We start from the raw sequence: 55,661 nt of genomic DNA, 5'->3' as shown, positions 1-55,661 counted from the left end.
TGACGTTTTCCTGGCGCTCACGGGGCGGACGTTGCGTGAGGAGGGGGCGGCGTGAACGGCTCTGTGCGGCGGTTCGTGCGCGATACCGGGACGGTGTTCTCGCGGGAGTTCGTGCCGGTGGTGCGGAAGCCTTTTGTGCTGGTGTTCACGATGGGGCAGCCGTTGCTGTTCCTGTTTCTTTTCGGGTCGATGCTGGAGGGGACGGTCGGGGAGGCGGGTGCGTCGTGGCAGTGGTTCGTGCCGGGGATTCTCGTGATGATGTGTCTTTCCGGGCCGATGATGGCCGGGTATTCGCTGCTGGTGGAGCTGATGGGTGGGTCGCTTGAGCGGATGCTGGTGACACCGCTCAACCGGGTGGCGATGCTGGTGGGCCGGACGTTGAAGGAGTTCGTGCTCCTGTTGTTCCAGGCGGGGCTGATCATTGTGCTGGCGGTGCCGCTGGGGTTCCGGCCTTCGGTTCCTGGGGTGGTGATGGGGCTGGGGGTGCTCGTCGTGTTCGGCGTGGGGCTCGGAGCCTTGTCGTTCGCGCTGGCGATCGCTTCGCGGCCGGGGGGTGATCTCTTCTGGGGGGTCACGCAGATGGTGATGTTTCCGTTGGTCTTGCTGTCTGGGTTGTTGCTTCCTGTGGAGTCGGGGCCGGGGTGGCTGCGGGTCGCGGCGGCGGCCAACCCGGTGCGGTACATCGCCGACGCCGAGCGGGCCCTGCTCGCTGGACGGGTCGACATGTCGGTGATGTACGGCATGGGGTGCGCGGTGGCGGTGGGGGTGATCGGGCTGGCGATCGGGACCCGCGCGATGCGGCAGGGAGTTTGACGCCGTGCGATCAGGTGTAGGCCGAGACGGGGATCGCGAAGTCGTAGCCTGCGGCGGTGTGGCCCCAGATGTAGTCGTAGGGGCATCGGCCGTACTCGCCTCTGTAGGCGTAGCCGTTGTAGAACAACGCGGAGCACTTGAAGCAGAACCGCCACTGGTTCTGCATCCCGGCCGGCTGGCCGATGTTGAAAGGCAGCAGGAACTGTGCGGTTGAGACGTAGTCGTGACCGCCGCCTCCTGCACACGGTTTCGAGGAGCCAGGGGCCCAGAACACGGCTGCGCATTTCCAGCAGAGTCGCCAATTACCCTGGGTGTGAGCGTCCTCACCGTCGCCGCCGGCGACGCTGACGTTGTACGTCAGGCGGAAGGTCCAGCCTGCGGCCTGATGTGAGCCCCCGGCGGGACAGACGCTTTTGTAGTATGTCGTGTTCGTGGTCGGGAAAAGTTCGAAGCATTTCACGCAGAACCGCCAGCCGTCCATGGTGTATCTGGGTTCCGCGGCTGCCCCGGTTGGCGCCAGAACGGATTCCACTGCCACCGCCGATATGCTGAGCGCGACCGCGCCGGCCAGCACGGAACGGCGCGGCAACCATCTGGAACCAGATTCTTCCGGCATGAGGATCTCTCTTTCTCCATCGATTCAGGCATGCGTCCAGGTGGGATGGAACCGATGGCGAGCGGTTCCATCCGGCGCGATGATGATTCGCCTTGGATTCACAGCACGACATTTTCCGATCGGCTCGCCCTGAAGATGACGATCCGCCTACGGGCTGATCAGGTATAGGCCGAGACGGGGATCGCGAAGTCGTAGCCGGCGGCGAAGTGGCCGTAGAGGAACCGGTAAGGGCACAGGCCGGTGTCGCCTCTGTAGGCGTAACCGTTGTAGAACAGCACGGAACAGTTGAGACAGAAGCGCCACTGGTTCTGTGTCCACGGCGGCTGGCCGAGGTTGAAAGGCAACAGGAACTGCCCGGACTCGGGACGGTAGCTGTGCGTCCCACCCAGGGGACATGCCTTCCATTCGCCGGGAGCCCAGAACAGTGCCGCGCACCGGTTGCAGTTCCGCCAGTTCGCTTGGGTGTGGGAGTCCTCGCCGGTACCGCCTGTCTCGAGGTTGTAGGTCAGCCGGAAGGTCCAGCCCGCGACCTGATGCGGGCCTCTGGTGCGGGGGCAGACCGAGCCCGCGAACGAGACCAGGAAAAGTTCGCAGCAGTTCACGCAGAAACGCCAGCCGTTCTGCGTGTATCTGGGTTCCGCGGCCGCCGCGGTGGGTGCGGCTATGGACTGCGCCGCTGTCGCCGCTGCCGCGAGGCCCAGCGTCACCGCGCCGGCCAGCACGGAACGGCGCGGTAATCGCCTGGTATCGGGTGCGTCCTGCATTGGTTCCCTCATAACGTTTCAGGGGGGCTTGGCCGACTGCGGGCAGCATGCTCCGCCTCGTCAGTACATGGCTCGCTCGGGAAATCGGTGAATGTGGAGCACCGACATCAATCATGCGCCTGATCACAGCCCTTGACAATCCCTGTCCGATGATTTCGCCTGTCGCCGTTGGAAAATCAGCTGCCTGCGGCAACGATGTCGCCGACGCTATTCAGATATACATAAATCGCTCAAGTCACTACTTAAATTATGGTGTGGCCATTTAGGACAGCGGGGTGCATGTGCCCGGTGCGGAAATCGTTCAAGGCCGAGCGGAGGGCCGCGGTGGATGCCGTCCGGGGGGACCTGGCCTTGAGAGGTGGGTTGGGGCTCGGGGGCCCTACGCGGGAGAATCGGCCGGTGCATGGGAACGGGGGGACGCGTCTACGGGTGACGCTGCTCATGGGTTTTGAGGTGTGGCGCGGCGAGCGTGCGGTGACTGTTCCCGGGGCCAGGCTCCGGGGGCTGGTGGTGCGGTTGGCGCTGGCCGGGGGGCGGCCGGTCGAGCCGGGGGTGCTGGTCGACGCGTTGTGGCCGGAGGAGGCGCCGGCCGATCCGGTGAACGCGTTGCAGTCGCTGGTGTCACGTCTGCGCAGGGTGCTCGGGGACGCCGGGATGGTCGCTCAGGCCGGGAGTGGTGGCTACCGCCTCGGCGTCGCTGAGGACGATGTCGATGTGCTGCGGTTCGAACGGCTGGCGGCGGACGGACGTGAACGGCTCCGGGCCGGGGATCCGGAGGCGGCGGTGGAGGTGCTCGGTGCGGCGGCCGGGCTGTACGGCGGAACGCCGGTGGTCGCCGCGGTGGCCCCCGCGGTGGCGGCGCGGCTGGAACGTGTCGCGGTCGAGGTGTCCGCCGATCTGGCTGAGGCGGAGTTGGCGCTGGGCCGTGCCGGAGAGGCGGCCGATCGGCTGGCCGTGCTGCTCGCCGAGCATCCGGCGGACGAGCGGGTGGCGGCGTTGCGGATGGACGCGCTGGCGGCGCAGGGACGGCAGGCCGATGCGCTCGACCTGTACGAGCGGGTACGTGCGACGCTCGCCGAGCGGCTCGGCGCCGATCCCGGCGCGGCGCTGCGTGAGCGTCACCTGCGTCTGCTGCGGTCGCCCGCTCCGGTTCCCGAGGCGCCGGTGAGCAATCTGCCCGCGCCGCTGACCAGTTTCGTCGGACGGGACGACGACCTCGCTCGTGTCGGCGCGCTGCTGGACCGGGGGCGGCTGGTCACGGTGGTCGGGCCGGGTGGGGCCGGTAAGACGCGGCTCGCGGTGGAGGCGGCCCGGCGGCGCGAGTACCGCGACGGTACCTGGCTGGTCGATCTGGCGGCGGTCACCGAGCCGGCGAAGGTCGGTGCGGCGGTGCTGGCGGCGATCGGGTCGGTTGGCGTGGCGCTCTTCGAGGGCTTCGGCCGCATGCGGGCCGAGGGAAGTGAGCTTGACGTGCTCACCGACCGGCTCGGCGGACGGGAGAGCCTGCTCGTGGTGGACAACTGCGAGCATCTGATCGACGCGGTCGCGCATCTGGTCGCGGCGTTGTTGCCGCGCTGCGCGGAGTTGCGGGTGCTGGCGACCAGCCGGGAGCCGCTGGCGATCGACGGTGAGGCGCTGGTGCCGATCGGGTCGCTGGCGCTGCCGGGCCCTGGGGACGACCTGGCGGAGGTCCGCCGCAGCGCGTCGGTCCGGTTGTTCACCGAGCGGGCCGCGGCGGTGCGTCCTGGTTTCGAGGTCGATGAGCGGACCTGTGCGGACGTGGTACGGCTGGTTCGTGGTCTGGATGGTTTGCCGCTGGCGCTTGAGCTGGCGGCGGCCCGGTTGCGTACCTTGTCGCCGGCCGAGCTGACGGCCGGGTTGTCCGACCGGTTCCGGCTGCTCACCACGGGGAGTCGCGTCGCGGCGCCGCGGCACCGCACGTTGCGCGCGGTGATCGCCTGGAGCTGGGATCTGCTCGGCGAGGACGAGCGGACGGTGGCGGAGCGGGTCTCGGTCCTGCCGGGTGGTGTGACGCGGGAGTCGGCCGCGGCGGTCTGCGCCGGCACGGCGGTGGTTCCCAGCGAGGTTCCTGAGCTGCTCGCCGCGCTGGTCGACAAGTCGCTGCTGCGGCTCGCGCCGGACGCGGGTCGTCACCGGATGCTGGAGACGCTGCGTGAGTACGGCGTCGAGCGGCTCGCCGATCGGGGTGCGCTCGGGGCCGTGCGTGATCTCGCGGCCCGTCATCTGGCCGGGCTGGTCGCGCGGGAGGATCCGCTGTTGCGCGGGGCCGGTCAGCTCGCCGCGTTGCGTGTGCTGCGCGCCGAGTACGACAACGCGCTCGCCGCGCTGCGCCATCTGTGCGACACCGGCGACGGCGCCGGGGCCGTCGCGCTCGCCTTGGATCTGTCCTGGTACTGGCTGATACTCGGCCTTCATGCCGACGCGGTGTACTGGCATGAGCAGGCGCTGGCCCTCCCCGCCACGGGGGACAGGCGGGACCGGGACATCGCCGAGGCGGTGCTCCTGCTCAACCGCATGAACGCACGCTCACCGCTGACCGTGGAGCTGCTGCGGGAGAACGAGGCCGCGCTGCGGGCCCTGGCCGATCGCCTGGTCGCGTACCCGTCGCTGCCGGGGATCGCCGGTGTGATGGCCGCGATCACGCTGCACTTCCTGCGGGAGCACGAGGCGTCGCTCGCCTTGGTGCGGCGGCTCGCGGACGGGCCCGATGTCTGGCTGTCAGGGCTGGCCCACATGTTCCGGGCCTCGTTCGCCGAGGACGAGGGGGACCTCGACCAGGTACGCGCCGACGTGGCGGCCGCGCTCGACGCGTTCGGCCGGGCCGGTGACCGGTGGGGGCTCGCCGCGGTGCTGCCGGCGCGTGCGCTGCTGCGGCAGTACGACGGGGATCTCGACGGCGCGTTGGGGGACCTGCGGGAGGCCCGGTCCCTGGCGCGGGAGTTCGGCTCGCTGAGCCTGGCCGACGAGGTCTTCCTCGATGTGCGCTGGATCGACCTCCATCTGCGGCGCGGCGAGGACGCGCAGGCGGAGGCGATGCTGCACGCGGTCCGCGAGCGGGTGGAGCGGTCGGCCTCACCAGCGCTGGCGGCCGCCGTCGCCGCGTCGGAGGCCCGCATGTGGCTGCGGCTCGGTGACCTGGACCGTGCGTGGGCCTGTGTCGAGGCGGCCGGCGCCGGTGACGTGACCGCCGGTACGGTGCGGGCCTCGGTGTGTGTGCGGCGGGGTGACGCCGAGGGTGCCGGGGTGGCGCTGGCCGTGGCGTACGAGGCGGCGCTGGAGGGTGGGGACCTGCCGAGCGTGGCCACGGTCGCGGTGGCCGGGGCCGAGCTGGCCGGGCTGCTCGGCCGGCACCGGGACGTGGCCCTGCTGCTCGGCGCGGCAGCCCGGCTGCGCGGCACCCATGACGTCAGCGACCCGCAGATCCAGGCGATGGCGGCGTGTGGCCGTACTGCTCTGGGTGAGGACGTCTTCGCGGCGGCGTACCAGGAAGGCTGGGGGCTGGACGGGAAGACGGCTCTGCTGCGGGTCGATCCGGCGCGGCTGCGCCGGGAGCCGGACGGCACAGCGTAGGGCTAGTCGCGGAACAGTTCCAGGTCGAAGGCGTCGGCGATGGCCTTGTTGCCGGCGTCGTTCGGATGGACGTGGTCGCCGGAGTCGAACTCGGCGCGCAGCCTCGTGGGTTCCGACGGGTCGCGGGTGGCGGCGTCCAGGTCGGCCACGGCGTCGAACTCGCCGCCGCCGCGGATCCAGCGGTTCACGTCCTGGCGTGTGCGTTCGTTCTCCGGCGTGAAGACGAACGAGCCGCCGATCTGGGTCAGTGTGCAGCCGATGATCCGCAGGCCGTGCAGGTGCGCGCGGCCGATCAGCGTGCGGTACCCGGCGATGATGTCCTCCGTCGTCGCCTGCTCGCTGTCCGGCATGCCTGGCATCGAGCCGAAGATGATGTCGTTGCCTCCTTCGGACAGGACCACCCAGCGCGCGCCGGGTCTGGCGAGGACGTCGCGGTCGAAACGGGCCAGTGCGGCGGCGCCGAAGCCGTCGGTCTCGCGCAGGAGACGGTTGCCGGCGATCCCCATGTTGATCACCGCGCGTGGCGGCAGGTCGTGCCGCGCGGCGAGCCGGCGGGCCAGTCGTGACGGCCACGGTGTGTCCGCGCCGGGTGTGGTGCCGGCGCCGTCGGTGATGGAGTCGCCGATGGCGACGATGGTGGCGGCCGTGGACGGTGCGAGCACGTCAATGCCGGTGAGCCACAGGTAGGACGTGAACGCGGTGGCGTCGCGCAGGTGCCGTGCCGCGGACTGGTCGCCTGGCGCGAACCATGCCGTGCGCAGGCCGAGTTCGTGGGTCGTCGGGGTGACCTCCTCGCCGGGGATGTACAGCGAGACGACGAGGTCGGTCTGTGCTGGTACGTCGTACTCGATGGGGTCGCTGTGGATCTGTGCGCCGGTCGGCAGTACCACGGTGGTGCGGCCACCGAAGGTGAGGTGGCGTGCGCTGCCGTCGCGGGTCGCGGTTCCGCTGTCGTGGAGCGCGACGCGCGCGGCCTCGACGCGTACCGGCGGGTGGCCGAAGGAGTTCGACAGCGCTACGCGGACGGCGCTGCCGCCTACGGTGGTGCGCGCCACCATGCGTACGGTCTGCGCACTGATCTTCGTCGGTGCGGCGGCCGGTTCGGCCTGGAGATCCCCCACCGGTGCGTCACCTGCGGTGGGGTCGTCGTCCGGCGGTAGCTGCGGTCCTCCGCCGGATTCGGCGGGTCGCGCCAGTTGCTGCGCCGTGCCCCAGGTGGCGATCCAGTTGCTCATGTCTGCGGCCTTTCGTCGCGGACGGGGCCGTGTCGGGCTTCGTTCTCGACACGCAGACTGGGGCAGGCCGCTGGCATCGCGCGCACACGGCGCTGGCACGGCTCCGGCCCGGCCGGTCAGGTGCCTGCTGTGACGGCTTTCAGATGACAGTGACTGACATCGTACTCTGTGGAGGGGATTCTCATGCGTGTTCTCGTCACCGGTGCTTCCGGGTGGTGCGGGTCGGCGCTCGTTCCCGAACTGATCGAGGCCGGCCACGAGGTCGTGGGGCTGGCGCGGTCGGACGCTTCGGCGGCGGCGCTCGACGCGGCCGGGGTCCGGGTGGTTCGGGGAGACCTCGACGACCTCGGTACGTTGCGGCGCGAGGCCGAGGCGGCGGACGGGGTGATCCACCTCGCGTTCAAGCACGACATCGCGTTCAGCGGGGACTACCAGGGGGCCGCGGACGCGGATCGAGTGGCCGTCGAGACGTTCGGGGAGGCGCTCGCCGGGTCCGGGAGGCCGTTCGTCATCGCCTCCGGGGTCGGGGGGATCGCGCCGGGACGGGTCGCGACGGAGGCGGACTGGCCGGTGGAGCAGGGGAATGGCGGGGTGCACGGACGGATCGCGACGGCGCGGGTGGCGCTCGGGTACGCGTCACGTGGGGTGCGGTCGTCGGTCGTGCGGCTGCCGATCGTGCATGGTGAGGGGGATCCCGGGTTCCTCGCGGTGCTGATCGGGATCGCTCGGGAGAAAGGGGTGTCGGGGTACATCGGGGACGGGACGCAGCGGTGGCCGTTCGTGCATCGGGACGACGCGGCTTCTCTGTTCCGGCTCGCGGTGGAGAAGGCTCCCGCCGGGTCGGTGCTGCACGCGATCGCCGACGAAGGGGTGGCGTTGCGGGAGGTCGCCGAGGTGATCGGACGGCATCTCGGGGTGCCGGTGGTGGCGGTACGGCCTGAGGACGCGGCGGGGCATTTCGGGTGGCTGGCCGGGTTCCTCGGGACGGACGGCGCGGCGTCCAGTGCGGTGACGCGGGAGATGCTGGGGTGGCGGCCCACGCAGATCGGGTTCATCGACGATCTGGAGAAGGGGCACTACTTCGCGTCAGGTGGGGCGGATGACGAGGCAGCTGCTGGTGGCGGTGGCCAGTAGGCGGCCCGTCCTGTCCTGAAGTCTCGCTTCCGCGAGAGCTGTGCGGGTGCCGAGGTGGGTGACGGTGCCGGTCGCCGTCACCCGGCCGGTCCCGGTGGTTATGGGACGGAGGTACTTCACGATGAGGTCGAGAGTGGTGTAGGCGACGCCTGCCGGGAGCATCGAGTGGACGGCGCAGCCGGCGGCCGAGTCGAGGAGGGTGGCGAAGACGCCGCCGTGTACGGAGCCGATGGGGTTGTAGTGGTACTCGGCGGGGGTGAAGGCGAAGACGGCGTTTCCGGGGGTCACTTCTTCCAGGTCGAAGCCGAGGGCTATGGCTATGGGGGGTGGGGGGACGGTGCCGTCGATGATCGCTTTGAGTGTGGTCATGCCGTCGAGGTCGCGGCCGGCCGTCGCGGTGATCATGGGGTCGTTCCAGGTGTACTGGCGGTGGCGGGAGGGTGCGTCGAGTTGTTCCGGGGTGGACATGCGGGGGTCCTCCTGGGTCGGGGTGAGGTGCTCACGGCAACTCTGCCATAGCAGAGTTCGGAAATGAGACGCAGGTTGTGGCCGGGGTGGGTGGTCGCCGGGTGTGGGTCGCTGGATCGGCGGGTTGCGGACGGTGGGGTCCGAAAACTGGGTTGGGGGTCGGTACGCCGGGTGGGGAAGGGATGGGGAAGTCGGGGGTTTAGCTGGGGGGACTTGTGAGGGAGGACACGTAGGGTCCTGGGACCATTTCACATGGTGTTCATACATGGGCAACAGGTGGGAAACGGGGGGTTGACAGCGTCGGCGTTGCGCTTCGCGTGTTGTTGCCCGAGAGGTTGAGAGGGATCGACAGTGACCTACAAGGCCGAGTACATCTGGATCGACGGGACCGAGCCGACGGCGCGGCTCCGGTCCAAGACCAAGATCCTTGCGGATGGGGCCGAGCTTCCCACCTGGGGGTTCGATGGGTCCAGCACGAACCAGGCGCCGGGTAAGGCGTCGGACTGTGTGCTGAAGCCGGTGTTCGTGTGCCCGGACCCGATCCGTGGCGGGGACAACGTGCTGGTGCTGTCGGAGGTTCTGCTGACCGACATGACGCCGCACCCGACCAACACGCGCGCGAAGCTGACGCCGGTCGCCGAGCAGTTCGCCGCGCAGGACTCGTGGTTCGGCATCGAGCAGGAGTACACGTTCTTCAAGGACGGCCGTCCGCTGGGGTTCCCCGCGCCGCAGGGCTTCCCGGCGCCGCAGGGGTTCTACTACTGCGGGGTCGGCGCGGACGAGGTGTACGGCCGCGAGATCGTCGAGGCGCACCTCGACGCGTGCCTGGAGGCGGGGCTGGCGATCTCCGGCATCAACGCCGAGGTCATGCCGGGTCAGTGGGAGTTCCAGGTCGGGCCGGCGGGGCCGGTGGCGGTCGCGGACCAGCTGTGGGTGGCGCGGTGGCTGCTGTACCGCATCGCCGAGGAGTTCGGGGTCGCGGCGACGCTGGACCCGAAGCCGGTGAAGGGTGACTGGAACGGCGCGGGCCTGCACACCAACTTCTCGACGCAGGCGATGCGGTCGTCGTACGACCCGATCATCACGGCGTGCGAGGCGCTCGGCACGAAGGCGCAGGAGCACATCACGGGGTACGGCGCGGACATCGAGCACCGGCTCACCGGCATGCACGAGACGGCGCCGTGGAGCGAGTTCAGCTACGGCGTGTCGGACCGCGGCGCGTCGGTGCGCATCCCGTGGCAGGTCGAGGTCGACAAGCACGGCTACATCGAGGACCGGCGGCCGAACGCGAACGCCGACCCGTACGTGGTGACCCGCCTGATCGTGGACACCTGCTGCTCGGCCCTGGAGAAGGCCGGCCAGGTCTGACCCGAAGAGACGTGGCAGGGGGTGCGGCGCGGCACCCCCTGTCTTTTCTCATGTCATGAGCGTTTGCGGTTCTCGAAGACGTCGTCCACCAGGCCGTACGCCTTGGCCTGGGTGGCGGTGAAGATCTTGTCGCGTTCGATGTCGGCGCGGACGGTCTCGACGGGACGGTTGGAGTGGCGCGCGACGAGTTCCTCCAGCATGGTGCGCAGGCGCATGATCTCGCGGGCCTGGATCTCGAGGTCGCTTCCCGTGCCGAAACTGCCTTCCATGGACGGCTGGTGGAGCAGCACGCGTGACTGCGGCAGCGCGGCGCGTTTGCCGCGGGTGCCGGCGGCGAGCAGGACGGCCGCGGCGGAGGCGGCCTGGCCGATGCAGACGGTTCGGACGTCGGGTCGGACGAACTGCATGGTGTCGTAGATGGCGGTCATGGCGGTGAACGAGCCGCCGGGTGAGTTGATGTAGAGGCTGATGTCGCGGTCGGGGTCGAGGGACTCCAGGGTGAGGAGCTGCGCCATCACGTCGTTGGCCGAGGTGTCGTCGATCTGCACGCCGAGGAAGATGATGCGGTCCTCGAACAGCTTGTTGTAGGGGCTCATCTCCTTGACGCCGTAGGAGGTGCGCTCGGTGAACGTCGGCATGACGTAACGGCTGTGGATGGGGATCACTTCGGCGTCGCTCATGACACGGGGCCGGCGGACGGGATGTTGCGCGCGGTGGCGACGACGTGGTCGACGATGCCGTACTCCTTGGCCTCTTCGGCGGTGAACCAGCGGTCGTGGTCGGAGTCGGCCTCGATGCGCTCCAGGGGCTGCCCGGTGTGCTGCGCGATGAGGCGGGCCATGGTCTGCTTGGTGTACAGCATCTGCTCGGCCTGGATCCTGATGTCGGACGCGGTGCCGCCGATGCCGCCGGAGGGCTGGTGCATCATGACGCGGGCCCGCGGCAGGACGTACCGCTTGCCGGGGGTGCCGGCGCAGAGCAGGAACTGGCCCATGGACGCGGCGAGGCCCATGCCGACGGTGCAGACGTCGTTGGGGACGTATTCCATCATGTCGTAAATGGCCATGCCGGCGCTCACGGAGCCGCCAGGTGAGTTGATGTAAAGGAAAATGTCGCGCTGCGGGTCTTCCGCGGCGAGCAGGAGCAATTCACCACAGATGCGGTTGCCTATTTGGTCGTCGACCTCCTGTCCGAGGAAGACAATGCGTTCTCGCAGGAGCCGCTGGACGACGGGTTCATAGGGGACCACAGGGGCGATGTCGCTGGTGGTGGTGGCGACGACGCGGCCGAACGAGTGGGGACGCGGGGAGACGATCATGAGATCTGCTTCCTTTCCCGAAGGTCGAATACGGCGTCAACACTTCCAGAAAAAGGACCTGATCGGCACGCGTTTCACCGTCGGCACATTTTCGCGCAAAGCGGATTACGCGTCGCGCGTATTACGCCGTGAACGGATTTTCATTGACATTTCCTACAAATGCCGGGCCCGCTGGAGCGCCGCCTCCAGCTCCGCGACCCGGTCGAGCAGATCCATGACCAGCCCGAGCGCCGCGTAGTTGACGCACAGGCCCTCGCGGAGCCGTTCGATGCGGCCGAGCACGATGAGCTGCGACGGCGCGAACCGCAGGTCGGGGCCGCCGAGCGGGTCGATCAGGCCGAGCGCGACCAGGCGGCGCACCTGGTCGGGGTGCAGTCCCCCGGCTCTGGCGAACTGCTCCAGGCTCAGGCCGGGAAGCCGGATGAGCGCGGTGGTCACAGGCTCCTCCTCGGGTCGAAGGCCGACACGTCGGCGAGCCGTTCCAGCAGCCGGCGTTCCTCGTCGGTGAGACGCGGCGGCACCACGATCCGCGCCTCGGCGTACAGGTCCCCCGGCCCCGCGCGGGGGCTCGGCAGGCCGCGTCCGCGCAGGCGCAGGCGGCGGCCGCTGGACGTACCCGGCGGGATCTTGAGCTTGGCCTCGCCACCGGGGGTGTCCAGCGCGACGGTGGCGCCGAGCGCGGCCTCCCACGGCGTGAGCGGCAGCGACACGTACAGGTCGCGGCCGTCCACGCGGTACCGGGGGTCGGAGATCCTGACGTTCAGGTACAGATCCCCCGGCCGGCCCGCGTCGACTCTGCCTCCCTGTCCCGCGAGGCGGATCCGCTGGCCGTCGGTGACGCCGGCCGGGATGTCGACCCGCAGGTCGCGTGCGCCTTCCGGGCCGGTCAGGGTGATGTGGCGGCGGCCCCCGTGGTACGCCTCGCCGACCCCGATGGTGATCTCGGCCTCCTGGTCGAGGCCGGCTGCCGGTCCCCAGCCGCCGCCGAACAGGTCGGCGAAGTCGATGTCGGGGCCGAGACCGCCGAAACCGGGGGCGGCATGACGTCCGGCACCGGCACGCGGGCCGCGCCGGGCCCTGGCCCACGCCTCGGGGTCCACATCCTCAGGCACCGAGCGCCAGTCCGGGCCGAAGGCGTCGTACCGGCGCCGTTTCGCCGGGTCGGACAGCACGTCCCAGGCCTCGGCGATGTCCTTGAACCGCTCCTCCGCGCCGGGGTCCTTGCTGACGTCGGGGTGATGGGACCGGGCCAGCTTGCGGTACGCGCGCTGGATCTCCTCCCGGGTCGCCGTCCGCGGCACCCCGAGGACCTCGTACAGATCGCGGGCCGCCACGGTGCCTCACTCCTGCGCCATGGCGACCAGCACCGCCGCCGGACGCAGCTCGCCGTACCCCGGCCGCACCACCTCGGCCACCGTGCCAGGCGCGGCGTCCCCCGCCGGTACGGTGCCGACGGCCTCGTGCACGGCGGGGTCGAACGGCACCCCTGTCTCGTCGCGCCGAGGGTACCCGAGGCGGGCCAGCAGCGCCACGGCCTGGTCGCGCACGGTCTGCACGCCTTCGATGACACCCCCGGGCTCGGCGTCGGCGAACCGCAGCGCGAGGTCGAGGTTGTCCAGGACGGGAAGCCATTCGCGCGCGGACCGCACCCGTTCCTCGGCGCGGATCCGCTCGGCGTCCCGCAGGAGCCGTTTGCGCATGTTGTCCAGGTCGGCGACCGCGCGGAGCCACTTGTCCTCCATGTCGGCGAGCTTCGCCGCGGCGGCCTCCAGGTCCTCGTCCGGCCCCTCGGTCCCCTGCGCCTCGGCCACCAGCGGACGCTCGTCGTCGTGGCCGTTCACGTCACTCCTCGGTGAACTCGGCGTCGATCACGTCCTCGTCGCCGGCCCGCGTCCCCGCCTCGGCGCGGCCCTGCTCCGGCGGACGCGCGAGGCTCTGGTCGACCTGCCGCAGCTCGGAGGTGAGGTCGCGCAGCCGTTCCAGCGGCGCCTCCTCCCGTACGGCCCGGCGCGCGTCGGCGACGAGCTGCTCGGCACGGGCCTTCTCGTGCACGGGGACCGTCTCGCCGAGCTCGGTGAGACGCCGTTCCACCTGGTAGGCCGCCGCGTCGAGCAGGTTGCGCGCGTCGACGGACTCACGCAGCCGGGTGTCCTCGGCGCGGTGCTGCTCGGCGTCGCGCATCATGCGGTCGATCTCGGACCTGTCGAGGTTGGAGCTCTCGCTGATCGTGATGCGCTGCTCTCCCCCGGTGTCCTTGTCCTTGGCGGTGACGTTGAGTATGCCGCTGGCGTCCACGTCGAACGTCACCTCGATCTGCGGTTCCCCGCGCCGTCCCGGCCGGATGTTCTCCAGCCGGAACCGGCCGAGCGCGCGGTTGTCCGCGGCCCGTTCCCGCTCCCCCTGCAGCACCACCACGTCCACGGCCGACTGGTCGTCCTCGGCGGTGCTGAACGTCTCGGTGCGGCGCGCCGGGATCGTGGTGTTGCGCTCCAGGACCCTGGTCATGACGCCGCCGAGGGTCTCCACGCCGAGCGACAGCGGGGTGACGTCCAGCAGCAGGACGTCCTTGACCTCGCCTTTCAGCACGCCGGCCTGGATGGCGGCGCCGTCGGCCACCACCTCGTCGGGGTTGACCGTCATGTTGGGTTCCTTGCCGCCGGTGAGGCGGCGCACCAGTTCCTGCACGGCCGGGATGCGGGTCGAGCCGCCGACGAGAATGACCTCGTCGATGTCGTCAGGGGTCAGTTTGGCGTCCGTCATGGCCTGCCGCACGGGGTCCTTCGTGCGTTCCACCAGGTCACGGGTGATCTCGTCGAACGTGGAGCGCATGAGGGCGGTGTTGAGGTGTTTCGGGCCGTTGGCGTCGGCGGTGATGAACGGCAGGCTGACCGTGGTCTGTGTGACGGACGACAGCTCGACCTTGGCGCGTTCGGCGGCCTCGAACAGCCGTTGCAGGGCCTGCGGGTCGCGGCGCAGGTCGATGCCCTCGGTGCGCTGGAACTCGTCGGCCAGGTGGTCCACGACGCGCCGGTCGAAGTCGTCGCCGCCGAGGTGGGTGTCACCGGCGGTGGCGCGGACCTCGATGACGCCTTCGCCGATGTCGAGGATGCTGACGTCGAACGTGCCACCGCCGAGGTCGTACACCAGCACGGTCTCGGCGCCTTTGCGGTCCAGGCCGTACGCCAGCGCCGCGGCGGTGGGCTCGTTGATGATCCGCAGCACGTCGAGGCCGGCGATGCGGCCGGCGTCCCTGGTGGCATGGCGCTGCGCGTCGTTGAAGTACGCGGGGACCGTGACGACCGCCTCGGTGATCTTCTCGCCGAGGAACTTGGAGGCGTCGGCCACCAGTTTGCGCAGCACCATCGCGGAGATCTCCTCCGGCGCGTACAGCTTCTCCCCCACTTTGAAGCGGACGGCGTCGTCGGGGCCGGGGACGACGTCGAACGACACCGCGTTGACCTCGCTGCTCACCTCGTCGAAGCGGCGGCCGATGAAACGCTTGGCGGAGTAGATGGTGCCTTTGGGGTTGAGGATGGCCTGGCGGCGGGCCAGCTGGCCCACCAGGCGTTCACCCGCGGGGGTGAAGGCGACGACCGAGGGGGTGGTGCGTTCGCCTTCGGCGTTGGGGATCACGGTGGGCTGACCCTGCTCCGTGATCGCGATGACGGAGTTGGTGGTACCGAGGTCGATACCGACTGCTCTGGCCATGATCGCTCCCTCTCCCCACGATGAAACGGTGCGGCTGCGGGGGGAGGCCAGGACTCATCACCACAGTACAACCACCCGGATCGGGGCCGCGGACCAGGTCAGAGCCTCGCGGAGCGGCGCGTCAGGCCGAGGTGCGGTGGTGGGACGGGAGAGGTGTGGGGAAGCTGGCCCAGACGAGTTTGCCGTGCGGCAGGGGGTGCCAGCCCCAGGAGGAGCAGAGGGTGTCGATCAGCCACAGGCCGCGGCCGGACTCGGCGAAATGGTCGGCCGTGGTGAGGATCGGGGGGTGGTCGGCGGAGTCGAGGACGGCGCAGACCAGGTGCGCGGAGCGGTGCAGGAGGCGTACGCCTTGTGGCGGGCCGGCGTGACGAAGTGCGTTGGTGACCAGTTCCGAGACGACCAGGCGCGCGTCGGCGGAGAGTTCGGCGAGGCCCCAGGCGGTCAGGGTCTGCGCGGTGAAGTCGCGTGCCTCCTTGACGGGGGCTCCGGTGTGGCCGAGTTCCCGCAGTTCGGCGCCGGCGGGGCCGCAGAGGGCCGCCTCCACCGAAGGGAGCAGCCACCAGGGGGCCTCGCCCCTTATGACCGCCTGCCGGCGTACCGGTTGAGCCGTCATCACGTCCTCACTACGTCGCGGCCCCGCGAGTGCGTGGTCGACGCGGGAGGATCAATCTTTCTCCACGCACGATGCATATGCAAGAACATCTGCACGTGCAAACTCATAACTTTCCCTACAGAACACCGGTATAGGTCACTGTGCGTGGTTTACCCGACCTGAGTAGTAAGGATGCCCTATGGGGTAGTCGCCAGACCCTCCGCAGCGTCAAGATTGAACATTGAAAGACTTCTCCATCATGGTTCCAGGGAGCGAAGACGCATGGCCATGCCACTCGGCCAGGACGACAAACCGGACATACCCTCCTTAGTCCGACCCGGAGGCGGAGGCCCCACCGCGCTGCGCATCCTGCTCGGCGCGCAACTCCGCCGGTTGCGCACCACCCGTGGCATCACCCGCGATCAAGCAGGCCACACCATCCGCGCGTCAGAAGCCAAGATCAGCCGGCTGGAGCTCGGCCGCGTCGGCTTCAAGGACCGCGACGTCGCCGACCTGCTCACCCTGTACGGCGTCACCGAGGCCGCCGAACGCGACACGTTCCTCCAACTGGCCAGGCAGGCCAACGCACCCGGCTGGTGGCACAAGTTCAGCGACCTGCTCCCCAACTGGTTCGAGCTGTACGTCGGCCTCGAAGAAGCCGCGTCCGTCATCCGCACCTACGAGATCCAGTTCGTCCCCGGCCTCCTCCAGACCCCCGACTACGCACGTGCCGTCATCAAGCTCGGCCACTACGGCGCCTCCGCCGACGAGATGACCCGCCGCGTCGACCTGCGCATGGCCCGCCAGCAACGCGTCACCCACCCCGGCGGCCCCAAACTGTGGGCCCTCGTGGACGAGGCCGCGCTGCGCCGTCCCCTCGGCGGCCCCGGCGTGATGCGCGCACAGGTGGAACACCTGCTGGACATGGCGGCCCGGCCCAACATCACCGTGCAGGTCGTCCCGTTCGGCCAAGGCGGCCACTCGGCCGCCGGCGGCCCCTTCAGCATCCTGCGCTTCCTGGAAGGCGACCTGCCGGACGTCGTGTACATGGAACAGCTCACCAGCGCGTTGTACCTGGACAAACGCGAGGAGACCGACCCGTACATGAAAGTCATGGACCATCTGTGCGTGGAAGCCGCCACCGTCACCGAGTCGCGCCGCCTCCTCAGCTCACTCCTCGACGAGTTCTGAGTTTTCCCCCACCCACCAGGTACGTCCGTGGCCGCCGTCCCGTGACCGCGGCCACCCGCGCATACCCCGCGCGCCAACGGGCACGGGTTCATAGAGCAGAAAGGAACCGCAGCTCAAAGGAGTGACTCATGCTTCAGGGTAAGAAGATCGCCTTCCTCGTGGCGTCCCAGGGGGTGGAGCAGGTCGAACTCACCGAGCCATGGCGCGCCGTCGAACAGGCAGGCGGCACCCCGCGTCTGGTCTCCACGCACACCGGCCGCGTCCAGGCGTTCAACCACCTGGACAAGGGTGACACCTTCCCGGTGGACACCACCGTCCAGGACTCCGGCCCCGCCGACTTCGACGGCCTGGTGCTCCCCGGCGGCGTGGCCAACCCCGACTTCCTGCGCATGGACGAGGACGCCGTCCGTTTCGTACGCGGCTTCTTCGACGCAGGCAAGCCCGTGGCCGCCATCTGCCACGCACCGTGGACTCTCATCGAGGCCAAGGTCGTAGGCGACCGCGCCGTCACCTCATGGCCCAGCCTCAAGACCGACCTCACCAACGCCGGCGCCGCCTGGACCGACCAAGAGGTCATCGTCTGCACCAACGGCCCGAACAAACTCATCACCAGCCGCATGCCGGACGACCTCAAGGCCTTCTGCCAGGCCATCGTCGACGCCTTCGAAGACTGACGTCGCCGCTCGACGAGCGGCCACCCCGGGCCGCCTCAGGAACAACATGAGGCGGCCCGCCGGCACGTCAACTGGCGGGGTCGTACTGGAAGGCACGAACCTCCTGCGCGCACCGGCACGCGGCCGCGATCTTCGCGGCCCACTCCCGTGCCGCCTCGTGCGACGGCAGCTCCAGAACCGTGTACCCGCCTTCGATCCGCCGCGTCTGCGGATACGTACCTTCCGTCACCGTCCCGTCCCCGTCCACCATGACCGGCGGAACGCTCTCGTCGATACCCCCACCGAACACCCAGACCCCTGCGTCCTTCGCCTCCCGCACCACAGCGTGCGCCGCGTCGGCGACCGCCGGCAGTTCCTCCTGGGAAACGACCATTGCGTCACTCGGGAATGAGATCAGGTACTTCGTCATCACTTCGACCCCTTCGTCGTTTTTCCGAGATCCACCTCATCCTTACCGAAACCGAAGCAAGATCACCGCTTATCCCACGATCACTGTCGACCAGCACACCGGCGGACAGGAACGCTGCGGCTCGTGGAGTCGCACACCTTCGCCACCGATGTGCCGCACCGCACACTTCGTTCGCACCGACAGACAGGAATCACGCACTTCGTTGTGAGCCCCTCCGGTCTCTGCCATGCTTTCCGCCATCAAGCACCGCAGATGCACGAGTCCGCCTGGCACGAAAGATCTGACATGACCGACGTGTTCACGCTCGGAGAGGCCGTCGGCATCATCACCGCCGAGCGCATCCGTCACGACATGGACGTCCGCCTCGACATCGGCGGCCCCGAGTTGACCACCGCCGTCGGCCTGGCCCGGCTCGGCCACTCCGTCACCTGGCTCGGCCGCGTAGGCGCCGACGAACTAGGCGCACGCATAGTCACCGTCCTCCGCGGCGAAGGCATAGACACCACCCACATCCAGACCGACCCAGGCGCCTCCACCGGCCTCGCCATGCGTCAACGCCGCATAGGCCGAGCCGGCCACGTCGTCCACTACCGAGGCGGCAGCGCCGGCTCCCGCCTCGGCCCCGGCGACATCCCGGCCCGCGCCGTACAGTCCGCCAAAATCCTCCACGTGACCGGCATAACCCCCGCTCTGAGCGGCACCGCCTGGAGCGCCGCACACCACGCCGTGAAACTCGCCAGAGACTCCGGCCTGGCCGTCTCGGTCGACGTCAACTACCGACCCCAACTCTGGATAGACCGCCAAGAAGCCGTAGAAGCCCTCAACGAACTCGCCACCGGCGCCGACGTCCTTTTCGCGAACCAAGAAGAGCTCCAACTCATCGAACCCACCATTGGAACGATCCGCGAACTGGTCGTCACCCGAGGCAGCAAAGGAGCCAGCAGCACCGTCAACGGCATGCGCTACGACGCACAGGCGGCCCCCGTGACCGCCGTAGACCCAGCCGGCGCCGGCGGCGCCTTCGTAGCCGGCTACCTCAGCGGCGTCCTCGAAGAACTCCACCCCACCGACCGCCTCCGCCGCGGCTGCGCCTTGGCCGCCTTCACCATCGCCAGCCAAAGCAACTGGCAGGGCCTCCCCACCCGCACGGAGCTACCCCCGCTGACCTTCTGATCTGTACCCCTCAAATCCCGCGACGGCTCGCAAAAGGACGGACCCCGTCAGGTACCCACATGCCCCTGCGTCAGTTGGCGCCGGGAAATGCGCCGTTGCAGTCTTCGCACCGTCGCTCGGCGTATCGGCCCAGGTTGCCGCTCTCGGCCCATGCAGGACTACCTGGACTGATACTGGTCCATAAGCCTGGACGAGGTTGGCGAATCGCCCCCCAATCGCTCTCCATGATGTCCGGTGTCGCGGTGTGATTACACCCGTTAGGCAAGTGCGCGTACCGCTTAGGCGAGATCAGGATCTCAGAGGGGACGAACCTCCTCACCTGTACACCAGAGCAGGAGCACCCCAAGCCGACTTTCAGATCACACCGTTCGCAACGCGTTTCTGCCACCCGGACATTATTGACAATCCACACGATGCTTGGCAGTGAGTTACGCAAGTGCTCCGAGGGAAGTTCCCGTACAGCGTTGGGGGCGAGTACGCCGACGATCAGTTCGGCTTCCGGGTGGACGAGGAGATAGTTGGGGGATGAAGCTGCGGGCTTTGCGTACCTGGTCATCAGTACCGGGAAACGATGGTTCGGGCGGTCAAGCTTCGCCAGCACGCTGTCGCGTCAGTTCACCTCATGATGACGTGAGATCAAGGAGGATGTGCATGTTGGGTGGAGTCGTCCGGTTCGCCTGCAAAGAGAGTCCAGCGCCGAGACCTTCGAGAAGATCCGCAGCAGAGAGCCGGGAACCATGGTATACGCCTCTCACCGGGGCGACGGCCAGCCACCCGGTCGCAGGACAACACAAACCATCACACGCAGGTACCGGAGTCATGCACACCTGGCGTGAACCCCCGAAAGCCGGTCGACCGTGTTAAACGCGCAGTCGGCGAGCTCCCCGGTGTTTACAGCGTCCAGAAAGAACTCTCCCGAACTGGAGGCCACACGTCGGTGCAGTGAACCCGGGTACTACATGCAAAGGCGCTATTCACTTCCCAGTACGCGACTTGAAGGTGTCTCTCTGAACTCTCTTGCCTCTTCTCGGACTCCAAACGCCGCAGCAGCCGCAGCTGGATCTTTCCTGAGAATCGGGTTGGACTCCAGATATTGTAGCTCTACCAGAGTCAACTCTCGAATTCTAAGTTCTGATTCGGTCTTAACAATCAAGATCGACCCAATCTGAATAACCGCCGCCGACGTCTTCTCTAACTTCTCGATCAGGTTGGCGACAGCATTTAGATTGGTCTCGTTAATTTCCGCTTGGCGACGCTGCAACTGGTCGAGCTCGACTGCACGCGCAGCCTTATTAACAACCCCCTCAAGGCCCGCCTCCGCGACCTCATCATTAGCGCGAGCTATCATCCGCTTAAACCACGATCCGAGTACAGGTGGATAGTCGATCTCGACCTTAAGACCTGCCTCCTTAAGCACCTCTCTAACTGCGGTCTCCACCTCCAACGAGGCCGCTTCATTTTCAAGATAGATCGAGACGGTCACTTCGCCGACAAATGATCTCGGCTTCGGCGGCAGAGGTCTATAAGTAGACCTATCCACAGGTGGCCGTCCAGAATGCGCGCCTTGGATTTCAGATTCCCGAGTTCCAACTGCAGCCACAAGCTGAACTTCCTCGGCCTGCGGCCCACTTTCCCCAACTGATATGTTGAATTCGACGCGCTGCCCTGGTTCGAGAGATCGGTATCCTTCCTTTAGGATTGCCGAGTAATGGACGAACACATCTTTGCCACCGTCTACCGTAATGAAGCCATAACCCTTATCCGGGTTAAACCACTTCACAGTTCCTTTGGCCATCCAGACCTCTCCGCTCTTAATACAGCGAACTAACAATCCTGCCTGTAGCACGGCGAGCAGGATTCCAGCACGAGACAAGAATTGTCACGTGAGACTCATATTAGAAATCGAGGCCTAATGATCTCCCACAATTCAGACAGTCCTCAGCGTATCCAAGAAGAGCATCCAGTCGGTGGCAGGGAACACCAAGGCCGGGCCGGTTGGGTTCTTGCTGTCGCGGATCGCGATGCGATCGGGAAGGATCGCGACCTCCACGCACTGGCCTTCCTGTGCCGAGTAGCTCGACTTGCGGAACATCAGCGTAGAGTCTTCCATTGCTCCTCGATCACCTTCCGGCTCTGAGTTGTTGGCAGGCTTTCGCTCCGCAGGTGGTCGAAGAACATCATCGTCCGGTCGACCGTTCTCGGATCTGCTGTAATGCTAGACAGGCCAGCGGCCTCGATGGAGACATATCGGGTTTCGTCTACCTCGATGATGATGAAGCCCGAGCTGACGCCAACGGTGGTACGTACACCCGTGAGGGGGACGACCTGGATACTCACGGTGGAGTGCTCCATCATGTCGAGCAGGAACGCCAGTTGGTCGATCATGATTTCGCGGGAGCCTATCTCGCGGTGGAGTGAGGACGCGTCCAGGACGGCGAACACGGACGGGGGGTCGTCGGAGTCGAGGATCGTGCGACGTGCGAGGCGGGAGTTGACGCGGGCTTCCACTTCGGACGGCTTGACCATGCCGCCTTGGAAGATGACTCTCGCGTAGTCGGCCGTCTGGAAGAAGCCTGGGATGATCGCTAGATCGTAGGACCTGATGATCGATGCCTTGGGTTCCAGGTCGAGGTACTTCAGGAACCACTCCGCGACTCCTCGCCGGCTCTCGAAGAGGGACAGGTAGCGGGTCAGGAAGTGGCCGTCGAGGGTGAACACGGTGTCGAGTTTTCCGGCGATCTCGCGGTGGGGGTTTCTGGCACCTAATTCGATCTTGGACAGGTGTCCCTGGGTGATCTGCAGCTTCGCCGCGAGGGCTTCTTGGCTGAGACCGTGACAACGGCGATATTTTCTTACCTCTTGCCCGAATTGTGCGGCAGGGGGATCTGGTGGAGTAGTCATTCTCAGTCCAATTCAGGCGTGGGACCGGAACTGATAACTCCATAGAAGCATGATTCGGTCTCGCTTGACGACCTGTTGACCGTGAAATCTGGACTCGCTCGCGGGATGTTTGAGGCATGCCGAATGTCATAGAGAGCCGACGGCGGGGGTGCAGCCACTCCTCGATTTGGTTCCGATGGGAACTACAGACCCCTGAGTCCCCTTCCTCGCTTTACCGGAACAATCAGCCCGATCTGGGCAATTCATCGAGAGGCTGGGAATGGCATGGAACTGACCTGATCAGTACCGGAGCCGGCAAGGCGTCCCGACTCCGGGAAGGGTCGTGAGGGGCATGAATCTTCTCGGCAAGATCGATCTTCAAGGACGGAGCAGTTGGGTCAAGGTGGCCCGGATGTACGTGCGGTCGGTGCTGTACCGGGCTGGACGGAAGGATGTGGACGACGTCGAGACCCTGGTCAGCGAGGTCTTCACGAATGCGGTTCGGCACTCGGAGTCGGGACGGAGGCCGGGTGGAGTGGTGACGCTGTGCGTGTACGACGACGGGGAGACCGTGCGGGTCGAGGTGACCGATGAGGGGTCGCCGGACAGCGTTCCGAGGATTCCGGAACGGTCCGGGCTGTTCGACGAAGGCGGCAGAGGACTGTGGATGGTCCAGGAGTTGTCCTCGGCGTGGGGATGGGGACAGCACACCAATGGACGAACGGTGTGGTTCGAGATACGGACGGCGGACTGCTTGCGCGACGGACCTCAGGGAGTGAGGTGAGGGTCGCCTTAAATAAAACAGCGCCGAAGGCTCCATTTCGGGGACGGTGCTGCTACTTCCATAAATGCCGATTTGGCTGGCCGCTACATGCTGGGGAGGTGGCGGATGCGGGAGTTGGTGGGGTCGTACGGGGGGGTTTTGGTGATGGTGGCGGGGATCCAGGTGCCGGTTACGCCTACTTCGACGAGGGCTTCTGGGGCTGTCGTGGGGAGGTAGGCGTAGGCGATGGACTTGTCTACTCGGTGGCCGTAGCCGCCGCTGGTCACTCTTGAGGTGGGGTGGCCGGCGACTCTTACGGGTTCGCCGCCTAGGCAGATTTGGGTGGGGTCTGCGAGGACGAGGCAGTGGAGGGTTTTGGTTGGGGGGGTGAGGGCTTGGCGGCCCAGGTAGTTCTTGGTTCTGGAGAGGGCGAAGGTGAGGCCGGCTTCGTGGGGGGTGGTTTCTGGGGTTATGTCGGAGCCCCAGATTCGGTAGGCCTTTTCGAGGCGGAGGGAGTCGAGGGCTCGGTAGCCGGCGGGGCGGAGGCCTTTGGGGGTGCCGGCTTCTGTCAGGGTGTCCCAGAGGGTCAGAGCGTATTCGGTGGGGCAGTAGAGTTCCCAGCCGAATTCGCCGGTGAAGGTGACTCTTTGGGCCAGGACGGGGATGTTGCCTACGGTGATCTCTCTGGCCTGCATGTAGGGGAAGGTGAGGTCGTCCTCGGTGAGGTCGCTGAGGATGGACAACGAGTTGGGGCCCCACAGGCAGTAGCAGGCGTAGGCGGAGGTGACGTCCTGGACGTCGAGGCCGTGGGTGCGTAGCCAGGTGGCGTCGTGGACGCCGAAGGCTGTGCCGGTGATTATGCGGAAGCGGTCGGGGGCGAGGCGGGTCACCGTGACGTCGGCTTCTATGCCGCCTCGGTCGTTGAGCATCTGGGTGTAGACGATTGTGCCTACGGGGCGGTCGAGGTCGGCGGCGCAGAGGTGTTGGAGGGTGGCGAGGTCGGTCACCTCTAGTTTGGCGAAGGAGGTCTGGTCGAAGAGCGCGGCGGTGTCTCGGGTGGCGAGGCATTCGGCGCGGATGGCGGGGGACCAGTGTTTTCCGGCCCAGCCGGCGGGACGGAAGCGTTCGCCGTCGGAGGTGTCGCCGAGGTGCGGGGATCCGTTCGCGGAGGTGACGTTGCCGGGGGCTCCGTCGGCGGAGGTGGGTTCGGTGGCGTTGCCGGAGGTGCGGGTGGCGGGGAGGTCGAACCAGTTGACGCGTTCCCAGCCGGCTTTTTCGCCAAAGGCGGCGCCTAGGGACTGGTGGCGGGGCCAGGCGGGGGAACGGCGGAGGGGTCTGGCCGCGGTGCGTTCTTCGCCGGGGTAGATGATGTCGTAGTACTTGCTGTAGGAGTCGATGGCTTTGGTGCGGGACCAGCGCCGGCTGCTCGCGTGTGCGGGGAAGCGGCGGATGTCCATGCCGAAGGTGTCGTATTCGGGGGTGCCGTCCACTATCCACTCGGCCATTACCTTGCCTACGCCGCCTGCTGCGGCGAGGCCGTGGACGCAGAAGCCTGCCGCCACCCAGAAGCCGGTCACCGGGGTTTCTCCGAGGAGGAACTCGCCGTCCGGGGTGAAGGCTTCCGGGCCGTGGACGACCTTGGCGAAGGCTTCGGGGGTGTCGCCGTCGGGGACCACCGTGGTCAGGTCTGGGATCCGGCGGGTGGCCGACTGCCAGGATTCGGCGAATTTCGGCATGTCGGGGGGGAAGAGGGTGCGGGGGGTGGTGAGTGGGGTGGGGGTGTCCCAGATCTGGGGGGTGCGGATGTAGCCGCCGACCAGAATGCCGGCGGATTCCTCGCGGAAGTAGACGATGTTGTCGGGGTCGCGGACGGTGGGGGTGGTCGCGGGGACGCCGAAGGGTGGGGTGACGACGTACTGGTGTTTTATGGGGACGATGGGGATGTCCACACCGGCCAGACGGCCGATTTTCCCGGCTGCGGCGCCTGCGGTGTTGACGACCGTGGGGGTGCGGATGAGCTGGTCCCCTACGCGGACGGCGGTCACTTGGCCTTCGTGGACGTCGATGCCGGTGACCTCGGCGTCGGTGATGATCTGGACGCCTAGTTTCTCGGCTCCTGCGGCGAGGGCTCGGACCAGGCCGGCGGGGTCGAGCCAGCCGTCGCCGGGGAGCCAGAGGGCCGACAGGACGTCGGTGACGTTCAGCAGGGGGAGCATTTCCTGCGCGGCGGGGCCGGACAGGAGTTCCATGTCGAGGCCGTAGGTCTCGGCGGCGCCTGCTTGGCGGAGGAGTTCTTCGTGGCGTTCCGGGGTGGTGGCGAGGCGGAGGCCGCCTACGCCGTGCCAGCCGGGGTCGAGGCCGGTCAGGTCGGCGAGTTCGGGGTACAGACCGGCGGAGTACATGATCATGCGGGTCTGGGTGACGGTGGAGCGGAGCTGGCCGACGAAACCGGCCGAGTGCCAGGTGGTGCCTTCGGTGAGGTCGTGGCGTTCCAGTAGGACGATGTCGGTCCAGCCGAGCCGCGCCAGGTGGTAGGCGACGGAGCAGCCGGCCACGCCGCCGCCGATCACTACGGCTTGGGCTTCGGCAGGAAGTTGCATCATTTCTACTCCCCTGTAACAAGCCACCCAGAAAATCGGATCAATGGTCTGAAGGTAGACCAAAGGAGGCACAGCGTGCCAGATGCGCTCGCTCCAGCCCTGGAGCTGGTTGCCGCCTGGGCCGGCCGCCCGGTGTCCCATACCCGGATCAAGGGGGGATTGAGCCACCACATCGTGCGCGTCGAGAGCGACGCCGGTGATCGCTGGCTGCTCCGGGTGCTGGATCCGCGGGTGTCGGCGGCGGGGCTCGGGATACCGCTCGATCTGGAGATCGCCAACACGGTGTGCGCGGCGGGGACGGGGGTCGGCGCGGATGTGCTGCTGCGGCTGCCGGGTGCGGTGCTGCTGGAGTACATCGACGGGGTCACGCTGGACGCCGCCGCGGTGCGGGATCCGGGGATGGCCGAGGGGATCGCGGCGGCGTGCCGGCGGTTGCACGCGGGGCCGGCGTTCGCGACGGACTTCTCGATCTTCCGTAAGCAGGAGGAACTGCTGGCGACCTGCCGTGCGCACGGGTTGAGCATCCCCGCGGGGTACGAGGACTGGCTGCCGCTGGTCGGCGAGATCGAGGCGGCGCTCTCGCGGCACATGCCGGCCGCGGTGCCGTGTCACAACGATCTGCTGCCGGAGAACTTCATCTTCGACGGCTCGGCGGTGCGCATCGTCGATTACCAGCTCTCCGGGAACAACGACCCGGCGTTCGAGCTCGGCGACATCGCCGCCGAGGCGGACTACGACCCGGACATGGTGGCGCGGCTGACCCGTGCCTACTACGGGGACGAACGGCCGGCCGCGCGGGTGCGGCTGTACCTGGCCATGTCCAACCTGACGTGGACGCTGTGGTTCGGCGTCCATCACGGTCTGCTCGCCGAGCAGGCCGCCGCCGCGGACTTCGACTACGACGCCGAGGCCGCCGACAAGTACGCGCAGGCGGTGCGTGATCTGTCGGACCCGGGGCTCGGCACCTTGATCGACCGAGTACGGGGTGGCTGACCTCCCCGCACAGGCGTAATGTCCACTTCCACCTCGTCACCCCCTAGCACCACCGGCACGAACTGTGCAGCCAAGGAGAGCTGATGGCTCAGCAGTCTTCCCTCGACGACGACGCACAACGCCTCGCCGAACTCGGGTACAAACAAGAGCTTTCCCGTACCTGGAGCGGCTTCTCCAATTTCGCGATCTCCTTCTCGATCATCTCCATCCTGGCCGGGTGTTTCACGACCTTCGGTCAGGCGTGGAACAACGGCGGTCCGCTGGCCATCTCGGTCGGCTGGCCCCTGATCTCGGCGTTCATCCTCATCATCGGCTTCTGCATGTCGGAGCTGGTCTCGGCGTATCCGACGGCCGGCGGCATCTACTGGTGGGCCGCCAAGCTCGGCAGGCCCATTCACGGGTGGTTCACGGGGTGGCTCAACCTCATCGGTCTCATCGCGGTGACCGCCTCGGTGGACTACGGTTGCGCGACGTTCCTCAACATCACGATCGGCCGGTTCAGCGACTCCTGGGCCCAGGGTGACGCGCTGAAGCAGACGTTCCTGCTGTTCGCGGTGGTGCTGGTCCTGCACGCGCTGATCAACATCTTCAGTCACCGGCTGATCTCGATCCTGCAGAACGTCTCGGTGTGGTGGCACGTGTTCGGCGCGGCGGTCGTCGTGGCCATCCTGATCTTCGGGCCGTCGAGTCACCAGAGCGTCGGGTTCCTGTTCGAGACGTTCAACAACTCCGGGTTCGGGGACGGCGCGTCCGGCACGACGTTCTGGCTGTACGTGCTGCCGCTCGGGTTCCTGCTGACGCAGTACACGATCACCGGGTTCGACGCGTGCGCGCACGTGTCGGAGGAGACGCACGGCGCGGCGACCAGCGCGGCCAAGGGGCTGTGGCGGTCGATCTTCTACTCGGCGATCGGCGGCTGGATCCTGCTGCTGGCGTTCCTGTTCGCGGCGACCGACGTGGACGCGGTGAACAAGGAGTTCGGCTTCGTCGGCGCGATCTTCACGTCGTCCCTGACGCCGGGGCTCGCCACGGTGATCTTCGGCATCTCGACGATCGGCCAGTTCTTCTGCGGCATGAGCTGTGTCACGTCGATGTCGCGCATGATGTACGCGTTCTCGCGGGACGGCGCGGTGCCGGGGTGGCGGCTGTGGTCCAAGGTGGACAGGAACCGCACACCGGTCAACGCGATCATCGCGGGGTGCGCGGTGGCGCTGCTGATCACGCTGCCGGCGCTGTACGCGCCGGAGGGAAGCGCCACGCCGGTGGCGTTCCTCGCGGTGGTGTCGATCGCGGTGATCGGACTGTACCTGGCGTTCCTCATCCCGATCTGGCTGCGGCTGCGCATGGGTGACGCGTTCAAGCCGGGGCCGTGGACGCTCGGAAGCAAGTACAAGGTGCTCGGGTGGATCGCGGTGATCGAGATCGCGATCATCTCGATCTACTTCGTGCTGCCGCTCGGCCCCTCCGGCGTGCCCGGCAACGCGGACTTCACGTGGACGTCGGTGAACTACGCGCCGATCGCCGTCGGTGCGGTGCTGATCGGCATCGCGTTGTGGTGGACGTTGTCGGCCAAGCACTGGTTCACCGGGCCGCGCCGCACGGTCGACGACGTGCCGACGGACACGGCCGAGCCGGTCGTCTGACGCGCGTACGAAACGGGGGCCGCGAGACCGCGGCCCCCGGGAAGGCTCAGGCCGTGGCCTCGAAGGCCTCGGCGACCACCCGCCGGACCTCGGCGAAACCGGGATGGGACGGCAGTTCGCGGGCCAGGGACGTCATGTCGACCGTCGGCATGCCGCACGCCACGGCGAAGCCCCACGGGGTGAGGTCGCCGTCGACGTTGAGTGCGAAGCCGTGGCTGGTGACGCCGCGGGACGCGCGCATGCCGATCGACACGATCTTGCGGGAGTTCCCGGTGGTCCACACCCCGGTGAGCAGCTCGGAGCCCGGTGGGGTCTCGCGGCGCTCGGCGGGGACGCCGAGCTTGCCGAGCGACTCCACCAGGCGCAGCTCCACCTCGCGTACGTAGTCGACCACGCCTTCGTCGGCGCGGAGCTTGACGATGAGGTAGCCGACGAGCTGGCCGGGGCCGTGGTAGGTGAGCTGGCCGCCCCGGCCGGTCGGCACGACCGGGATGCCGTGCGAGGGGTCGGGCAGGTGCTCGGCCAAGGTGCGTTTGCCGATGGTGAACACCTGCGGGTGGCTGAGCAGCCACAACGTGTCGGGGATCTCATCGCGCTGCCGGGCCCCGACCAGCTCCGTCATGCGCTCCATGGCCGCCTCGTAGTCCACCAGATCGTCCTGGACGAGGACCAGGGGACGGCTGCGGGTTTCGCTCACCTTCCTGAGGATACGTCCGACGAACGGATGACCGTCGCCGAGCGCTCAGTACCGGCCGTACGGCGCACCGGCGGGGGCCTTGGGTACCAGGGCCCACATGATCAGGTAGATGACGAACTGAGGGCCAGGCAGGATGCAGGAGAGAATGAACAGCAGGCGGACCATGGTCGGCGGCATGTTCCACTTTTCCGCGAGGCCTCCGCAGACACCGGCGATGATCTTGTGTTCGCGTGATCGATGCATGATCTTTCCCCCGTCTCCTTTTCTTTGGTCGTCCTGTTCAACGATCATTGCTACTGCCCCGTTCCCGCGCCGCCATTCGTCTTCGACGCGCCGCAGCGAGGCCACGACGCCGCGCGGCCGGACAGGCTTTAGGGTGGCAATCCCCTCTGACCATGGAGAGCAACGTGGACCTGCACACCCTTCAGGCGCAGCGGCGCCTGCTCGTCCGTCAGAAGATCACCATGATGGTGAACCGCTATGTGGTGCATCTGACGAACCCTGACGGCTCCGAGGGACCCATGGTCGCCTTCGCCGAGCAGAAGCGGATGGCGTTCAAGGAGCAGGTGACGCTGTACACCGACGAGTCGCGGCAGCAGGTGCTCGCGGGGTTCAAGGCACGCAAGGTGCTCGACCTCGGCAGCGGGTACGACGTCGTGGACCACGCCGGCCAGCCGATCGGGTTCTTCCGCAAGGAGTTCGGCGCGTCGCTGCTGCGTTCCACGTGGCATCTGCAGCAGCCGGGCCTGCCGACGTTCACCGGTCAGGAACGCAACCTGGTGGTGGCGATCCTGCGCCGGTTCGTGGACTCGTTGTCGTGGCTGCCGTACCACTTCGACTTCGGCGTGGGTGCGCAGATCGGCTTCTCGGTGGACCGGCAGTGGGGGCTGCGCGACCGCTACGCCGTGGACGTCAACGATCCGCGCCTGGACCGGCGCCTGGTCATCGCGATGGCGGTGGCCCTGGACGCGCTGCAGTCCCGCTGACGTTCAGCGCCAGCCAGGCGCACCAGCCGACGATCAGCACGGCCCAGTACGAGATGAGGCGGTAGATCGCCACCACGGCCGCGGCGGCGGGGAGCCCGAGGCCCGCGCCGGCGAACGTCGCGGCCATGCCGATCTCGGTGACGCCGAGGCCGCCTGGCAGCAACGCGAGCACACCCGCGGCCTTGGCGGCGACGTAGCCGAGCAGAACCGTGTGCGTCCCCACCGACACCCCGGTGGCGGCGCACACGGCGGCGAGACACGCGATGTCGAGCAGCCAGTTGAGCAGCGCGACGGCGGGGAGCACGAGGCGGTCGCGGCGGGTCAGCGTGATCGCGGACCTGGCGGCGCAAACTGCGTCGAGCAGTGCGGTGAGCCGCGGACCGTGACGGGCCGGCCTCGGCCGCCGTTCCGGCAGGAACACCACCGCGAGCGCCAGCGCGGACCCCGCGCCGGCGAACACCCACATGGCGGTGGTCCGGGTGGCGGGCTCGGCGAGCAGCGCCACCACTCCGAGCGCGAGAAAGGTCAGGGTGGAGAAGACCGAGGTCAGGACGAGGGTCGCCGCGATGACCGCCGGCGACGCGCCGACGCGCCGGAACTGCCGCGTGGTGTAGGCGACGCTGAGGATCTGGCCGCCGGGAAGCGAGCTGGACACCGCGTTGCGCGCGTACGTCACGGCCATCGCGCGCGGCAGGCTGAGGTGGATGCCTCCGGCGACCAGCAGGTGCCTCAGCAACGTCGCGAACGCGCGCATCGACGCCGCCTCGGCCGCCACGGCGACCCCGAGCCACATCGGGTCGGCCCTCGTGATGAGCCCCCAGACCTCGGCCGGGTCCGGCAGCCTGTCCCGGAAGAGCACCACGACGCAGACGACCGCCGCGAACACCGCCGACCTGCCGATCAGCCGCCGGTACCGCCGGCGCGGCGCGGCCACGTCAGGGGGGTCGGCCACCGCGAGATCCTGAGCCGGCATCGTCACCTCCTCAACCTTGAGGAGCATGACGTCCCCGAGCCACGTGAAGAACTACCTGGTCCCAACCAGTTCACGGCCCTGAACCTTCCGAAGTCCGGCAATGTCGTGCCGGCGGCCCGGGGGCCGCCGGCGGGGGTGGTCATGCGGCGGGGACGGCGACGGGGGCCGGCGCCGGGGCCGGGGTGGTGCGGCGGCCGGGGACGGTGAGCAGGACGGCGCCGGCGGCGGCCCAGAAGGCGAGGACGGCCAGGGGGCCGGTGACGGCGGCGCCGTCGAAGTGGACGACGTTGCGGATGAGGTCGCCGCCGGGGCCGACCGGCAGGAGTCCGCCGATGGCGGCGTACCACTCGGGGACGAAGTGCGCGCCGAGGGGGCCGCCGCTCGCGGGGAGGCCGATGGGGATGAACAGCAGCGCCGCGAGGCCGGCGCCTGCGGGACCCGCGACCCGGAGCAGGCCGGCGACCACGAGAGCGATGGTCAGCACGATCGCGGCGGAGGCCAGGGTGAGACCGGGGAACGCGCCGGGGAGCGCGCCGAGGACGGTGCCGGCGAGGAAGGCGTTGCCGAGCGCGGCGGTCACGGCCCCGGCGAGCAGGACGCCTGCGCGTGCCGGTGCGGTGAGGCCGGGGGCCGCGCGGGACAGGATGACGGCCATGGCGATGGCCGGGAGGACCAGCGCGAGCGCGTAGAACATGCCGGCGATGCCGCCGGAGTCGCCGGCCGGCAGGGGGACGGCGTCCTCGACGGTGAGGGTTCTCCCCTGGGCCTTGGCGACGTTCTGGAAGACGGTGGTGAGGACGGTCGCGGAGGTGCGGCCGGCGGCGCTCGCGACGGTGAGCTTGGCGGCGGCGGGGTCGATGACGCCGTCCACCTCGCGGTCGAGGAGCGCGGTGCGCGCGGCGGCGGCCGTGGGGTAGGCGGTCAGGTCGAACGCGCCGGGCCTGGCCTTGGTGAGCGCGGCGGCCATCTGGCCGGCGACCGCCTGCGGGCCGACGACTCCGACGGGGACGTGGTGGGGCTCGGGTGCGCGGAACGCGCCGAGGAAGGACGCGACGAACAGCATGCCGAGGACGGTGGCGGCCAGGACGGCCCCGATGATCTTCTTCATTTCATCACCCGTTGACTTCATCAGTGTTGAGTTCAACATAGATGAATTCAACGTGGTTGAATAGAGGCGATCGAAGGGAGATTTCGTGACCGAGCGGCCCGCCAAGGCGAGCGGACGACGTCCTGGCACGTCACAGACCAGGGAGGCCATCCTCGACGCCGCCATGGAGTCCTTCACCGCCAAGGGGTTCACGAGCACCACGGTCCGCGGCGTGGCACGCGAGGCCGGAGTGGACCCCGCGCTGGTCATCCACTTCTTCGGCACCAAGGACGGCCTGTTCGACGCCGCCGTGCGCAGCCGCGGCGTCCCCCTGCGGCGCCTGTCGGAGGCCGTGGAAGGCGACCGCAACGGTCTCGGCGAGCGCCTGGTACGCCGCTACCTGTCGCTGTGGGAGGACCCCGAGACCGGCCCCCGGCTGCACGCCATCCTGCACGCCGCGGCCGCCTCGGAGGCCGCCGCCGCGCTCCTGCGCGGCTTCATCACCGAAGAGGTGCTGCGGCCCATCGCCAAGACCCTCGGCGGCGACCACGCCGAGACCCGCGCGATCCTGGCCGGCTCCACCCTCATCGGCCTGGCGCTGGTCAGGTACGTGCTCAAGGTGGACGCGCTCGCGCTGCTCCCCGCCGAGACCGTCGTCGCGACCGCCGGGCCCGCCGTCCAGCGGTACCTCACCGGCGAGCTCGACCTGGAATGACGGCACCCCGGCCCCGCCGGAGCGGGACCGGGGTGCCGGTGGACGTCAGACGCCGATGGGGTGCCAGACGGTCTTGGTCTCCAGGAAAGCCGTCATGCGGTCCACGCCGGGGTCGGCCAGCCAGTCGATCTTGCCGGCCGGCGGACGCAGCACGCGCTTGAGATTCCCGGCCGCGTCCTTCTCGCAGGCCACGGCGAGCTCCTCGTCGCAGCCGGTGAGGTCGATGGCGTTGACGTCCATGTGGGACGCCAGCCACGGGGCCAGCTCCGCGGCGCGGCCGGTGAGCAGGTTGACCACACCGCCGGGGAGATCGGAGGTCGCGAGGACCTCGGCCAGCGTGATGGCCGGCAGCGGCGCGCGTTCGGAGCACACCACCACACACGTGTTGCCGGTGACGATCACCGGCGCGACGACCGAGACCAGGCCGAGCAGCGGGCCCATCGGCGGTGCGACGACCGCGACGACACCGGTCGGCTCGGGGGTGGACAGGTTGAAGTACGGACCGGCGACCGGGTTGGCGGCGCCGCGCACCGCGCCGATCTTGTCGGACCAGCCCGCGTACCAGACCAGCCGGTCCACGGCCGCGTCCACCAGCTCACCGGCACGCTTGACCGACACGCCGTCGGCGTCGGCGACCTCGGCGGCGAACTGCGCGCGGCGGCCCTCCAGCATCTCGGCGATCCGGTACAGGATCTGGCCGCGGTTGTACGCCGTGGCGCCGGACCAGCCGGGGAACGCCTTGCGTGCCGCGACCACCGCGTCACGCGCGTCCTTGCGTGACGCCTTCGCCGCGTTGGCGAGGAAGTCACCCTTGGAGGAGGTCACGGCGTAGGACCTTCCGCTCTCGGAACGCGGGAAGGCCCCGCCGATGTACAGCTTGTACGTCTTGCGTACGGCCAGGCGGCCGGGCTCAGTCATCGCTTCTCCAGGTCGTCTCCTCCGTGGACAGCCGGGTCGGCTCGGCGACCTGACGGCACCGGCTCACCCCGCAACGGTGCGCGAACCAGCCGCGGCGGGACCCGGCCGCCGCGCGTCCGGCCCGCAGCCAGGCCCTCCCTCGTGCCGTCCGTGTCCACCGGGGACGCCGTGCGCCGTGGTCCCGGTGGCGGCTCAGATCAGACATCGAGATACGCCTCCAGTCCATGGCGGCCACCCTCACGGCCGTAGCCGGACTCCTTGTAGCCGCCGAACGGCGACGTCGGGTCGAACTTGTTGAAGGTGTTGGCCCACACCACCCCGGCACGCAGCCGGTCGGCCATCCACAGGATGCGCGAGCCCTTCTCGGTCCACACACCGGCCGACAGGCCGTACGGCGTGTTGTTGGCCTTCTCCACGGCCTCGGCGGGGGTGCGGAAGGTCAGCACCGACAGCACCGGGCCGAAGATCTCCTCCCGCGCGATGCGATGGGACTGCGCGACCCCGGTGAACAGCGTCGGCGGGAACCAGAACCCCTTGTCGGGGAGCGCGCACGGCGGCGACCAGCGCTGCGCGCCTTCGGCCTCCCCCGCGTCGCTGAGCTCGCGGATGCGGTCGAGCTGCGCGGCGGAGTTGACCGCGCCGATGTCGGTGTTCTTGTCGAGCGGGTCGCCGAGCCGCAGCGTGGCCAGCCGCCGCTTGAGCGCCGCCAGCAGCTCGTCCTCCACCGACTCCTGCACCAGCAGGCGCGACCCGGCGCAGCAGACGTGGCCCTGGTTGAAGAAGATGCCGTTCACGATGCCTTCGACGGCCTGGTCGAGCGCGGCGTCGTCGAACACGATGTTGGCGGCCTTGCCGCCGAGCTCCAGCGTGAGCTTCTTGCGCGTGCCGGCGACCGACCGCGCGATCAGGCGGCCCACCTCGGTGGAACCGGTGAACGCGACCTTGTCGACCCCCTCGTGTCCGGCGAGGGCCTGGCCGGTCTCGCCGGCGCCGGTGACGATGTTGACGACACCCGGCGGCAGGTCGGCCTGGCGGCAGATCTCGGCGAACGCGAGCGCGGTCAGCGGCGTGGTCTCGGCCGGCTTGAGCACGACCGTGTTGCCGCAGGCCAGCGCCGGTGCGATCTTCCAGGCCAGCATGAGCAGCGGGAAGTTCCACGGGATGATCTGCGCGGCCACGCCGAGAGGTCGCGGGTCCTCGCCGAGGCCGGCGTGCCGCAGCTTGTCGGCCCACCCGGCGTAGTAGAAGAAGTGCGCGGCGACCAGCGGCAGGTCGACGTCGCGTGACTCGCGGATCGGCTTGCCGTTGTCCAGCGACTCCAGCACGGCCAGCTCGCGTGCGCGCTCCTGGACGATCCGCGCGATGCGGAACAGGTACTTGGCGCGCTCGCGGCCCGGCATGCGGCCCCACACCGAGTCGTACGCCTTGCGCGCGGCGTCGACGGCGCGGTCGACGTCGGCGGGGGTGGCGTAGGAGAACTCGGCCAGGGCCTCCTCGGTGGCCGGGTTGAGGGTCTTGTGGCGCTCGTCGCCGAGCGAGTCGATCCACTCGCCGTTCACGAACAGCCCGTAGGACGGCCGGATGTCGACGACGTCCCGGGACTCAGGCGCGGGTGCGTATTCGAAGATGTCGGACATCGGTGTCCTCAGTCCAGGGTGAAGTAGTCGGGGCCGGCGTAGTGGCCGGTGGTCAGCTTCGTGCGCTGCATCAGCAGATCGTTCAGCAGGCTGGAGGCGCCGAGGCGGAACCACTCGGCGGTCAGCCAGTCGGGGCCGGCGGTCTCGTTGACGAGCACCAGGTTCTTTATGGCGTCCTTGGTGGTGCGGATGCCGCCGGCGGGCTTCACCCCGACCATGCGGCCGGTGCGGTCGCGGAAGTCGCGCACCGCCTCCAGCATCACCAGCGTCACCGGGAGGGTCGCCGCGGGGGCCACCTTGCCGGTGGAGGTCTTGATGAAGTCGGCTCCCGCGACCATGGCGAGCCACGAGGCGCGGCGCACGTTGTCGTAGGTGACGAGCTCGCCGGTCTCCAGGATGACCTTCAGGTGCGCGTCCTCGCCGTCCTTGCGCGCGCACGCGGCCTTCACCGCGACGATCTGCTCGTACACGGTGAGGTAGTCGCCGGCGAGGAACGCGCCGCGGTCGATCACCATGTCGATCTCGTCGGCGCCGGACGCGACGGCGAGCGCGGTGTCGTCGACCTTGACGGCCAGGGACGTGCGGCCGCTCGGGAAGCCGGTGGCGACGCTCGCCACCCGCACTCCGGTGCCGCGCAGCGCCTCGACGGCGTGCGGCACGAGGTCGGGGTAGACGCAGACGGCGGCGACCTTCGGCACCGAGGCGTCGGCGGGGTCGGGCCGTACGGCCTTGGCGCACATCGCGCGCACCTTGCCGGGGGTGTCGGCGCCTTCCAGGGTGGTGAGGTCGACCATGGATATGGCGAGATCGATGGCCTTGGCCTTGGCGGTGGTCTTGATGGAGCGGGTGCCCAGCGTCGCGGCGCGTTGATCGGCGCCGACACGGTCCACGCCGGGCAGTCCATGGAGGAAGGCCCGCAGGGTGGCGCCGGACGACGCGACCTCCGTGAGCGAAGTCGTCGGTGTTGACACCTCACCAGCATCGCCGACCGGCCTGATAGTTCCAAACCGGTGCCGCTGACCTGGGACGTCACCGGTGTCCTGTCGGCGCCTAAGGCGGCTTACGGGGTCGCTCGGGGTCCTAGGACCCTTGCGCGGCGGGATATAAGGCATCCGCCCGATGTGGCGGGGTGGGCCTTAGACCGAACCTTGAGATGTAAGAGAAGGACGACATCCAAGGAGACGCCGAGATGGCTCCCGAACTGCACTACGAACTGATCAACACCAAGGTGGCGGAGCTGCACAAGCAGGCTGCGGACGACCGCAGGGCTCGCGAGGCCGCCAAGGGCAAGACCGCCAGGGACGGCAAGGCGTCCGGCTCCGCGCGCGGGCTGCGCGCCGCCTTCGGCAAGCTGCGCACGTCGTGACCCCCCGCACCCGGGGCCCGCGCGCGACGCGGCCCCACCGGAGACAGACCCCGTCGAAGCCCGGCCGGAGCCTCCCTCCCGGCCGGGCCTCGCACCCCCCGTGACCCGATCCGTACCTGCCTTTAGCGAGGACTAAATCAAAGGAACCTGTCGGTCGCGCGTGCGATGCTTTCAGCCATGGTGGGCCGGATGGTGAGTCCCGTCTTCGTCGGACGGAAAGCGGAGCTCGAGACCCTCGCCGACGCGTTCGAGCAGGCCCGCAAACAGGCGGCGTCCGCCGTGCTGCTCGGCGGCGAGGCGGGTGGCGGCAAGACACGCCTGGTCAGCCGGTTCACCGAGGAGGCCGCGTACGCGGGGGCACACGTGCTCGTCGGTGGCTGCGTCGAGCTGTCCAGCATGGGCCTGGCCTACGCGCCGTTCACCGCGGCGCTGCGCCAGCTCGTGCGCGAGATGGGGGCCTCGGAGGTCGCCGCGCTGCTGCCGGACGGCGCGGCACGCGACCTCGCGCGGCTGCTGCCGGAGTTCGGCGAGCCGAGCGGCGACAAGGAGACCGAGACCGGCAGAGCACGGCTGTTCGAGCAGTTCCTCACGTTGCTCGAACGGCTCGCGGAACGGCGCTCGGTGATCCTCGTCATCGAGGACGTCCACTGGGCCGACCGCTCCACCCGCGACCTCATCGCCTTCCTCAGCCGCAACCTGCGCACCGCGCCGGTGCTCATGATCATCACGTACCGCTCCGACGAGCTGCACCGCCAGCACCCGCTGCGGCCGGTGCTCGCCGAGCTCGGCCGGGTGAGCGGCGTGGTCCGCATCGACCTGCCGCGGCTCTCGCTCGGCGAGGTCGCGGGCCAGATGGCCGGCATCCTCGGCGACGAGCCCGAGCCCGCGCTGGTCCGCAGGGTCCACGAGCGCAGCGAAGGCATCCCCTTGTTCGTCGAGGCGCTGCTGGAGAACGGCGTCGAGAGCAGCGTGCCGGGCTCGCTGCACGACCTGATCATCGGCACCGTGGAGCGGCTGCCTGAGGAGACCCAGCGCCTGCTGCGCGTCGCGGCGGCCGGGGGAAACCGCGTCCGGCACACACTGCTGGCCGCCGTGACCGGCATGTCGGACATCGAGGTCGAGGACGGGCTGCGGCCCGCCATCGCCGGCAACGTCATCCAGGTCGACGGCCGCGCCTACGTCTTCCGCCACGCGCTCATCCGCGAGGCCGTCCACGAGGAATTACTCCCCGGCGAGCACAACCGGGTCCACGCGCGTTTCGCCGAAGAGATCGAGCGCGACCGCACCCTCGTGCCACCCGGCAGGGCCGCCATCGAGATCGCGCACCACTGGCACGCCGCGCGCGACCACCTGTGGGCCCTGATCTCCGCCTGGGAGGCCGCCGCCAAGGCCGCCAACGCGTTCGCCTACACCGAGCAGATCCAGCTCCTCGAGCGGGTGCTGTCGCTGTGGAACCACGTGCCGGACGCCGCCGAGCGCATCGGCGTGACCCACATCGCCGTCCTCGAGCAGGCCGCGGAGGCCGCGGCCGTCACCGGCGACCCCGACCTCGGCCTCAGGTTCGTCAAAGCCGCGCTCGCGGACCTGGACGAGACCGCCGAGCCCGAGCGGGTGGCCCGGCTGATGGTGCGGCGCAGCCAGTTCAAGTCCGACAAAGGCAAACCAGGCGCGCTCGACGACCTGCGGTACGCCGAGCGTCTCGCGGCGAAGCCGAGCGCGGCCCGCGCGCACGTGCTGACCCGGCTCGGCTCGTATCTGATGTTCATCAACGAGCTCGTCGAAGGCAGCGCGCTCACCACCGAGGCGCTGCGCATCGCGCGCGAGGTCGGCGACGAGCCGCGCGAGGCGGAGCTGCTCACCAACCTGGCCCTCGGCCACTCCCTCGGCGGTGACCTGGAGACCGCGATGCGCACCAACGAGCGGGCCATCGAGATCGGCACCAGGCTCTCCTCGCCGCGCATCGTGCTGCGCGCCGTCGCCAACAACGTCGACGGCCTGACCAACCTCGGCCGGTCCGAGGAGGCCGTGGCGCTCGCGCTGAACGGCGAGGCGATGGCCCGCACCTACGGCCGCTACCGCACGTCCGGCTCGTTCCTCGCCAACAACAGGGCCGAGTCGCTGGAGGCGCTCGGCCGCTGGGACGAGGTCATCGAGATCATCGAGCAGGCCCTGGCCATGGAACCGGTGCCCCGCATCCGGGGCCATTTGCTGCGGGTGCGCGGCGACGTCGCCGCGGGCCGCGGCGAGACCGAGCTGCTGCGGCAGATCATCGCCGAGACCGCGGAGCCGCACGCCGATTCCAAGTACTTCGCGCAGGAGTGGGTGGCCGGCATCCGGCTGCGGGTCGAGCACCACCTGCTGTGCGGTGCGCCGCTTGAGGCGCTCTCGGCGGCCGAGGAGCTGCTGTCGTCCCCCGGCGCGGCGCCTGACCGGCCGATGCTCGGCTGGTCGAGCAAGCCGATGCTGGGCTGGCGCGCGCTCGCGCAGAGCCGCGTGGTGTACGAGAGCGCGGCGGCGGCCGACCCCGAGCGCGCCGGCGCGCTGCTGGCCACGGCCAAGGAGCTGGCCGGCACCATGACGATCAGCGGGCCGGTCGCCGAGGCGTACCGGCTGATGGTTCTCGGCGACTTCGACGGCGCCGCCGAGGTGTGGCGCCACCTCGGCCGGCCGCACCCGAGGGCCCGCTCACTGTTCCTGGCCGCCGCCGCGTCGGCCCGCGCCGGCGACCGAGACGGCGCGGCGAGCCGGTTGCGCGCCGCGCACCCGCTCGCCGTCGCGCTCGGCGCCGGGCCGCTGCTCGGCGAGATCGAGGCCCTGTGCCGGCGCGTCGGCGCCTCGCTCACCGGGGACACCGCTCCTGCCGCCGAGCTCACGCCGCGTGAGCGTGAGGTGCTGCGGCTGGTGGCACTCGGCCGGTCCAACCGTGAGATCGCCGCCGAGCTGTTCATCTCCGTCAAGACGGTCAGCGTGCACGTCTCCAACATCCTCGCCAAGCTCGGGGTCGCCACCCGCGGTGAGGCCGCGGCGGCGGCGCACCGGTCGTCCTTGCTGGTGTGACGCCGGCGTCGGCTACAGTGGGGGTGCAGTTCCCGAAGGGGAGTAGTCCCAATCGTGTGATCGACACACTGGCCGGTTCGCCGGCCCGGTCACACGGGCCTCGCACCGAGGCGGACGAGACCTTCGGCCCAGCAGTCATGCATTCATGCTGCCGGGCCGAGGTCCCCGATCTCCCCGGGTGCCGCTTCCGGCCCGGTCGCGCGACACGAAAGGCGACCCCCGTTGGAAGCGTTCTGGATCAGCCTCGCTGTGATCTTCGTCGCCGAGCTCGGCGACAAGAGCCAGTTGATGGCACTGACCTTCGCCACCAGGTTCAAGATGTGGCCCGTGCTGGCCGGCATCACCATCGCGACCACGGTGGTGCACCTGCTGAGCGTGGCGCTCGGCGGCCTGATCGGCGACGCGCTCCCGCGCACCGCCATCTCGATCGTGGCCGGTGTCGCGTTCCTGGTGTTCGCGCTGTGGACGCTGCGCGGCGACGAGCTGACCGAGGAGGAGTCGCGCAAGGCACAGCGCACCACGCGTAACGCCGTCATCGCGGTCACCGTGGCGTTCTTCCTCAGCGAGCTCGGCGACAAGACCATGCTCGCCACCATCACCCTCGCCACCCAGCACGGCTGGCTCGGCACATGGATCGGCTCCACGGTCGGCATGGTCGCCGCCGACGCGCTCGCCATCGTGGTCGGCCGCCTTCTCGGCCGTCACCTGCCGGAGAAGGCGATCCGGTACGGCGCCGCCGCCTGCTTCGTCGTCTTCGCGATCGTGCTGTTCGCCGAGGCGCTGCTCTAGAGCGTGACGCCGACGAGAACAGGCTCGTTGACCAGGGTCACGCCGAACTTCGCCTCGACCCCTTGGCGGATCTCGCGGGCCAGCCCCACCAGGTCGGCCGCCGTGGCGGCGTCGTGCTCCTCGGGGACGGCCCCCATCACCCCCCTGGGGTCGGCGGGGAAACCCGTCACGTGGTGGCCGCCGGGGTTGGTCAGGGCCAGGGTGTGCTTGGTGGACACCCTGGCCCGGCCGCGCCGGTACCCCTTGGGGAAGCCGGCGTGCTCGATCAGCCACGCGGCCGGCACCTTGACCCGTGCCTCCGGCATCGGCCAGCGGGGGAACCCCGGGGAGCGGCGCTCCAGGTCGGCGGCCTCGGCGGCGCTCAGGACGGGGTTGGTGAAGAACGACCCGGCGCTGCACGTGTCAGGGTCGGCCGGGTCGAGCACCATGCCTTTGCCGCGGCGCAGGCCGATCACGGCGTCCCGCACGTCGTGCAGGCCGGTCCGCGCGCCGAGCTCCACGCCGAGCCGGGTGGCGAGCTCCTGGTAGGCCACCGGGCCCGACAGCTCGGCACGCGCCAAGGTGTAGGTCACCGCGAGCACGACGTACCGGTCGGGGTGCCGCTTGAACACGCTGTCGCGGTAGGCGAACCCGCAGTCGTCGTGCCGCAGGTCCCTGATCTCGCCGGCCTCGCGGTCGTACACCCGCACCCCGGTGACCGTCTGGGAGACCTCCTGGCCGTACGCGCCGACGTTCTGGATGGGGGTGGCCCCCACCAGGCCGGGGACGCCGGACAGGCACTCGACGCCGGACCAGCCCTCGGTCACGGCCCGCTGGACCAGCGCGTCCCAGTCCTCGCCGGCCTCGGCGGTCACCTCGGCGTGGCCGTCGAGCTCGGTGACGTGGACGCCTCGGGAGGCGACCTTCACGACGAGCCCGTCGAAACCGGCGTCCGAGATGAGCAGGTTGCTCCCGCCGCCGAGCACCAGCACGGGCTGTCCCGCGCGGTCCGCCTCCCCCACCACCGCGGCGAGCTCGCCGGCGTCGCGCGCGACCACGAAGGCACGCGCCTCGCCACCCACCCGGAGCGTGGTGTACGGCGCGAGCCGCACGCCGTCCTGCCGTTCAGCCATGCACTTCCCCTGCCGTGAGCACGTCCCCGCCAGCCTAGACCTCGGAACCGAGCAGGCGCCGCACCCGCTCGTCCGTGCGGGACGTCTCGCGGTCGCGGTAGGCGGGGTCGGCCTCGTCGTAGGCGCGGTGCCGTTCACGGTGGACGGGGAGATGCTCCTCGGCCGCGACCAGCTTCCCCGGCAGGCGCAGGGAGAACTCCAGGTCGCCGTGGCGGTAGTAGTGGGCCTCCTCGGGGAAGCCGCCGGCCTTCAGCGCCGCCTCGCGGCGGACCGCGATCAGGTTGCCGCGCAGCGCGCGCACCTCACCGGGGCCGGCGGCGCACCACTCCCCGTCCACGTGGTCGGCGCCTTTCCACCCGGCGGCGACCACGCCGTCGCGCAGCAGCTCGACCAGCGGCGTGACGGCGTCGCCGTCCAGCACCGTGGACGTCTCCATCACGACGTGGACCTCACCGGTGTCCAGTTCGAGGAGCTTGTCGCGTGCCGCACCCCACCCGGCGCCGCCGCCGCGCCAGTGCGGCGCCTCCGCCACGTGCCACGCGGTGATCCGGCCGGGGTGCCGTTCGGCCAGCTCGTGCAGCACGCTGCCGGCGCCGTCCATGTCGCCGAGGTCGAGCGCGATGATGCGGGCCTTGGTGTAGGACAGCACAGAGTCCACACATTTGCGCAGGTCGGACGGGTGTCCATCGACGACGAGCGCCACCGTGACCGCGTCGGACGCCACCTCGTCGTGCTGCTGTGCCCGCGCGGCGGCGGTGATCGCCTCGTCCAGCCGTGAGGCCGCCAGAGTGGAGTCCCACAGCACCTGGGACGCGATCATGTTCTCGGTGCCGACGTCCTGCTCGACCGGGTCGGTGACGTAGTCCTCCGGCCGCGTGCCGCGCGTCGGGGTCTGCGTCTTCAGCTCCACGCCGTCGCCGTCCGGGGCCTCCCCGGTGTCGTCACGATCAGCGCCGTCGTGCGCCGTGATGGACGACACCACCGGCCATACCTTGTACGGCCGGCCCGGCGTCAGTTCGTAGCCGTCCCCGCTGCCGCGGACCGTCCACCCGGCTTCCTCGATCTGCCCGCTCAGCACATCGGCGGTCGCGTCGTCGTGATCGGCCCGCGCCGCGGCCCATTGTTCCGCGAGTCCATGTACATGCTTCGGTGCCTCTGTCACCTTCGCCCCATTACCCACCAGGGCCGGAAGCATTCCAGGTCAGGCGAGCCGCACCGTGGCGCGTGCCTTGGACAGCACCCGGGAGTCACCGGAGCGCGCGGTCAGCGCGACCACCACGCGGTTGTCGTCGAGCTTCTCCTCGACGACGCCGCTCACGGTGATCACCGCGCCTTTGTCGTCGTCCGGCACCACGACCATGGACGAGAACCGCACCCCGTAGTCGAGCACCGCGCCGGGGTCCCCGGCCCAGTCGGTGACGAACCGGCCGCCCTGCGCCATCGTGAACATGCCGTGCGCGATGACGTCCGGCAGGCCGACGGCCTTGGCGTGGCGCTCGTTCCAGTGGATCGGGTTGAAGTCGCCGGACGCGCCGGCGTACATGACGAGGTCGGTGCGGCTCACGGGGTAGTCGACCGCGGGGATCTGGTGGCCGGTCTCGACCTCGTCGTACTTCACCGTCGCGGTCATCAGGCCGCCCCTCCGCGCTCGACAAGGGTGTTGTAGGTCGTGCAGACGTGCTCGCCGTCGAGGGTCGTCACGTCGCTGCGCAGGGTCAGGAACTCGTTGCGGCCGACGCTGCGGATCTCGATGACGGTGGAGGAGCACAGCAGCTCGTCACCGGCGTAGATCGGCCGGGTGTACTCGAAGCGCTGCTCGCCGTGCACCACCATGGTGAAGTCGAGCCCGAGCTCGGGGTCCTCGAGGATGTCGCCGGTGCCGGCCAGCGTGAACACGATGGGGAACGTCGGCGGGGCCACCACATCGGGGTGGCCGAGCGCACGCGCCGCCTCAGGGTCGCGGTACGCGGGGTCGCGGTCGCCGATGGCGGCCGCGAACTCCTTGATCTTGACCCGGCTGACCTCGTAGGAGCCCGGCGCCGGATAGGTGCGTCCGACGAAATCACGGTTCAACGCCATCGTGCCAGTGCCTTTCGGAGCCTTACGGGGCCTGCGGGAAGCCTTGCGTCGGAGCCGACGAGCCGACCGTAACAGAGCGACCGGCGGCACGGATCACCGGCCTGGCGCACCAGGGGACGCGACAAGCCGGCGTCTCCTGGTGGAGAACGCCGGTGGCGCATGACGACAACCGTGCCAGGCGGCGCTGAGGCCGCCCCCGCCGGGGGGAACCGCGCAGGACTATCGGGTCTCGCGGTGCGGACGGTGGCACTTGCAGTTGGGGCAGTACTTCTTCAGCTCGAGCCGGTCGGGGTCGTTACGCCGGTTCTTCCGCGTGATGTAGTTGCGGTGCTTGCACTCCTGGCAGGCCAGCGTGATCTTCGGCCTAACGTCGGTGGCAGCCACGTGGGAGTGCCTTTCTACGTTCGGGACACATGGACAACCCAGACCGAGCCGCCTCAAAAGGCAAGGTGACCCGGAAGGGTAGTAGCGGAGGCCGGACTTGAACCGGCGACACAGCGATTATGAGCCGCTTGCTCTGCCTGACTGAGCTACTCCGCCACGGGGCGGCCAGAGAATCTGCACCCGCCCAAGCGAAAAGCCCTGCCCGGAGCGGCCGGAGAGGGCGTTTACGCCGAGCCCCTTTACGGAATCGAACCGTAGACCTTCTCCTTACCATGGAGACGCTCTGCCGACTGAGCTAAAGGGGCCTGTCCCGCGCCTTGCGTCACCGCTTCGCTGGACAGGTGTAACCATACACGGACCCCGCTTCCGGCGCGAATCAGAACACCTGCGGGAGACGCTCAGGGAACCGCCTCGTGCCGCCGGCACGCGGCGCGCTCGCCGAACGGCACGGTGATCACTTCGCAGAGATCGGCGAGGTCCACGAAACGGCGCAGCTCGTCGACCGAGTAGAGATCGGCGAGGTGCGTGCCGTGACGACTGAGGCGCAGCACCTGGCCGCCGCCGCGGACGGCCACCGTGACCTCTAAACCGTCCGAACCCACCCACCGCGTCTCCATAACCGGACAGAGTATGCCGGGAGTCCGTCAAAACGCGGGACCAACACACTTCTCGGCAACACCTTCCGTACCCGCGCTTTACTCACGGCGGGTTTCACCCCGCGGTGGCCGCCGTGGCAGGCAACTGGTCGCGTTCGTAGGTCGCGGTGAGGGTGTTGAAACGCGCCAGCATGTCGGCGAGGTTGCGCACGTCGTCGCGCGGCCAGGTGGCGAGCAGCGCGTAGAACCGCTCCTGGCGGGCCGAACGCGCGCGTGCCAGCCGCTCGCGGCCCTCGTCGGTGAGCACGAGCAGGCAGACCCGTCCGTCGAGCGGATCTCCCTGCCTGCCGATCAGGCCGAGACCCTCCAGCACCTTGACCTGCCGGCTGATGGTGGCCTTGCCGACGCGGAAGTAGGCGGCGAGGTCGCTCGGCCGCGCCGGCGCGGCGTTGTCGATGCGCACCAGCAGGCTGTAGGCACCCGGCTCCAGCTCGGGGTGGACGGCGCGGCCCACCTCCGCGGAGATCGCACGGGAGCGCCGCAGGAGCACGGCGAGCTGGCCCTCCAAAGCGCAGTAGGCCTCGTACGCCTCGGCGGGGATCACCGTCTGTGCCCTGGCCGTCATGCGGCCCACCTTTCCGGGACTGCCGGGATGCCGTACGTCACATCCCGGAGATCAACGAGCGTGCTCCCGCCGAGGCGCGCGCCGCACGCCCCGGACCCCACGGGACCGCCGGGCATGCCTGCCCGGTCGCGCGGCGGCCACCACAGGCGGCTGTGCGTCGGCTCCCGCGCGGATCTGCTCGGCGTTGAGCGTCCGCAGCGGGATCTCCTTGATGAACAGAATGGCGGCCAGTGCCAGGAAAGCACATGGCGCCGCGTAGAGGAACACATCCCCCGCGCCGTGTCCGTACGCCGCCTGCACCACGGCGCGGACCGGGGCCGGAAGATCGGCCAGCCGTGGCACCGAGCCGTCGCTCACGGAGCTGGTGACGCCGAGACGGCCGAACCCCTCCTGCACGTAGGCGACGACCCGGTGGGCCAGCAGCGCGCCGAGGACCGCGACGCCGATGGCGCCGCCGAGCGTGCGGAAGAACGCCACCACGGAGCTGGCCGCGCCGAGTTCCTCGGGCCGCACCTGGTTCTGCACCGACAGCACGAGGTTCTGCATGGTCATGCCGACCCCGGCGCCGATGGCGAACATGTACACCGCCATCAGCGCGTACGGGGTGTCGTACCGCAGCGTCCCCATGAGCGCGAAGCCGGCGGACAGCAGCAGCGAGCCGCTGACGAGGAACACCTTCCAGCGTCCGGTCCTCGTGATGATCCGTCCGGCGACCGTGGAGGAGATGGCGAGACCGAGGATCATCGGCAGCGTCATCACCCCGGCCATGGTCGGCGACTCGCCTCTGGCGAGCTGGAAGTACTGGCTGAGGAACGTGGTCGCGCCGAACATCGCGACGCCGACGAAGAGGCTGGCGACGACCGCGAGGCTGATCGCGCGGTTCCGGAAGAGCCACAGCGGCACGATCGGCTCGGCGGCCCTCCGCTCGGCGAGCACGAACAGCAGGCCGAGCAGCAGCGCGCCACCGACCATGGCGCCGCTCTGCCAGGACACCCAGTCGTACTTGTTGCCCGCGAACGACACCCACACCAGCAGCAGGGACACCGAGGTCGCGATGAGCGCCGCGCCGGTCCAGTCGATCCGCACCTCGCGCCGGTACACCGGCAGGTGCAGCGTCTTCTGCAGCACGACCCAGGCGAGCACGGCGAACGGCACGCCGACGTAGAAGCACCAGCGCCAGCCGAGCCAGGGGGTGTCCACGATGACGCCGCCGATGAGCGGCCCGCCGATGGTGGCGAGCGCGAAGACCGCACCCATGTAGCCCGAGTACCTGCCGCGCTCCCTCGGCGAGATCATCACGGCCATGACGACCTGGGTGAGCGCGGTCAGCCCGCCGGCGCCGAGGCCCTGGATCACCCGGGCCGCGATGAGCATGCCGGGGTCGCGGGCCAGGCCCGCGATCGCCGAGCCGACCACGAAGATGACGAGACCGAGCTGGACGAGCACCTTCTTGCTGGTCAGGTCGGCCAGCTTGCCCCACAGCGGGGTGGAGACGGTGGTGGCGAGCAGCGTGGCGGTGATCACCCAGGTGTAGGTGGTCTCGTCGGCGTGCAGGTCGGCGATGATCGTCGGCAGCGCGTTGGCGACGACGGTGGAGGACAGGATCGCCACGAACAGGCCGAGCAGCAGTCCGGACAGTGCTTCGAGGATCTGGCGGTGCGTCATGGGGGACGCGGCGCCGGCGGCGGCCGGGGTCGCCTCCGCTCCGGCTGTGGCGGCGGTTGCCATCGAGATCCTTTCACGTCGCGGGAGCCGTGCGGAGCGCGCGTCGTCCTCGCCACCGCGGCTTGGTTGCCTTTAGGCAATATAATTGATTGCTTCAGGCAACCTTAGTAACCGGGTGGCTTATTCCCCGTGACTCCCCCGTGAACGACGAAACCGCCCCGTCCCAGGTGGGACGAGGCGGTGCCGGGTCGATCCGCGGCTTCAGTGGTCCTTGCCGCCAGGGCCGTGACCGTGGCCGTTGTCACCGTCGCCGGGCCGGCGCCAGGGACCGGTGATGGCGAACACGTAGCCAGGCGACTGGATGTTGGCGAACAGGATCTTGCCGTCCTGGCTGAACACCGGGCCGGTGAACTCGCTGTCGCTCTGCTCGTTGCGCGCCATCGGGAACGGCGTGCCGTTCTTGGTCACACCCACCAGGTGCGACACCCCCTCGCCGTCCTCGGCGAGGATGATCCCGCCGTACGGCGACACGGTGATGTTGTCCGGCCCGTCGTAGTGGGTGTCCGCCTCCGGGTCGGGGTTCACGCCGAAGATCGTCTTGAGGGTGACGGTCTCGCTCCTGGGGTCGTAGAACCACACCTGGCCGTCGTGCTCGTTGACGCTGCCGTCGGCGTTGCGCGCGTAGCTCGCCACGAAGTACGCGCCGCCGTCACCCCACCACGCACCCTCGAGCTTGCGGCTGCGGGTCACCTGGTCGTCGGTGAACTGCTTGCGCACCGAGACGGTCTTGGCGTCACGGTCCGGCACGTCCACCCACGTCACCTTGTACGTGGTGCCGGGCTGGGTCGCCAGGGACAGGTCGGGGATGTGCTTGCCACCCTTGGAGCAGCTCATCGCCTGCAGCTTGCCGGCGGTGTCGCCGCCGGGGGACAGCGCCAGCTTGCGCAGCGCACCCTTGCGGCCCTTGAAGCCCTGCGGCGGCACCCAGCGGAAGTACAGGCCGTTCGGGCCGCTCGCGTCCTCGGTGAGGTAGATGGCGTCGGTGCGCGGGTCCACCGCGACGGCCTCGTGCGAGTAGCGGCCGAGGAACTTCAGCGCCACCGGGTCCTGGTTGGCCTTCTGGTCGGACGGGTCGACCTCGAACACGTAGCCGTGGTCCTTCTGGTAGACGCCGCCGGCCTTCTGCTCGGTCTCCTCGCAGGTCAGCCAGGTCTCCCACGGCGTGACGCCACCCGCGCAGTTGTTGTGCGTGCCGGCGACGCTGACGTACTCGCGCACCCGCTTGCCGCGGTGGTCCACCACGATGTTGGTGGTGCCACCCCTGGCCCCCGGGTCGTAGGTCAGGCCGGGCAGCGGCGGCACGCCGTAAGGCTCGCTGCCACCGATCTCGTGGTTGTTGACGAGCACGAAGCCGTCACGGGACCGGAACACGCCGGTGCCGTCGGCGTCGCTCGGGGTCGGCTCGCCGGTGTCGAGCAGCGTCTTGCCGGCCTCGGCGACGATCGTGTACGAGAAGCCGCGCGGCAGCGCGAGCAGGCCGGCGGGGTCGGCGACGAGCGGGCCGTACCCCGTCACACCGTGGGCCGCGGCGGTCTGCGCGGCGGCCGGCCCCGCGATGGCCTCGAAGCTGCCTACGACGGCGATACCCAGGCTGCCGGCGGCGCCGGTGCGCAGCAGGTCGCGACGGGAGATGGAGGAGGTCATGAGCACCTGTTCCCATGTCGGGTTTTGCGTGGTTCTCGAACGACCCAAGCCGTCCCTTTTGAACATCCGTCTCCGGGAACCGGACATCAAGGTGAATGAACGGCTAATGTCCCCTCGGTCGGCACCGTGAAGCCGCTGAGCAGCCCCGTGTACCGTTTGGGCCCCGGCGGCGCGTACTCCTCGCGTGTGCTGGTGCGCAGCCCCAGGCCGACCAGCGCCTCCACCAGCTTGGTCGCCGCGGCCACCCCCTCGACCACCGGCACGCCGACCCGTACGGCGATCTCCGCCGCGAACGGCGCCATGCCGGCGCAGCCGAGCACCACCGAGTCGGCGCCGTCGGCCGCGACCGCCTCGGCGCACAGCGCGGCCACCGCCTCGCGCGCGCCGGACGCCGGGTCGTCCAGCGCCAGCACCGGGATGTCGCAGGCGTGCACCCCGCGGCACGCCTCGCCGAAGCCGTACCGGCGGGCCAGGTCCCACGCTCTGCCTGTGGTGCGCGGCAGCGTCGTGACCACGCTGAAGCCCCGTCCCACCAGCATGGCCGCGTGCATGGCGGCCTGCGCGATCCCGACCACCGGACCGGACGCGAGCTCGCGCGCCGCGTCCAGGCCGGGGTCGCCGAAGCACGCGATGACGTAGCCGTCCGCGCCGTCACGCTCGCCGGCCGCGATCTCGGTGAGCAGACCCGGCACGGCCAGCGCCTCGTCGTAGTGACTCTCGATCGACTCCGGCCCCATGTCCGGGTTGACCGCCGTCACCACGGTGGACGGCGCCGCGACCGCCCGGGCCGCGCCGCCGATGACGACGGTCATGGCCCCGGCGGTGTTGGGGTTGATCACCCTGAGGTGCGCCATTCAGGACGCCAGGGCCGTTCCGTCGGTGGCCTGCTCCACGTCGCGGTCCAGGCCGCCGATCCGCGGCGCGGCCCGCTCCAGCGCGACCAGGGCCACGAAACCGAGGCCGCAGCCGAGGAACCAGCTGTAGTCGGCGATCCACGTCAGGTCGACCGTCGTGAGCTCAAGGTCCAGCAGCAGCTTCGGCAGCAGCACCGAGGCGATGGCCGGCACACCGGCGAGCACCGTGGCCCAGACGGCGTTGGGGTTGTAGCCGCGGCTGAACCAGTAACGGCCGCCGGGGTCCATGGTGAACAGGTCGTCCACCCAGACCCGCTGCTTGCTGATCACGTAGTAGCCGGCGATCAGGATGCCGAACAGCGGGCCGATCAGCGCGCCGAGCAGACCGAGGGTGTAGTGGATGGCGTCGGGGTTGGAGTACCAGTTCCACGGCGTGAGCAGCACCGAGCCGACCGCCGCGATCATGCCGCCGGTACGCCAGCTGATGCGCTGCGGGCTGACGTTGGAGAAGTCGAAGGCCGGGGAGATGAAGTTGGCCACGATGTTGATGCCGACCGTCGCGATGACGAACGTCAGGCCGCCGAGCAGGATCGCGAACGCCGAGTCGATGCGCTGCACGGTGTGGATGGGGTCGGTGATCAGCTCGCCGAACACCGGCACGGTGGCCGACGCGGTGATCACGGTGAGCAGCGAGAAGAACAGGAAGTTCAGCGGCAGGCCGAGCAGGTTGCCGCGCTTCACCGCGCCGAACGACCGGCCGTACCGGGAGAAGTCACCGAAGTTCAGCATCGGCCCGGAGAAGTACGACACCACCAGCGCGATCGCGCTCAGCGTCACCGGGATCGACTCGGCGAAGGTCAGGCTGTCCCCCTGCGACAGGTCGAGGCTGATGTTCTGCCACCCGGCCTTGCTCACCAGGTAGATCGCGAGCACCACCATGACGACGTACACCGCGGGCCCGGCCCAGTCGATGAACCGGCGGATCGCCTCCATTCCCTTCCAGAACACCGCCGCCTGCGCCACCCACAAGATGGCGTAACAGATGTAGCCGAGCGCCGACAGGCCGAGGAAGCCGTACTGCGCGGTGTCGTTGAGCGCCGCCGTGGCCGGCCAGAACTTCAGGAAGATGATGATGAGCGACTGCGACGCCAGGTAGGTCTGCACGCCGTACCACGCGATGGCGATGGCCCCGCGCACGATCGCGGGGACGTTGGCGCCGAGCACCCCGAAGATCGCGCGGTTGATCACCGGGTACGGCACGCCGGTCACCTGGCTCGGCTTGGCGACCAGGTTGCAGAACACGTTGACGATGACGATGCCGGCGACCAGCGCGAACAGCACCTGCCAACTCGCGAGGCCGAGCGCGAACAGGCTGCCCGCGGTCACGTAGCCGCCGACGCTGTGCACGTCGGACATCCAGAACGCGAAGATGTTGTACGACGTCCACTTCTGCTCGCGCAGCGGCGCGAGGTCCTCGTTGGCGAGGCGGGGATCGTAGACGGGTTCGACCACGCCGATGCCGACCGGCATGCCGGCGGCCTCGACCAGGTCCTGGTGGCCGTGGACGGGCTCGGTGACGGAGGGGGCAGGCGACACGCCGGGTTCGGTCATGTGAGCATCCCTGGGGGGTAATGTGCCGATGGAAGGGTGCGCACCCGGGCTGTTAAGTGACCACTTAACAGTTGCCGCAAATGTATGCCTGGATGACCGGCGGTGAATTTCCCCGAGGTTAATCCCCTGTGACAATGGTGTGGAGGCCATGACCAGCCGGCAGGACCTCGAAGCGATCACCAACGAGAGCCTCGGCAGGCGGCTACGCGAGCTGCGGCTGCGGTCCGGCAAGTCCCTGCGTGCCGTCGCGCGGGAACTCGGCATCTCGGCGAGCGCGGTCTCACAGATCGAACGCGGCACGATGCGGCCGTCGGTGAGCAGGCTCATCGCGTTCGTCTCCGCGATCGGCGCACCGCTGGCCGCCGTCTTCGACACCCCCGGCGCCGCGCCGGTGCGGACCGGCGCCGCGTCCGCCGACCTCCCGCCGGACCTCCCCGCGACCGTGGCCGTCCGCCGCGCGTGCGAGATCGCGCCGATCGAACTGGCCGGCGGCGTGCTGTTCCGCAGGCTCTCCCCCGCCGCCACCCCCGACGTGGAGTTCTTCGAGTCGACCTACCCGCCGCGTGCCGTGTCCACCGCGCACGGCCGGTTCCTGAAGCACGACGGCTACGAGGTCGGCACCGTAACGGCGGGTGAGCTGACCATCGAGTTCGAGAACGAGGTCATCACCCTGGCCGCGGGCGACTCCGTCACGTTCCCCTGCAGCCGTCCCCACATCATCGGCAACCGTTCCGAGACCGTCACGGCCGTCGCCACATGGCTGATCGTGCACCGCTGAGCACCTCCGGCGGCCAAGATGGGTGTCATGAAGCTCTCCCCGGTCCGGCTCGCCGTCGCCGTCCTGATGTGCCTGCCGGTGTGCCTCACCGGCGCCGGCGCCGAAGCGGCCGTCCCCGTGGTGCGGTCGTCGCTGCTGTGGCGGAGCTGCGACGCGCCGACCCCCATCCAGGGCTCGGGGGACAGACCGGACACTCTGCGGGACGGCACTCCGTGGGAATGCGCCAAGCTGTGGGTGCCGCTGCGGTACGGCGACCCCGAGTACGGCGCCATCCAGCTGGCGCTGATCCGGGTCCAGGCCAGGCCCAAGGCCGGCCAGGCGCGCATCGGTTCGCTGGTGTTCAACTTCGGCGGCCCCGGCGGGTCAGGCGTCGCCACGCTGCCGCTCGCCGTGAACACCTTCCTGTCGCTGCACGAACGCTACGACCTGGTGAGCTTCGACCCGCGCGGCGTCGGCGAGAGCGCCGGCGTGAGCTGCCTGTCCGACAAGGCGTACGACGAACTGCTGACCCTCGACGCCACGCCGGACGACGACACCGAGCGGCGAGCCCTGTCCGCCGGCACGCGCACCTTCATCGCCGCCTGCGAGGACAACTCCGCGCGCGTGCTGCCGTACGTCGGCACCGAGAACGCCGCGCGTGACATGGACCTGCTGCGCCAGGCACTCGGGGAACGCACGCTGTACTACTACGGCGCCTCGTACGGCACCGAGCTCGGCGGCGTGTACGCGCACCTGTTCCCCGAGAACGTCGGCCGCATGGTCTTCGACGCCGTCGTCGACCCCGAGTCCGACACCGTGGGCCACTCACTGGGCCAGGCCAAAGGCTTCCAGCTCGCGCTCGGCAACTTCCTCAAGGACTGCGCGAGACGAAGCGGCTGCGCGACCGGCCGCGACCCGGCCCAAGGCGCCGCGCGCATCGCGTCCCTGCTGAAACGACTCGACGACCGGCCGCTGCGCACCTCGTCCGGCCGCCTGCTCACCCAGAGCCACGCCACCTTCGGCATCGCGTCCGCGCTGTACTCCAAGGAGTCCTGGACGTACCTGGACCGCGGCCTCGGCACCGCCTTCGACGGGAACGGCGACATCCTGCTGCTGTTCGCCGACGCGCTCAACGGCCGCGACCAGCGGGGCCGCTACAACAACCTCCAGCCCGCCAACACCGCCATCAACTGCGCCGACACCTCCGACCGCTACACCGAGGCCGACGTACGACGCGAACTCCCCGCCTTCCGCAAGGCCTCCCCCGTCTTCGGCGAATTCCTCGCCTGGTCCATCCTCCAGTGCACCGACTGGCCCGTCACCGGCCGCACCAAGTCGGTGGACGTGAGCGCCGCCGGCGCCTCCCCCATCCTGATCGTCGGCAACACCGGCGACCCCGCCACCCCGTACGAGGGAGCCCACCGCATGGCCACCCGCCTCGGCTCCGGTGTAGGCGTCGAACTCATCGTCAAAGGCGAAGGCCACGGCGCCTACGGCTCCGACACCTGCGCCACCCAGAAGATCGACACCTACCTCCTGACCGGCAAAACCCCCCCGAACCGCACGGTCTGCGGCTGAGAGCCCTCACCACGACACCGGCGACCACCACCGCACCCCACCCCAAGCCGCGGCCTCACCGCACCGGCAGCGTGGGGTGCGGCTCCCCGGCCACCCCCTCCACCATCCCGCTGGTGATGGCCCACCGCTCATGATCACGCCAAGCCCCGTCGATGAACAACAACTCCGGCGCGAGCCCTTCGTACCGAAACCCGTGCCGCCGCACCAACCGGATCGAATCATGATTCCCCGGCTGTATCTGCGCCTCCAGCCGATGCAGCCGCAACTCCTCGAACGCGTACCGCAGCACCAACCCCAGCCCTTCCGACATGTACCCCCGCCCCGCGGAAGGCGCGAACGCCGCATAAGCCAGTGACCCGTTCTGGAACCGTCCACGGATAATGCTGTTGATACTGATGTGCCCCGCGATGACCCCCGTCTCCCGCACACAGACCAGCAGCCCCTCCGCCGCCAGCGGATCAGCGAACCGTCCAAGATAGAACCGGAAATCCTCCCCCGTGACCGGCAACGACATCCACGGATGATGCGACCCGGCACTCACCCGGGCCAGCCGCACGAACTCCTCCTCATCCCCCACCCCGACCCGCCGCAGAACCACCCGCGCCGTCCCCGCACCGTCATTCACCACAAACCGCAACCTACCCCGCATACCCGACGCTCCCGTACCTCAAAGAAGACCGATCAGGTGCCCCACCACCTCGGACTCGACCACGATCACCACACCGATCACGACGAACACGACCGGCACAAGCCAGTGTCCGTACCGCTCCACGAACCCGATGACCTTCTTATGAGATCCCAGCCAGAACCCGGCCAGGCACCACAGCGCGACCAGCACCGCGAACACCGCGACAGTGATCAGGGTCGAGCTCACCCCGATGGCCCGGAACATCGGCGTGTACACCGAAAGATTGTCCGCTCCATTGGCAACCGTGACACCGGCCACGGACAACACCCCACCGGCCACGACCGCGTCCGGCCCATCCTCAGAACCTCTCGAACGCACGGTCCTGACCACCCCCCGCACCCCCAACGCGAAAGGCACCAACCCGAGCAGCCCGACCCACTGATCCGGGACCACGGTCAGCCCGAGAGCCGCGACCACCGACACCCCCACCAAGGCCGCGATACCGACATACTGCCCGCCGACGATCTGCCAGACCCGAGGCCTCCCGACGGCCCGCGCCGACAGGAACAGCACCGTCAGCACGATGATGTCGTCCACATTGGTCCCGGCGAAAACCACCCCCGCCGCCCCGACCGTCCCGATTTCACCACCCATACGCGATCAGCATAAACGGCGTCCACGGCATCTGTTTCCCCGCGACCCCCGGCACTCGGCGCAGAGAAAATGACCCGCTCCGACCTGGCCAGGACCGCTAACCTCACCACATGGAGCGGAACGAACGCGGTGTCACTCCTCAGGGTGAGGATTTCTCGGCGTGGTACAACGAGCTGGTCGTCAAGGCTCAGCTCGTGGACAGAGGACCCGCCAAGGGCACCATGGTCATCCGACCGTACGGCTATCGCCTCTGGGAGCTGATCCAGGCCGATCTCGACCGCCGCATCAAGGACACCGGCCACGAGAACGCGTACTTCCCCCTGTTGATCCCGGAAAGCTACCTCCGACGTGAAGCGGACCACGTCGAAGGATTCGCACCCGAACTGGCGGTCGTCACCCACGCCGGCGGCAAGGAGCTGGAGGAACCGCTGATCGTCCGGCCCACGTCGGAGACGATCATCGGCGAGATGATGGCGAAGTGGATATCGTCCCACCGCGATCTACCCCTCCTGCTCAACCAGTGGGCCAATGTCGTGCGCTGGGAACTACGTCCCCGCATGTTCCTGCGCACCACCGAGTTCCTCTGGCAGGAAGGCCACACCGCGCACACCGACGAGACCGACGCGATGCGCGAGACGATGCTGGCCCTCGACATCTACACACAGGTGGCGCGAGACATCGCCGCCATCCCGGTCCTCCCCGGTGAGAAAACCCCCGGAGAACGCTTCGCCGGCGCGGCCCGCACCTTCACCATCGAAGGCATGATGCGGGACGGCAAAGCCCTCCAGGCCGGCACCTCCCACTACATGGGCACCAACTTCGCCAAGGCCTTCGACATCCGCTACACCTCCGGAGCCGGCCGGCTCGAACTCTGCCACACCACCTCATGGGGCATGTCCACAAGAATGATCGGCGGGGTCATCATGACCCACGGCGACGACAAGGGCCTCGTCCTCCCCCCGAGACTCGCCCCCCACCAGGTCGTGATCATCCCGATAGGCCGCGGCGACCAAGGCGAGCAGACCAGGACAGCCGCACACGAACTGGCCGCACGCCTCAAATCCGCCACCGTCCGCTGCCACGTGGACGACCGCGCACAACTCTCCCCCGGCTTCCGCTTCAACGACTGGGAACTACGCGGCGTCCCCATCCGCCTGGAACTAGGCCCCCGCGACCTCCAGTCCGGCACCGCCGTAATGGCGAAAAGACTCGGCGACGAGCCCAAACAAAACATCCCCCTCTCCTCCGCACCGACC

54 protein-coding genes, 2 tRNA genes and 1 pseudogene (2 of these 57 cut by a window edge) are annotated in these 55,661 nt (G+C 69.1%); 19 read left to right on the top strand and 38 right to left on the bottom strand.

Annotated elements, in window-relative coordinates; translation table 11 throughout:
* Both BJ992_RS05035 and BJ992_RS05030 read left to right on the top strand, forming a co-directional pair.
* Positions 1–55, top strand: the end of a protein-coding gene (locus BJ992_RS05035; RefSeq protein WP_184987608.1) for an ATP-binding cassette domain-containing protein. The gene continues 902 nt to the left of window position 1, outside the view; only the last 55 of its 957 coding nucleotides appear in the window; its start codon lies off the left edge, out of view; its stop codon occupies positions 53–55.
* Positions 52–813 (top strand): ABC transporter permease, encoded by a 762-nt coding sequence (locus BJ992_RS05030; protein ID WP_343072503.1) that lies wholly within the window; start codon positions 52–54, stop codon positions 811–813. The genes BJ992_RS05035 and BJ992_RS05030 overlap by 4 nt, the downstream gene beginning before the upstream one ends.
* A gap of 10 nt (positions 814–823) precedes the next feature.
* Here the strand turns inward: BJ992_RS05030 and BJ992_RS05025 are convergent, their stop codons facing one another.
* The gene (locus BJ992_RS05025; protein ID WP_184978765.1) at positions 824–979 is read right to left on the bottom strand and encodes a hypothetical protein; all 156 of its coding nucleotides are present in this window, start codon (positions 977–979) and stop codon (positions 824–826) included.
* Positions 980–1,587: 608 nt separating this feature from the next.
* A complete protein-coding gene (locus BJ992_RS05020; RefSeq protein WP_184978764.1) occupies positions 1,588–2,193 on the bottom strand; it encodes a hypothetical protein in 606 nt (201 codons plus the stop codon).
* A 441-nt stretch (positions 2,194–2,634) separates the two neighbouring features.
* Here BJ992_RS05020 and BJ992_RS05015 point away from each other — a divergent pair, with 441 nt between their 5' ends.
* Positions 2,635–5,784 (top strand): ATP-binding protein, encoded by a 3,150-nt coding sequence (locus BJ992_RS05015; RefSeq protein ID WP_184978763.1) that lies wholly within the window; start codon positions 2,635–2,637, stop codon positions 5,782–5,784.
* A gap of 2 nt (positions 5,785–5,786) precedes the next feature.
* Here the strand turns inward: BJ992_RS05015 and BJ992_RS05010 are convergent, their stop codons facing one another.
* Positions 5,787–7,019: an SGNH/GDSL hydrolase family protein gene (locus BJ992_RS05010; protein ID WP_184978762.1), complete on the bottom strand. Its 1,233-nt coding sequence runs from the start codon at positions 7,017–7,019 to the stop codon at positions 5,787–5,789.
* 183 nt (positions 7,020–7,202) lie between these two features.
* Between BJ992_RS05010 and BJ992_RS05005 the strand changes: the two genes are divergently transcribed.
* Positions 7,203–8,153: an SDR family oxidoreductase gene (locus BJ992_RS05005; RefSeq protein ID WP_184978761.1), complete on the top strand. Its 951-nt coding sequence runs from the start codon at positions 7,203–7,205 to the stop codon at positions 8,151–8,153.
* On the opposite strand, the gene BJ992_RS05000 is transcribed toward BJ992_RS05005, so the two are convergent.
* Entirely contained in the window at positions 8,106–8,621 is a 516-nt protein-coding gene (locus BJ992_RS05000; RefSeq protein ID WP_184978760.1) for a PaaI family thioesterase, read from the bottom strand. The two genes, BJ992_RS05005 and BJ992_RS05000, sit on opposite strands and share 48 nt — an antisense overlap.
* Before the next feature lie 351 nt (positions 8,622–8,972).
* Between BJ992_RS05000 and glnII the strand changes: the two genes are divergently transcribed.
* A complete protein-coding gene (gene glnII, locus BJ992_RS04995; protein WP_184978759.1) occupies positions 8,973–9,989 on the top strand; it encodes a glutamine synthetase in 1,017 nt (338 codons plus the stop codon).
* Positions 9,990–10,042: 53 nt separating this feature from the next.
* On the opposite strand, the gene BJ992_RS04990 is transcribed toward glnII, so the two are convergent.
* The 7 genes from BJ992_RS04990 to BJ992_RS04960 all read right to left on the bottom strand — a co-directional run bounded on the left by BJ992_RS04990 (position 10,043) and on the right by BJ992_RS04960 (position 15,628).
* Positions 10,043–10,669, bottom strand: a complete 627-nt coding sequence (locus BJ992_RS04990) for an ATP-dependent Clp protease proteolytic subunit (RefSeq protein WP_184978758.1) — start codon at positions 10,667–10,669, stop codon at positions 10,043–10,045.
* On the bottom strand, positions 10,666–11,307 hold the full coding sequence (locus BJ992_RS04985; RefSeq protein WP_184978757.1) for an ATP-dependent Clp protease proteolytic subunit: 642 nt from the start codon (positions 11,305–11,307) through the stop codon (positions 10,666–10,668). Before BJ992_RS04985 ends, BJ992_RS04990 begins: the two co-directional genes overlap by 4 nt.
* 153 nt (positions 11,308–11,460) lie before the next feature.
* Positions 11,461–11,745, bottom strand: a complete 285-nt coding sequence (locus tag BJ992_RS04980; protein WP_184978756.1) for a chaperone modulator CbpM — start codon at positions 11,743–11,745, stop codon at positions 11,461–11,463.
* Positions 11,742–12,641 carry a DnaJ C-terminal domain-containing protein gene (locus BJ992_RS04975; RefSeq protein WP_184978755.1) on the bottom strand — a complete coding sequence of 300 codons (900 nt, stop codon included), beginning with the start codon at positions 12,639–12,641 and terminating at the stop codon, positions 11,742–11,744. Before BJ992_RS04975 ends, BJ992_RS04980 begins: the two co-directional genes overlap by 4 nt.
* A gap of 6 nt (positions 12,642–12,647) precedes the next feature.
* Positions 12,648–13,148: a nucleotide exchange factor GrpE gene (locus BJ992_RS04970; protein WP_184978754.1), complete on the bottom strand. Its 501-nt coding sequence runs from the start codon at positions 13,146–13,148 to the stop codon at positions 12,648–12,650.
* Between the two features lies 1 nt (position 13,149).
* A complete protein-coding gene (gene dnaK / locus BJ992_RS04965) occupies positions 13,150–15,015 on the bottom strand; it encodes a molecular chaperone DnaK (protein WP_184978753.1) in 1,866 nt (621 codons plus the stop codon).
* A 121-nt stretch (positions 15,016–15,136) separates the two neighbouring features.
* Positions 15,137–15,628, bottom strand: a complete 492-nt coding sequence (locus BJ992_RS04960; protein WP_184978752.1) for an ATP-binding protein — start codon at positions 15,626–15,628, stop codon at positions 15,137–15,139.
* A gap of 267 nt (positions 15,629–15,895) precedes the next feature.
* Here BJ992_RS04960 and BJ992_RS04955 point away from each other — a divergent pair, with 267 nt between their 5' ends.
* Both BJ992_RS04955 and BJ992_RS04950 read left to right on the top strand, forming a co-directional pair.
* Positions 15,896–16,798, top strand: a complete 903-nt coding sequence (locus BJ992_RS04955; protein ID WP_184987604.1) for a helix-turn-helix domain-containing protein — start codon at positions 15,896–15,898, stop codon at positions 16,796–16,798.
* Positions 16,799–16,926: 128 nt separating this feature from the next.
* Positions 16,927–17,472 carry a type 1 glutamine amidotransferase domain-containing protein gene (locus BJ992_RS04950; RefSeq protein ID WP_184978751.1) on the top strand — a complete coding sequence of 182 codons (546 nt, stop codon included), beginning with the start codon at positions 16,927–16,929 and terminating at the stop codon, positions 17,470–17,472.
* A 67-nt stretch (positions 17,473–17,539) separates the two neighbouring features.
* Here BJ992_RS04950 and BJ992_RS04945 read toward each other — a convergent pair whose 3' ends face one another.
* On the bottom strand, positions 17,540–17,845 hold the full coding sequence (locus BJ992_RS04945; protein WP_221474693.1) for a YciI family protein: 306 nt from the start codon (positions 17,843–17,845) through the stop codon (positions 17,540–17,542).
* 321 nt (positions 17,846–18,166) lie between these two features.
* Between BJ992_RS04945 and BJ992_RS04940 the strand changes: the two genes are divergently transcribed.
* The gene (locus tag BJ992_RS04940; RefSeq protein ID WP_184978749.1) at positions 18,167–19,054 is read left to right on the top strand and encodes a sugar kinase; all 888 of its coding nucleotides are present in this window, start codon (positions 18,167–18,169) and stop codon (positions 19,052–19,054) included.
* A 1,597-nt stretch (positions 19,055–20,651) separates the two neighbouring features.
* Here the strand turns inward: BJ992_RS04940 and BJ992_RS32555 are convergent.
* From BJ992_RS32555 to BJ992_RS04925, 3 genes and pseudogenes are all read right to left on the bottom strand, one after another.
* Positions 20,652–20,849: pseudogene (locus tag BJ992_RS32555) on the bottom strand (cold-shock protein); the annotation flags it as partial.
* Positions 20,850–20,981: 132 nt separating this feature from the next.
* Positions 20,982–21,164 (bottom strand): DUF397 domain-containing protein, encoded by a 183-nt coding sequence (locus BJ992_RS04930; protein WP_184978748.1) that lies wholly within the window; start codon positions 21,162–21,164, stop codon positions 20,982–20,984.
* On the bottom strand, positions 21,146–21,955 hold the full coding sequence (locus BJ992_RS04925; protein ID WP_184978747.1) for a helix-turn-helix domain-containing protein: 810 nt from the start codon (positions 21,953–21,955) through the stop codon (positions 21,146–21,148). The genes BJ992_RS04930 and BJ992_RS04925 overlap by 19 nt, the downstream gene beginning before the upstream one ends.
* 331 nt (positions 21,956–22,286) lie before the next feature.
* Here BJ992_RS04925 and BJ992_RS04920 point away from each other — a divergent pair, with 331 nt between their 5' ends.
* Positions 22,287–22,718 (top strand): ATP-binding protein, encoded by a 432-nt coding sequence (locus BJ992_RS04920; RefSeq protein ID WP_246497007.1) that lies wholly within the window; start codon positions 22,287–22,289, stop codon positions 22,716–22,718.
* 83 nt (positions 22,719–22,801) lie between these two features.
* Here the strand turns inward: BJ992_RS04920 and BJ992_RS04915 are convergent, their stop codons facing one another.
* Positions 22,802–25,300: a GcvT family protein gene (locus BJ992_RS04915; protein WP_246496522.1), complete on the bottom strand. Its 2,499-nt coding sequence runs from the start codon at positions 25,298–25,300 to the stop codon at positions 22,802–22,804.
* A 72-nt stretch (positions 25,301–25,372) separates the two neighbouring features.
* Here BJ992_RS04915 and BJ992_RS04910 point away from each other — a divergent pair, with 72 nt between their 5' ends.
* Positions 25,373–26,290: a phosphotransferase gene (locus BJ992_RS04910; protein ID WP_184978745.1), complete on the top strand. Its 918-nt coding sequence runs from the start codon at positions 25,373–25,375 to the stop codon at positions 26,288–26,290.
* Positions 26,291–26,373: 83 nt separating this feature from the next.
* Positions 26,374–27,933, top strand: coding sequence for an amino acid permease (locus BJ992_RS04905; RefSeq protein WP_184978744.1), 1,560 nt, complete (start codon positions 26,374–26,376; stop codon positions 27,931–27,933).
* Positions 27,934–27,979: 46 nt separating this feature from the next.
* Here the strand turns inward: BJ992_RS04905 and lipB are convergent, their stop codons facing one another.
* Entirely contained in the window at positions 27,980–28,630 is a 651-nt protein-coding gene (gene lipB, locus BJ992_RS04900) for a lipoyl(octanoyl) transferase LipB (protein ID WP_343072502.1), read from the bottom strand.
* 45 nt (positions 28,631–28,675) lie between these two features.
* Positions 28,676–28,873, bottom strand: a complete 198-nt coding sequence (locus BJ992_RS04895) for a PspC domain-containing protein (protein WP_184978743.1) — start codon at positions 28,871–28,873, stop codon at positions 28,676–28,678.
* A 152-nt stretch (positions 28,874–29,025) separates the two neighbouring features.
* On the opposite strand from BJ992_RS04895, the gene BJ992_RS04890 reads away from it, so the two are divergent.
* On the top strand, positions 29,026–29,616 hold the full coding sequence (locus tag BJ992_RS04890) for an LURP-one-related family protein (protein WP_184978742.1): 591 nt from the start codon (positions 29,026–29,028) through the stop codon (positions 29,614–29,616).
* On the opposite strand, the gene BJ992_RS04885 is transcribed toward BJ992_RS04890, so the two are convergent.
* Positions 29,573–30,589 (bottom strand): lysylphosphatidylglycerol synthase transmembrane domain-containing protein, encoded by a 1,017-nt coding sequence (locus BJ992_RS04885; protein ID WP_184978741.1) that lies wholly within the window; start codon positions 30,587–30,589, stop codon positions 29,573–29,575. The genes BJ992_RS04890 and BJ992_RS04885 overlap by 44 nt on opposite strands.
* 139 nt (positions 30,590–30,728) lie before the next feature.
* On the bottom strand, positions 30,729–31,697 hold the full coding sequence (locus BJ992_RS04880) for a hypothetical protein (protein ID WP_184978740.1): 969 nt from the start codon (positions 31,695–31,697) through the stop codon (positions 30,729–30,731).
* An 85-nt stretch (positions 31,698–31,782) separates the two neighbouring features.
* Here BJ992_RS04880 and BJ992_RS04875 point away from each other — a divergent pair, with 85 nt between their 5' ends.
* Complete coding sequence (locus tag BJ992_RS04875; protein ID WP_184978739.1) at positions 31,783–32,391, top strand: TetR/AcrR family transcriptional regulator; 609 nt, start codon at positions 31,783–31,785, stop codon at positions 32,389–32,391.
* 45 nt (positions 32,392–32,436) lie between these two features.
* Here the strand turns inward: BJ992_RS04875 and BJ992_RS04870 are convergent, their stop codons facing one another.
* The 3 genes from BJ992_RS04870 to deoC form a co-directional block, all read right to left on the bottom strand.
* The gene (locus BJ992_RS04870) at positions 32,437–33,309 is read right to left on the bottom strand and encodes an aldehyde dehydrogenase family protein (protein WP_184978738.1); all 873 of its coding nucleotides are present in this window, start codon (positions 33,307–33,309) and stop codon (positions 32,437–32,439) included.
* A gap of 197 nt (positions 33,310–33,506) precedes the next feature.
* On the bottom strand, positions 33,507–34,946 hold the full coding sequence (locus BJ992_RS04865; protein ID WP_221474692.1) for an aldehyde dehydrogenase family protein: 1,440 nt from the start codon (positions 34,944–34,946) through the stop codon (positions 33,507–33,509).
* Positions 34,947–34,954: 8 nt separating this feature from the next.
* Positions 34,955–35,917 carry a deoxyribose-phosphate aldolase gene (deoC, locus tag BJ992_RS04860; protein ID WP_343072501.1) on the bottom strand — a complete coding sequence of 321 codons (963 nt, stop codon included), beginning with the start codon at positions 35,915–35,917 and terminating at the stop codon, positions 34,955–34,957.
* Positions 35,918–36,135: 218 nt separating this feature from the next.
* Here deoC and BJ992_RS04855 point away from each other — a divergent pair, with 218 nt between their 5' ends.
* The 3 genes from BJ992_RS04855 to BJ992_RS04845 all read left to right on the top strand — a co-directional run bounded on the left by BJ992_RS04855 (position 36,136) and on the right by BJ992_RS04845 (position 40,158).
* Positions 36,136–36,312, top strand: a complete 177-nt coding sequence (locus tag BJ992_RS04855; protein WP_184978736.1) for a hypothetical protein — start codon at positions 36,136–36,138, stop codon at positions 36,310–36,312.
* Between the two features lie 189 nt (positions 36,313–36,501).
* A complete protein-coding gene (locus tag BJ992_RS33625) occupies positions 36,502–39,369 on the top strand; it encodes a helix-turn-helix transcriptional regulator (RefSeq protein WP_281390304.1) in 2,868 nt (955 codons plus the stop codon).
* 222 nt (positions 39,370–39,591) lie between these two features.
* On the top strand, positions 39,592–40,158 hold the full coding sequence (locus tag BJ992_RS04845) for a TMEM165/GDT1 family protein (RefSeq protein WP_184978734.1): 567 nt from the start codon (positions 39,592–39,594) through the stop codon (positions 40,156–40,158).
* On the opposite strand, the gene BJ992_RS04840 is transcribed toward BJ992_RS04845, so the two are convergent.
* The 13 genes from BJ992_RS04840 to BJ992_RS04780 form a co-directional block, all read right to left on the bottom strand.
* Positions 40,155–41,270, bottom strand: a complete 1,116-nt coding sequence (locus BJ992_RS04840) for a UDP-N-acetylmuramate dehydrogenase (protein WP_184978733.1) — start codon at positions 41,268–41,270, stop codon at positions 40,155–40,157. The genes BJ992_RS04845 and BJ992_RS04840 overlap by 4 nt on opposite strands.
* A 34-nt stretch (positions 41,271–41,304) precedes the next feature.
* Entirely contained in the window at positions 41,305–42,432 is a 1,128-nt protein-coding gene (locus tag BJ992_RS04835) for a glycosyltransferase family 2 protein (protein ID WP_184978732.1), read from the bottom strand.
* A 39-nt stretch (positions 42,433–42,471) separates the two neighbouring features.
* Positions 42,472–42,900: a MaoC family dehydratase gene (locus BJ992_RS04830; protein ID WP_184978731.1), complete on the bottom strand. Its 429-nt coding sequence runs from the start codon at positions 42,898–42,900 to the stop codon at positions 42,472–42,474.
* Complete coding sequence (locus BJ992_RS04825; protein ID WP_184978730.1) at positions 42,900–43,349, bottom strand: MaoC family dehydratase N-terminal domain-containing protein; 450 nt, start codon at positions 43,347–43,349, stop codon at positions 42,900–42,902. The genes BJ992_RS04830 and BJ992_RS04825 overlap by 1 nt, the downstream gene beginning before the upstream one ends.
* 219 nt (positions 43,350–43,568) lie before the next feature.
* A complete protein-coding gene (rpmG, locus tag BJ992_RS33620; protein WP_114028158.1) occupies positions 43,569–43,733 on the bottom strand; it encodes a 50S ribosomal protein L33 in 165 nt (54 codons plus the stop codon).
* A gap of 82 nt (positions 43,734–43,815) precedes the next feature.
* A tRNA-Met gene (locus tag BJ992_RS04815) sits at positions 43,816–43,889 on the bottom strand.
* A 76-nt stretch (positions 43,890–43,965) separates the two neighbouring features.
* A tRNA-Thr gene (locus BJ992_RS04810) sits at positions 43,966–44,038 on the bottom strand.
* A gap of 93 nt (positions 44,039–44,131) precedes the next feature.
* On the bottom strand, positions 44,132–44,350 hold the full coding sequence (locus BJ992_RS04805; RefSeq protein WP_184978729.1) for a transposase: 219 nt from the start codon (positions 44,348–44,350) through the stop codon (positions 44,132–44,134).
* Between the two features lie 94 nt (positions 44,351–44,444).
* Complete coding sequence (locus BJ992_RS04800) at positions 44,445–44,954, bottom strand: MarR family winged helix-turn-helix transcriptional regulator (RefSeq protein ID WP_184978728.1); 510 nt, start codon at positions 44,952–44,954, stop codon at positions 44,445–44,447.
* A gap of 51 nt (positions 44,955–45,005) precedes the next feature.
* Positions 45,006–46,682, bottom strand: coding sequence for an MDR family MFS transporter (locus BJ992_RS04795; protein ID WP_246496521.1), 1,677 nt, complete (start codon positions 46,680–46,682; stop codon positions 45,006–45,008).
* A gap of 198 nt (positions 46,683–46,880) precedes the next feature.
* On the bottom strand, positions 46,881–48,323 hold the full coding sequence (locus tag BJ992_RS04790; RefSeq protein ID WP_184978727.1) for an alkaline phosphatase PhoX: 1,443 nt from the start codon (positions 48,321–48,323) through the stop codon (positions 46,881–46,883).
* Between the two features lie 86 nt (positions 48,324–48,409).
* Complete coding sequence (locus BJ992_RS04785) at positions 48,410–49,177, bottom strand: aspartate/glutamate racemase family protein (RefSeq protein ID WP_184978726.1); 768 nt, start codon at positions 49,175–49,177, stop codon at positions 48,410–48,412.
* Entirely contained in the window at positions 49,178–50,788 is a 1,611-nt protein-coding gene (locus BJ992_RS04780) for an NCS1 family nucleobase:cation symporter-1 (protein WP_184978725.1), read from the bottom strand.
* Positions 50,789–50,936: 148 nt separating this feature from the next.
* Between BJ992_RS04780 and BJ992_RS04775 the strand changes: the two genes are divergently transcribed.
* Both BJ992_RS04775 and BJ992_RS04770 read left to right on the top strand, forming a co-directional pair.
* Complete coding sequence (locus BJ992_RS04775) at positions 50,937–51,566, top strand: helix-turn-helix domain-containing protein (RefSeq protein ID WP_184978724.1); 630 nt, start codon at positions 50,937–50,939, stop codon at positions 51,564–51,566.
* Positions 51,567–51,593: 27 nt separating this feature from the next.
* Entirely contained in the window at positions 51,594–53,123 is a 1,530-nt protein-coding gene (locus BJ992_RS04770; protein ID WP_246496520.1) for an alpha/beta hydrolase, read from the top strand.
* Between the two features lie 55 nt (positions 53,124–53,178).
* Here BJ992_RS04770 and BJ992_RS04765 read toward each other — a convergent pair whose 3' ends face one another.
* Together BJ992_RS04765 and BJ992_RS04760 are read right to left on the bottom strand one after the other, a co-directional pair.
* Positions 53,179–53,751 (bottom strand): GNAT family N-acetyltransferase, encoded by a 573-nt coding sequence (locus BJ992_RS04765; RefSeq protein WP_343072500.1) that lies wholly within the window; start codon positions 53,749–53,751, stop codon positions 53,179–53,181.
* Positions 53,752–53,790: 39 nt separating this feature from the next.
* Positions 53,791–54,405 carry a cadmium resistance transporter gene (locus BJ992_RS04760; protein ID WP_184978721.1) on the bottom strand — a complete coding sequence of 205 codons (615 nt, stop codon included), beginning with the start codon at positions 54,403–54,405 and terminating at the stop codon, positions 53,791–53,793.
* 110 nt (positions 54,406–54,515) lie between these two features.
* On the opposite strand from BJ992_RS04760, the gene proS reads away from it, so the two are divergent.
* Positions 54,516–55,661, top strand: the 5' portion of a protein-coding gene (gene proS, locus BJ992_RS04755; RefSeq protein ID WP_184978720.1) for a proline--tRNA ligase. The gene runs 297 nt beyond the window's last position; the window shows 1,146 of its 1,443 coding nt (coding positions 1–1,146); the start codon lies at positions 54,516–54,518; its stop codon lies off the right edge, out of view.

Origin of the sequence: Sphaerisporangium rubeum, assembly GCF_014207705.1 — a bacterium.
Taxonomy (GTDB): domain Bacteria; phylum Actinomycetota; class Actinomycetes; order Streptosporangiales; family Streptosporangiaceae; genus Sphaerisporangium; species Sphaerisporangium rubeum.
The sequence above is the reverse complement of the archived record's forward strand: the minus strand, read 5'-3'. Positions and strand labels throughout refer to the sequence as shown.

Coding starts and splice junctions, on each gene's coding strand:
- BJ992_RS05025 (WP_184978765.1), bottom strand. CDS start 979: ATGCAGAACCAGTGGCGGTTCTGCTTCAAGTGCTCCGCGTTGTTCTAC.
- BJ992_RS05020 (WP_184978764.1), bottom strand. CDS start 2,193: ATGCAGGACGCACCCGATACCAGGCGATTACCGCGCCGTTCCGTGCTG.
- BJ992_RS05015 (WP_184978763.1), top strand. CDS start 2,635: ATGGGTTTTGAGGTGTGGCGCGGCGAGCGTGCGGTGACTGTTCCCGGG.
- BJ992_RS05010 (WP_184978762.1), bottom strand. CDS start 7,019: ATGAGCAACTGGATCGCCACCTGGGGCACGGCGCAGCAACTGGCGCGA.
- BJ992_RS05005 (WP_184978761.1), top strand. CDS start 7,203: ATGCGTGTTCTCGTCACCGGTGCTTCCGGGTGGTGCGGGTCGGCGCTC.
- BJ992_RS05000 (WP_184978760.1), bottom strand. CDS start 8,621: ATGTCCACCCCGGAACAACTCGACGCACCCTCCCGCCACCGCCAGTAC.
- BJ992_RS04990 (WP_184978758.1), bottom strand. CDS start 10,669: ATGAGCGACGCCGAAGTGATCCCCATCCACAGCCGTTACGTCATGCCG.
- BJ992_RS04985 (WP_184978757.1), bottom strand. CDS start 11,307: ATGATCGTCTCCCCGCGTCCCCACTCGTTCGGCCGCGTCGTCGCCACC.
- dnaK (WP_184978753.1), bottom strand. CDS start 15,015: ATGGCCAGAGCAGTCGGTATCGACCTCGGTACCACCAACTCCGTCATC.
- BJ992_RS04960 (WP_184978752.1), bottom strand. CDS start 15,628: ATGACGGCTCAACCGGTACGCCGGCAGGCGGTCATAAGGGGCGAGGCC.
- BJ992_RS04955 (WP_184987604.1), top strand. CDS start 15,896: ATGCCACTCGGCCAGGACGACAAACCGGACATACCCTCCTTAGTCCGA.
- BJ992_RS04950 (WP_184978751.1), top strand. CDS start 16,927: ATGCTTCAGGGTAAGAAGATCGCCTTCCTCGTGGCGTCCCAGGGGGTG.
- BJ992_RS04945 (WP_221474693.1), bottom strand. CDS start 17,845: ATGGTCGTTTCCCAGGAGGAACTGCCGGCGGTCGCCGACGCGGCGCAC.
- BJ992_RS04940 (WP_184978749.1), top strand. CDS start 18,167: ATGACCGACGTGTTCACGCTCGGAGAGGCCGTCGGCATCATCACCGCC.
- BJ992_RS04930 (WP_184978748.1), bottom strand. CDS start 21,164: ATGGAAGACTCTACGCTGATGTTCCGCAAGTCGAGCTACTCGGCACAG.
- BJ992_RS04925 (WP_184978747.1), bottom strand. CDS start 21,955: ATGACTACTCCACCAGATCCCCCTGCCGCACAATTCGGGCAAGAGGTA.
- BJ992_RS04920 (WP_246497007.1), top strand. CDS start 22,287: ATGAATCTTCTCGGCAAGATCGATCTTCAAGGACGGAGCAGTTGGGTC.
- BJ992_RS04915 (WP_246496522.1), bottom strand. CDS start 25,300: ATGATGCAACTTCCTGCCGAAGCCCAAGCCGTAGTGATCGGCGGCGGC.
- BJ992_RS04905 (WP_184978744.1), top strand. CDS start 26,374: ATGGCTCAGCAGTCTTCCCTCGACGACGACGCACAACGCCTCGCCGAA.
- BJ992_RS04895 (WP_184978743.1), bottom strand. CDS start 28,873: ATGCATCGATCACGCGAACACAAGATCATCGCCGGTGTCTGCGGAGGC.
- BJ992_RS04890 (WP_184978742.1), top strand. CDS start 29,026: ATGGAGAGCAACGTGGACCTGCACACCCTTCAGGCGCAGCGGCGCCTG.
- BJ992_RS04885 (WP_184978741.1), bottom strand. CDS start 30,589: ATGCCGGCTCAGGATCTCGCGGTGGCCGACCCCCCTGACGTGGCCGCG.
- BJ992_RS04880 (WP_184978740.1), bottom strand. CDS start 31,697: ATGAAGAAGATCATCGGGGCCGTCCTGGCCGCCACCGTCCTCGGCATG.
- BJ992_RS04870 (WP_184978738.1), bottom strand. CDS start 33,309: ATGACTGAGCCCGGCCGCCTGGCCGTACGCAAGACGTACAAGCTGTAC.
- BJ992_RS04865 (WP_221474692.1), bottom strand. CDS start 34,946: ATGTCCGACATCTTCGAATACGCACCCGCGCCTGAGTCCCGGGACGTC.
- BJ992_RS04855 (WP_184978736.1), top strand. CDS start 36,136: ATGGCTCCCGAACTGCACTACGAACTGATCAACACCAAGGTGGCGGAG.
- BJ992_RS33625 (WP_281390304.1), top strand. CDS start 36,502: ATGGTGAGTCCCGTCTTCGTCGGACGGAAAGCGGAGCTCGAGACCCTC.
- BJ992_RS04840 (WP_184978733.1), bottom strand. CDS start 41,270: ATGGCTGAACGGCAGGACGGCGTGCGGCTCGCGCCGTACACCACGCTC.
- BJ992_RS04830 (WP_184978731.1), bottom strand. CDS start 42,900: ATGACCGCGACGGTGAAGTACGACGAGGTCGAGACCGGCCACCAGATC.
- BJ992_RS04825 (WP_184978730.1), bottom strand. CDS start 43,349: ATGGCGTTGAACCGTGATTTCGTCGGACGCACCTATCCGGCGCCGGGC.
- BJ992_RS04805 (WP_184978729.1), bottom strand. CDS start 44,350: ATGGAGACGCGGTGGGTGGGTTCGGACGGTTTAGAGGTCACGGTGGCC.
- BJ992_RS04800 (WP_184978728.1), bottom strand. CDS start 44,954: ATGACGGCCAGGGCACAGACGGTGATCCCCGCCGAGGCGTACGAGGCC.
- BJ992_RS04795 (WP_246496521.1), bottom strand. CDS start 46,682: ATGGCAACCGCCGCCACAGCCGGAGCGGAGGCGACCCCGGCCGCCGCC.
- BJ992_RS04790 (WP_184978727.1), bottom strand. CDS start 48,323: ATGACCTCCTCCATCTCCCGTCGCGACCTGCTGCGCACCGGCGCCGCC.
- BJ992_RS04785 (WP_184978726.1), bottom strand. CDS start 49,177: ATGGCGCACCTCAGGGTGATCAACCCCAACACCGCCGGGGCCATGACC.
- BJ992_RS04780 (WP_184978725.1), bottom strand. CDS start 50,788: ATGACCGAACCCGGCGTGTCGCCTGCCCCCTCCGTCACCGAGCCCGTC.
- BJ992_RS04775 (WP_184978724.1), top strand. CDS start 50,937: ATGACCAGCCGGCAGGACCTCGAAGCGATCACCAACGAGAGCCTCGGC.
- BJ992_RS04770 (WP_246496520.1), top strand. CDS start 51,594: ATGAAGCTCTCCCCGGTCCGGCTCGCCGTCGCCGTCCTGATGTGCCTG.
- BJ992_RS04760 (WP_184978721.1), bottom strand. CDS start 54,405: ATGGGTGGTGAAATCGGGACGGTCGGGGCGGCGGGGGTGGTTTTCGCC.